This is a genomic window from Alysiella sp. (assembly GCF_030525755.1).
Classification (GTDB): Bacteria; Pseudomonadota; Gammaproteobacteria; order Burkholderiales; family Neisseriaceae; genus Simonsiella.
On record NZ_JAUNEC010000006.1, the window covers coordinates 1 to 56753 of the forward strand.

Sequence of the window (56753 nt, forward strand, 5' to 3'; positions counted from 1 at the left end):
TGCCAACCATTGTGGTTCGCCAAAAAGCTGAATGCCGCACCGTAGTTGTAAACCAATGTTAAATCAAAGAAATCTGGAATAATGTTCAGACGTTCGGCAAATTCAAATCGCACCAAAATCGCCCATTTTGTGATTTGGTCTAGGATAATCGCTACCAATGCAGTCAAGCCGTAGGATAAATGTTTCATGTTTTCACGCTGATTTTGAAAATGCTGCATTTTACTACAAAGGCTGCCTGAAAAGATTTCCCAACTAATAAAATAAAAGACTGAATACCCCATATTGGTATTCAGTCTTCGTGTTCTAAGCAGCTTCATCAAAGCCATAATTAATATAAAACTGTATTATTTTTCGCTTGTTGCAGCTGTATTATCAGTTGGTAGTGCCTTATTATCTGGGTGTGAAATACCCCAAACATAAGCAGTTAAAAGATGAATCTTGTCTTCATTCAAGAAACCTTCCCATGCAGGCATCTGATTATGACGACCACCTGTAATGGTTTCCATAATGGCTTTTTCACTACCACCCCATAACCATGTATCATCAGTTAAATTGGGGGCCATACCCATTGTGCCTTTGCCTTCTGCACCATGGCATGCTGCACAGTTGGCTGCAAATACTGCTTTACCGCGTAATGCACGGTCTTCATTGTGTTCTTTACCCGATAAAGACATAACAAAGTGTGTGGCATCGCGTACACTATCTTCACCCAATACAGGCCCCCAAGGAACCATAATGCCTACACGACCTTTGGCAATGGTTTCATGGATTTTTTCAGGTGTGCCACCATACAACCAATCAGTATCGGTTAAGTTGGGAAAACCGCGCGAACCTTTGGCATCTGAACCATGACATTGAATACAATAAGTATCAAACAGATTTTTGCCTATGGTCATGGCTTGTGTGTCTTTTGCCACATCTTCAACTTTCATGCCTGTGAATTTGGCATAAAGTTGAGCGGTTTCTTCATTGGCTTTTTTGACATCAGTTTCGTATTGATTGGCACTGGTCCAACCAAATGTGCCTTTGTAATCACCCAAACCTGGGTAAGCAACCAAATAACCAATACTGAATAAAATGGTGGCAACAAACATCCAAAACCACCAACGAGGTAAAGGATTACTGTATTCTTGAATGCCGTCCCATTCATGTCCTGTGGTATGGACTTCTTGATTTTTTTGGGGTGCTTCTTTTTTGGCTTTAATGTCTTGCGAAAAAAGTAGCCAAATGATGAAGATGAAGCTGGCAACCACAATCGCAATGATGTAGTAGTGCCAAAACGGGGAAGTGAATTGTGATTCCATTATTTTACTCCGTTATCAAGGTTGGACTTGGGCGGCGTTTGTGGTGTATCGGGGTCATCTACTATGCTTTTTGCCGCATCATCATAATTGGCTTTATTGCGTCTACTGGTAACAATGAGCAGTACAAGCATAAAGCTGATGAATACACAGATTGTGAAAGCGACGCGCGCCCATGTCATGTCCATGATTTTACCTTGTGTTTTTCAATGCCAGACCCAAACCTTGCAAATATGCGACTACCGCATCCAATTCAGATTTATCTTTCAATTCTTCAGCTGCTTTGGCGTAATCTTCTTCAGTATATGGGGTACCCACTTTTGCCAATGCTTTCATATTGCGAACAACTTCGTCAGGATTGACTTTGTTGCGTGCTAACCATGGGAAAGCAGGCATATTGGATTCTGGAACCACTTCACGTGGATTCAGTAAGTGAATGCGATGCCATTCATCAGAATAACGCCCACCAACACGCGCCAAATCAGGACCCGTCCGTTTAGAACCCCATTGGAATGGGTGGTCGTAAACTGATTCTCCCGCTACAGAATAATGACCGTAACGCTCTGTTTCAGCACGAAAAGGACGAATCATTTGGGAATGACAGTTGTAACAACCTTCACGAATGTAAATATCACGTCCTGCTACTTGAAGTGCATTGTAAGGTTTCACACCTTCTGTTGGTGTAATCACGTCTTTACTGAAAAACAGCGGCACAATTTGTATGAATAAGCCTACACTGATGGTTATTAAAGTAAACACAATCAGAAATGCGACTTTTTCTTCAACCAGTTGTTGTAATTTCATTTTGGTAGCCTGCTTTCTGCATTAGTGGTGTTGTGCTTGAGTCAGAGCTGGAATCTCTGCTTCAACAGGTTTGCCATTGGTAATGGTACGATAAACGTTGTAAGCCATGATGAACATGCCACTTAAATACAGCGCACCACCAACAAAACGAATGGCGTAGTAAGGCATAGAACGGCTCACGGAGGCCACAAAGGAGTGTGTTAAAGTACCATCAGGATTGAGCTGACTCCACATCAAACCTTGCATTACACCTGAAATCCACATAGAAGTGATGTAAAACACCACCCCCAAAGTTGCAATCCAAAAATGTGCATCAATCAATTTGATGCTGTACATTTCTTTTTGACCGTATAAACGTGGCACAAGATAGTAAATAGAACCAATGGTTACAAAACCTACCCAGCCCAATGCACCTGAATGAACATGTCCCACAGTCCAGTCGGTATAATGGCTCAATGCGTTTACCGTTTTAATAGACATCATTGGACCTTCAAATGTGGACATACCGTAAAACGATAAAGACACCACCAAGAATTTCAAAATTGGGTCGGTACGCAACTTATGCCATGCACCAGACAAAGTCATGATACCGTTAATCATGCCGCCCCAAGAAGGTGCAAACAAAATCAAAGACAAGATCATACCTAAAGATTGCGTCCAATCAGGCAAAGCTGTGTAGTGCAAGTGGTGTGGACCCGCCCACATATAAGTGAAAATCAAAGCCCAAAAGTGAACCACCGATAAACGATAAGAATACACAGGACGACCCGCTTGTTTGGGTACAAAGTAGTACATCATACCCAAGAAGGCTGCAGTTAAGAAAAAACCCACCGCGTTATGACCGTACCACCATTGCACCATTGCATCAATCGCACCATAGTAAACTGAATACGATTTCATCGGACCTGCTGGAATTTCAATGCTATTCACAATGTGCAACAAAGCCACAGCCAAGATGAATGCACCATAGAACCAGTTAGCAACATAAATGTGCTTGATTTTACGCGTGGCAATCGTACCAAAGAATACAATCGCATACACCACCCAAACAAGGGTAATCAAAATATCAATTGGCCATTCCAATTCAGCGTATTCTTTGCCCGATGTATAACCCAAAGGCAAAGTAATTACCGCCAACACAATGACCAACTGCCAGCCCCAAAAGGTAATTGCTGGCAAAATGTTGCCACCAAACAAGCGTACATTACAGGTACGTTGCACGATGTAATAAGAAGTGGCAAACAGACCACAGCCACCAAATGCAAAAATTACTGCATTGGTGTGTAATGGACGAATGCGACCGAAGTGGAACCAAGGTGCAATTTCCGACAAGTTCAGCGCAGGCCAACGCAGTTGTGCGGCGGCGATGACACCAACCAACATACCCACAATGCCCCAAATCACTGTCATGACGGCAAACTGACGCACCACTTTGTAGTTATAAGTTTGCGTTTCCATGAGTTAAAGTCTCCATATACATGGCTATAATCAAAATTATTCTGTCGCATTTTTCAGGCAGCCTGAATGAAGCGACTTTATGTTTTGTCCGCAAGGTGTAAAATACCCACCCATTGTGGCAACTTAATTTAGCATTTTAAAACAAAACTGCACTTCCTACCAAGCTAAAAAACGGTAAAAAAAGCTGAATAATACTGGCTTTCATTTAGAAAATGCTTTTAACCATAAGGTTATCTAAAAAACTCATACCTTAACTTGATAAAAGTCAAACAAACAAAATTTAACATTTTTAACACTCGGTTTTATCCATGATGCATTACACCATTACCCCACACCCCCAAAGTCACCAATGGCACATCAGCCTAACCTTTCAAACCCATGCAAGTAACCGCAACATCCTTAAACTTGCCAACTGGGTAGCAGGCAGCTACATGATACGCGACTTCTCACGCCACATCATGAGTATTCAGGCAGCCTGCAATGGCAAAACCATCTCACTCACACAACAGGACAAAAACACATGGACATTGCCCGAACACACACAAGGTGAATGCCAAATTGACTACATCGTCTATGCCAACGACCTGTCTGTGCGTGCCAGCCTACTTGACACCGAACGCGGCTTCATAGACGGCGCATGCCTGTTTCTCTACCAACCCGACCGCCGTGAAGAAGCCTGTACTGTCCAATTCAAACAGCTGCCTGAAAACTGGCAAGTCCACACCACGCTACCCCAAACAAACAGCGAAAACTGTTTTCAGGCAGCCTCTTATGCAGAACTGACCGACCACCCATTTGAACTCGGTGCCAATTTAGAAACCCTGCATTTTGTTGTACGCAACATTCCTCATCGTATTGTATTAAGCGGACACTACCGTGATTTTGACCGCCAACGCCTGATTGCCGACTGCCAAAAAATCTGCGAATACGAATTGCAACTTTTCCCCCAAACAGCCCCCTTTTCAGAATATCTGTTTCTGTTGCATCTTGGCGACAAAATCTACGGCGGACTGGAACACATCAGCAGCACCGCACTCCACGCCGACCGCAATGCCCTACCACCGAAAAACATGGGAGAAGCCAATCCCGCCTATACCGAACTCTTGGGCTTAATCGCCCACGAATACTTCCACGCATGGAACATCAAATCCATCAAACCACAAAATTTCCAACCATATGATTTTGATAGAGAAATATACACCGAACAACTCTGGGCATTTGAAGGCATCACATCTTATTATGATGACCTAACCCTTGTACGCAGCCGCGTCATCACACCAAAAAACTACCTCAATCTGCTTGCCCAAAACATGACCCGCGTCCACCGAAACGCAGGACGCAAACACCAAACCCTTGCCCAATCGAGCTTTGCCGCTTGGCACAAATACTACAAACAAGACGAAAACAGCCCCAACGCCATCACCAGTTACTACCAACAAGGTGCACTCGCTGCACTCTGTCTGGATTTAATCGTCCGCACCCAAAGTCAAAATCAAATTAGCCTAGACAGCATCATGCGCCAACTTTACCAAGATTGGCTTGACACCCAACAAGGGCTGCCTGAAAAAGCATGGCAACAACGTGCTCAAGAAATCACTCAACTGGACTTAAACGACTTCTTTCAGGCAGCCTTATACAGCACCGAAGACCTACCACTTCAAAGCTGTCTGAAAAGTGCAGGCATCGCCCTACAATGGCTGCCTGAAAACCGCAACAACAACGGACATTTGGTCAATCAATTTCCTGAAAATCCCACACCCCAACCCGAAATCGGCTGCCGCAGCACGCAACAAGCCAATGGTTCACTCATCAGCCACGTTTTCAACAACAGCGCAGCCGAACAAGCAGGTTTAAAAGCAGGCGATACCGTCATCGCCATCAACCATTTCGCCTGCACCGACCTTGCTGCACAAACCCAAACCGCAGTTGGTGATACTCATGTTTTGCACTTTTTCCGACACGGCGTATTGCACCAAACCACGCTGACCGCACAAGCCGCACCAGCCAATTGTGCTTATTTAAAAATTGAAGATGAAACTTTGTTACTACAATGGTTGTTTGGCTGAATAAAGGCTTTCAGGCAGCCTGAAATCAGTCGCAAAGTAAGGGCTGATACGCACCGTTTACCGCAGCGATTATGGACTTTTAGGCTGCCTGAAAATATTGAATACTAGCCTCACTCTAACTTAAGCCATTTATTTTCATGGCATTGACAATTTTCCAACCTCAAACCATTGAAAAGCACTATGGTGTTGCCAACACCCTTATGTACAAGCGTACACGGCTGACATTGTCGCCTTGTATTGCTTTTTCACTATCTACAACTACATAGATTAAATGCCAAATAATGTTTGACCCTAACACGCAATCGGTTTACCCTTTGCGCGTTTTGCCTTTTATGGTCGTTCACCAAGAAAATCCCATGACTTTACGCCCCACTCGCCGCGCAGTTTATGCAGGCAGCTTTGACCCACCCACCAACGGACATTTGTGGATGATTGCCCAAGCACAACAGCTTTTTGATGAGTTGATTGTGGCGATTGGAGTCAATCCCGAAAAAAAAAGCAGTTACAGTTTAAGCGAACGCAAACAGATGCTGGAAGACATGGTGCAACCATTTGGCAATGTGCGCGTATCCTCTTTTGAAAACCAATTTCTGGTCAATTATGCTCACAGCATTGAGGCAGCATTTGTGGTGCGTGGCATTCGTTCGGCAAGCGATTATGAGTATGAACGTGCCATTCGCCACATCAATGCCGATTTACAACCCGAAATCCAAACCGTGTTTCTGATGCCACCGCGTGAAATTGCGGAAATTTCATCTACTATGGTCAAGGGCTTGGTTGGTCCAATTGGTTGGCGTGATATGGTATCACGCTATGTCCCGCCTGCTGTCTTACACAAAATTTTGGCAGACAATCCATAAATGAGCTGCCTGAAAAGGCAAACAGACATAATCTTTGTCATCGGTTATAATCCACACAATTTGATTTTTTGATTTCAGGCTGCCTGAAACCTTTCAGGCAGCCCAATGTGATTGAAATGACTGCATCATGTCCAAAAGAAAACCACAAATTCAAATGCTTCCATCTGAATGGCGTGCCAGCACCTCTCTGGCAGGCGTATATGCCCTTCGTATGCTGGGTATGTTTCTTGTACTGCCTGTTTTGGCTTTACACGCACACAGCTTGGGAGGAGAAAACAGCGCAAGCATGAAAATGGTGGGCTTGGCAATGGCGGTTTATGGTTTAACCCAAGCCTTGTTACAACTGCCTTTGGGCATTTTATCCGACAAAATCGGACGCAAAAAAGTGATTTTTTTGGGTATGACAGTGTTTGCTTTGGGCAGTTTTTTGGCAGCGTTTGCCCCCAATGTTGAAACTTTGGTGGTGGCACGCGCCATTCAAGGTGCTGGTGCAGTCAGCGCAGCCGTTACGGCTTTATTGGCGGATTTAACACGCGAAGAAGTGCGAACTCGCGCCATGTCCATGATTGGATTAAGCATTGGTCTGACTTTCTCGGTCAGCTTGGTTTTATCACCAATTTTGACACGATACATTGGTGTCAATGGCTTATTTATATTAATGGGCATTTTGAGCTTGGTAAGTTTGACTTTGGTGGGGTTTTATACCCCCAATCCGCAACAACAGCGTTTACACGAAGACACACAAGCCCAACCCTCTCGGATTGTAGAAGTTTTAAAAAATCCACAACTTCTGCGTTTAAATTATGGTATTTTTGCTTTACAAGCAGGTTTAATGGCAATTTTTACTGCCCTGCCCTTTGCTTTGCGTGATTTGGGTTGGGAAAAATTTGAACATTGGAAAGTGTATTTGCCCGCAACCGTGATTGGTCTGGTGTTAATGATACCTGCCATTATCGTGGGCGAAACGCGCAATAAACTCAAACAGGTTTTTGTCATCGGCATTACTTTGGTGCTGTTTGCCCAAGCTGCGCTATTATTCAGCTTGAATTCGGTTTGGCTGATTGCCTTATGTCTAGTGATTTATTTTATTGGTTTCAACATCTTGGAAGCCAGTTTACCTTCTTTGGTTTCCAAAATCGCACCATCAGATTTAAAAGGCACAGCAATGGGCGTGTACAACACTTTACAATCTTTGGGTGTGTTTGCTGGTGGCATGATTGCCAGTAAAATGTATGCACTGGCAGGTTACGATGGCGTATTCGGTTTTTGTTGTGTGATGGTCTTAATTTGGTTGTTCATTGCAGCACTTGCTCCCGCCCCCAAGCCTGTTAAAAATGTAGCTTTCCCAGTTCCTGCACACAAACAACGAGATTCAGGTAGCCTGAAAGCCGCGATTACCGCTGTGGCTGGTGTAGAAAGTGTGGTATTCAGCCAAGATGAACAAACCGTGTTTCTCAAAGTCTTACAACACGGCTTTGATGAGCAAGAAGTCAAAAAATTATTGGATTAACAAAGGAATATCAAAATGTCTTTGAATAAAGTGATTTTAATTGGACGCTTGGGGCGCGACCCCGAAGTGCGCTATATGCCCAATGGCGAAGCTGTGTGTAATTTTTCGGTTGCCACCAGCGAAACATGGAACGACCGTAACAGCGGACAACGCCAAGAACGCACCGAATGGCACAACATCACCTTATACCGCCGTCAAGCCGAAGTGGCAGGACAATATTTGCGTAAAGGCAGCCAAGTGTATTTAGAAGGTCGCATTCAAAGTCGCAAATACACCGACAAAATGGGCGCAGAACGCATCGCTTACGACATCATTTGCAACGAAATGAAAATGTTAGACAGCAAAAACAGCAATACCAGTAGCGGTAGCAACCATGATGAGTACAATCAAAGTCATGGTGGTGCTTATGGCAACGATTACGATGCGCCAGCCACAAGTACGCCATATAGCGCACCCACAGAACCACCTGCTGCGCCACAACAACGTCGCGCTGTGCAAGCACCTGCTGCACCCGTTGAAGACATTGATGACGATATTCCATTTTAATGAAACCCACGCCTGTTGTCCCACATCAGGCTGCCTGAAAATCTTTCAGGCAGCCTCAAATCCTTTTCAGGCAGCTTGCTATGAAAATCACCAGCACCACACTCATTACCCCACAACACATTACCTTTGATGCCCCGTTTACCTTACAAAACGGCTGCACTCTGCCACGCTTTGATTTAATGGTTGAAACCTACGGCGAACTCAATGCCGACAAAAACAATGCCGTTTTAATCTGCCACGCCCTATCTGGCACACACCATGTTGCAGGTAGACATCATGCAGACGATAAACACGCAGGTTGGTGGGACAATATGGTCGGCTCAGGCAAACCCATTGATACCGATAAATTTTTTGTTATTGGGGTCAATAATTTAGGTGGCTGCGCAGGCAGTACAGGTCCCTTATCACTCAATCCCGAAACAGGTAAAAGCTATGGTGCAGATTTTCCATTGGTAACAGTTAAAGACTGGGTGCGTACCCAAGCCCTGCTCGCCGACCACTTTGGCATTCAAACATGGGCTGCGGTTGTCGGTGGTAGTTTAGGTGGCATGCAAGCCCTACAATGGAGCATAGACTTCCCCGAACGTGTGCGTCATGCTTTAGTCATCGCCTCATCGCCACAACTGTCAACACAAAACATCGCCTTCAACGATGTGGCACGCCAAGCCATCATCACAGACCCCGATTTTCATCACGGTCATTATGCACACGAAAACAGCAAACCCCGCCGAGGCTTACGCATTGCACGCATGATGGGACACATCACTTATTTAGCCGAACACGGTTTAGGCAGCAAATTCGGACGCAACTTGCGTGATGGGCATTACAAATACAATTATGATGTTGATTTTGAAGTGGAAAACTACCTACGTTATCAAGGCGACAAATTTGCCGAACACTTTGATGCCAACACCTATCTGCTGATGACCAAAGCATTAGATTATTTTGACCCTGCCGCCGAATACGGTGGCAAACTGCAAGCCGCATTGGCACACACCAGCACATCGTATTTTGTTGCCAGTTTCAGCACCGATTGGCGTTTCTCCCCTCAACGTTCGCGTGAACTGGTTCAAGCCTTGATTGCCGCACGCAAAAACGTACAATACATTGAAGTGGAATCCACACACGGACACGATGCCTTTTTAATGGAAGACCCTGCCTATATGGACGCAGTACGCGCCTATATGCACAACATTCGCGTGGGAAATCAAACATGAAAAACACTTTTTTTGGTATCGGATTTTTGATTGTTGCCGCGACTGCCTACACTCAAATGCCGATTGAATGGCGGCGACACAAAGACATAGAACGCGGCAACACCCTAATCCAAAATGTGGAAAACTACCGGCAGCAACACCAAAGGCTGCCTGAAAACCACGACGAAGCCACGCTTCAACAGCTCGGTTTCCGCAAAAACAAACAAGGCTGGCAGCCCAATTATCAAAAAATCAGCGACACCGATTTTATGATTATCTACAAAGACGGTTTTATGCCGCCGTATTTGCAATACTCAACAGGCGCAGACAAAGCAGAATGGCTGCTGGCGCAATAGTTTTGCGGCCAAAAGGCATATCGGACGCAAAAGTCAGGCAGCCTGAAATCCAGTTTGGTCAAATTTAAAATCCAAATGCAGCGAAAGAAAACATCATGCTTCCGCAATTCCAAGCCCAATACCCCGCCACACAAGCTCAAACCGTACCGACAGGTATTATCGGACAATACCAAAATCGGCTGCCGATGGAAATTTTGTATTTGTGGCAAACACACGGTTGGGGCAAGTACGCCGACGGCTTAATCGAACTCGTCAATCCGGCCGACTATGCCGACAATCTTTGGGAATGGCTGGGCGGTACGAAAAACAACTATACCCCGTTTGCCATTACTGCCTTTGGCGAACTGTTTTATCACCGCAAACTCAGCGACGAAGGCGATGAAGACATCTGCCTGCTGGATATTCAATATCAAAACTGCGAAGTATTGGATTGGAATACCCGCGAATTTTTTGAAAATACGCTTTGCGATGAAACATTTAAAGAAGATTTTCTTCGTCAAAGCCTGTTTGTTCAAGCCACACGGCAATACGGCAATTTAAAAAATGGTGAAATATTCCTCTTTCAACCCATTCTCGCACTGGGTGGTTTCAGTGCCGATAACACCGAATTGCTGAAACGTCTCGGCAAAGGCAACGCTGCCGTCTATCAGACCCTGGTATTCCAACTCATCAACTCATAAATTTACCCGAAACAGAAATAAGCAACATGACTCTACGAGACGACCTACAACTCATCTACGATTGGATACCCGCACACACACACGTTTTAGACTTAGGTTGTGGCGATGGTGCACTCATGGCAGCCCTAATGCAACATAAAAACTGCACAGGCTACGGTGTAGAAATCAATACCCACAGTGTTCAGGCAGCCATAGAACGCGGCATCAATGTTATTCAAGCCGATTTAGAACACGGTTTAGACCATTTTGGCGACAACAGCTTTGATGTCATCGTATTAAGCCAAACCATACAAGCCATGCAAAACACCGAAACCATTTTGCGTGATTTAACCCGAATTGCCAAACAAGCCATCGTGTCTTTTCCCAATTTTGGCTACTGGCGCAACCGCTTACAAATCGCCATTGGTGGACACATGCCCGTATCCGAACGCATGCCTTATCAATGGTACAACACCCCCAATATCCATTGGTGTACACTTACCGACTTTGACCGACTCTGCACCCAAAACCAAATTCAAGTTTTGGAACGCGCCGTCATGACAGCAGGCAAACGCATTACCCTTTTCCCCAACCTGCTCGGCAGTTTGGCATTTTACCGTGTCGGTTAAACCATTTCAGGCAGCCTTAATTGCGTATCATGCTGCCTGAAAACACAAGGAACAACATGACAACCGTACATTTACAATTTGAAGACTACGACCCACTCGCCCTGCAAAGACTGTGTGGCGCATTGGACGACAATTTGCAAACCCTATCGCGGATTTTGGACACGCAAATCAGCCGAAGATTTGACCATTTCACCTTTTCAGGCAGCCACGCCCACGCCACGCGCAATGCCCTTGTCGCACTCATGGAAATTGCCGAGCAGCGCGAATTGTCAGACGAAGACATCAACCTTGCCGCCGTAGAAGCCAAAACCGCCGACAATCAACACATTGAAAAAACAGATAAAAACCACGCATACTATTTCCACACCAAACGCGGCAGCATAGGCGGACGCACACCGCGTCAAAACGGCTACATACGCGCCTTGCTCAATCACGATATTGTGTTTGGACTCGGGCCCGCAGGCACGGGCAAAACCTATCTGGCAGTGGCGGCAGCAGTGGACGCAATGGACAAACACCAAATAGAACGCATTGTTTTGGTGCGTCCTGCTGTGGAAGCGGGCGAAAAACTCGGCTTTTTACCGGGGGATTTGGCGCAAAAAGTGGACCCCTATTTGCGCCCACTTTATGACGCGCTTTATGATTTAATGGGATTTGACCGCGTAACCAAATTGATGGAAAAGGGCTTGATTGAAATCGCCCCACTTGCCTATATGCGCGGACGCACACTCAATGGCGCGTATGTGATTTTGGACGAAGCGCAAAACACCACGCCCGAGCAAATGAAAATGTTTTTAACGCGAATTGGCTTTGGCACAAAAGCCGTGATTACAGGCGATTTGAGCCAAATTGACTTACCGCGCAACATCAAATCGGGTTTGCGCGATGCCAACGAAAAATTGCGTGATGTGGAAGGCTTGTATTTCCACACCTTTACCAGCGAAGACGTGGTGCGCCACCCGCTTGTACAAAAAATCGTAGAAGCTTATGAAGAAGCCGATAAAGAAAAACCTGAATTGAGTTTGGCAAAATGATGCCTAATATCAAAACATAAAATAAATATTGAAATCAAAAACTTATACCACAACCTGCAATTCAGAAAATGGCATTACAAAATATTTAAACCCCAAAATGAGCAAAACTGTGCAAAAAATGGCACATTCCAGATTAGATCGTACTTTCAGGCAGCCACATTCCCATTCGTCACCCCCCCAAATATCATGCAAACACAAGCCCTATTATTTGATTTAGACGGCACACTTGCCGATACCGCTCTGGATTTAGGTGGCGCACTCAATGATTTATTGCACCAAAAAGGGTTACCTGAAAAATCTTTAACAGACATTCGCCCTTACGCCGCACACGGTTCTGCTGCGCTGTTGCAATTTGGTGCCAACATCACCCCCCAAATGCCCGAATTTGATGCATGGCAACAACACTATTTGGCTTTATACGGCGCACGCAGCACGCGTGATACCGTCTTGTTTCCCGATGTGAACACGGTTTTGTTGGCATTGCAAAAACACAATATACGTTGGGGCATTGTTACCAATAAACACGCGCGTTTTACCGATGTACTTGTACCTAAATTGGGGTTTGTTGTACCGCCTGATGTCGTGGTCAGTGGCGACACCTGCCCCCAAGCCAAGCCCAGTCCAGAACCCTTGCTTTATGCTTGCGAACAACTGAATGTGCTACCTGAACATTGTTGGTATGTAGGCGATGCACAACGCGATATTCAGGCAGGCAAAAATGCAGGCATGAAAACCATATTGGCGGCTTGGGGTTACATTACCCAACATGAACAGCCCGAAACGTGGCAAAGTGATTATCTTGCCCACAATATGAATGATTTGCTGAGTTTATTGTCCTTAATATAGTTACAGAATTGAAAAAGCACTACGGCATTGCCAACACCCTAATGTACTACTGTGCACAACTCTCGTTTCGCCTTGTATTGCATTTTCACTTATACGACCTATTCAAGGCTGCCTGAAAACCCAACAACCAATATTGGATTGCATCATGGGCATACACGAATTAGACAAATTAGACCGTCAGATTCTCAATATCTTACAAGAAGATGCCACCACACCCCTTGTTGAAATTGCCGAAAAAGTGCATTCATCGCCTGCCACTTGTCAACGCCGAATCCGCCAAATGCACGACAACGGTGTGATTTTAAAACAAGTGGCTTTGGTTAATCCCATTGCAGTTGGACGCAGTTTAAGTGTGTTTGTGGCGGTTTCGGTGGAGAGCCAAAATCCCGCTTTATTGGACAAATTTGTCCGCAGTTTAAACAATGAAAACGACGTAGTCAGCTGTTATGAAATCTCGGGCGAACACGATTACTTGCTGCTGATTCACGCACAAGACATGGCACATTATCATCAATTAACACGGCGCATTTTCACATCCGACAACAATGTGCGTGCATTCAAAAGCCAATTTGTGATGGATTTCAACAAGGTGGAAACCAAAATTGTCTTGTAAGAACCCGTATTCGTAAGATTGATAGATGATTTTTATTGCAAAACCATGCGCCTACACAAGAATAATGGTAGTATGGTTTTGCAAAGATTGAAGGCTACCTGAATGTTCAGGCAGCCTTCATGTTTTCAGCCACAATACAAACACCCATTTCCTGATTCAATGGCACAACATTTAATACTTGCAACGCTGCCCGAAAGTCGTGCAAATCCATTAACTGCGAACCAAAACGCGCCATGTGTTCGGTATCTTGTTGGCAATCAATCAAACGGATACCGCATTGCGCCAAGTAAGGCACTGCACAAGCAAAAGCAATTTTAGACGCATTGGAACGCAAAGCAAACATGGATTCGCCATAGAATACTGCCCCCATTTGCACACCATAAAAACCACCTGCCAAAATCCACTCACCATTTTCAGGCAGCCAACACTCAAAAGAATGTGCGTATCCCAAATCATACAACTGGGTATAAGCTGCCTGAAAATCAGGGCTAATCCATGTCCCACTCTGCCCTACGCGAGGCACAGTCGCACAATGTGCGATGACTTGTGCAAATACACGATTAAGGCTAACGCGATAATCTGTATGTCGCAATGTTTTTGCCAACGAACGACTGATTCTCATATTTTCAGGCAACAAAACCGCGCGTGGGTGCTGGGTAAACCAATACACATACTGTTCATCTTGATACCAAGGAAACACACCCACACGATAAGCTGCCTGCAACAAATCTGCATTCAAACCTGCGCTGACTGCCACACAACCTGTTTCATCCAAATGCTCCCAATCAGGCGGATAAAAATCTGCCGCTTTTTCAACCCAATAAACCATGATTCAAGCTGCCTGAAAACGCATTTTCAATTATCATTTCAACACTTTTCGTAGGGTACAACCTATTGCACCAATCTCTTGTGTATTGAAGAAAATGGTGCAACAAATCGTATGATTTTTAAGTAAATACAACAATTAATCACCCAAAATCATCGTACCAATGCCGCTATCGGTAAAGATTTCCAGCAACAGCACATTGGGTACGCGACCGTCAATGATGTGAACCGCTTTCACGCCATTTTGTGCCGCTTCCAAAGCCGATGAAATTTTGGGCAACATGCCGCCACTCAAAGTGCCATCTTCCACCAAAGCATTGATTTTACTTGGACTTAAATTGGTCAGCAAATTGCCTTGCTTGTCCATCACGCCTGTGATGTTGGTCATGAGCACCAATTTTTCTGCATTCAATTCTTGCGCCAAACGCCCTGCTACCAAATCGGCATTGATGTTGAATGCCTCGCCATTTTCGCCCACGCCAATGGGCGCAATCACGGGAATGTAGCCATTTTGCGTGAGCTGATTGATGAGCGTGCAATCCATGCTGTCAATTTCGCCCACTTGTCCGATGTCCACGCCTTTTTGCTCGGGGGTGTCCACGGTCAATTTTTTGGCGCGGATAAAATGACTGTCGCGCCCCGTCATGCCAATCGCTTTGCCGCCATGCTGATTCAGCAGCGACACAATTTCCTTGTTCACATGACCGCCCAACACCATTTCCACGATGTTCATGGTTTCGGCATCGGTAACGCGCATGCCTTGCACAAATTCGCCCACTTTGCCGATTTTTTCCAGCATTTCATTGATTTGAGGTCCACCGCCATGCACAATCACGGGGTTAATCCCCACCAATTTCAACAAAACAATGTCTTTGGCAAAGCCTTCTTTCAAATGCGGTTCGGTCATCGCGTTGCCGCCATATTTGATGACCAGCGTACAACCCGCAAAGCGGCGAATATAGGGCAAGGCTTCTGCCAAAATGCTGGCTTTTTCGTGAGGGGGAATGGAGGTACTCATGTTTGCCTTTCTGATTCTTTGATTTCAAAAGTTTGGCTCTTAATGTCAATCTGCTTTCAGGCAGCCCATAACAAAGGCTGCCTGAAAGGCACAATTATAACCAGTTTTGACTGTTCCAATACGGAAACCCCATCTAAATCTGCTATCATAATCACCCCTATCCAACTTTTCAGGCAGCATGAACCATGCACAGTACAAAACCACCCAAACGCGCCCTAAACGGCGTTTTATTATTGGATAAACCCATTGGCATCAGCAGCAACACCGCTTTACAACAAGCACGTCGATTGTTTCATGCTGAAAAAGCAGGACACACAGGCGTACTTGACCCACTTGCCAGCGGCTTATTACCCATCTGTTTTGGCGAAGCCACCAAATTTGCCCAATATCTTTTAGATGCCGACAAGGCCTATATCGCCACACTCAAACTGGGCGAAGCCAGCACCACAGGTGATGTTGAAGGCGAAATCATAGAACGCGGCCGCAACGACATTACCCTAACCGAATTTCAGGCAGCCTGTGCCTCACTCACAGGCAAAATCCGTCAAGTGCCACCCATGTTTTCCGCACTCAAACACGAAGGCAAGCCACTATATGAATACGCACGAAAAGGCATCACAATTGAGCGCAAAGCGCGTGAAATTGAAATCCATTCCATTACTATTCAATCATTTAGCCCACCCCAAGCCATCATTGACGTACATTGCAGCAAAGGCACATACATTCGCACATTAAGCGAAGATATCGCCACCCAAATGCACACATTCGCCCACTTAACCGCACTGCGTCGCACTGCCACAGCAGGGTTCACCATTGAACAAAGCCACACATTAGAACAACTGACTAAACTACCTGAAAAGCAACGCGATGCCCTGATTTTGCCTTGTGATGTTTTAATACAACATTTACCGCGCATCAACTTGAATGCCGAGCAAACACAAAAACTGCGTTTTGGGCAACTTACCCCCGTATCCCACGATTTCAGGCAGCCTGAACACACGCCTTTGCGCGCTTACGATGAAATGGGCAACTTTATAGGGCTGCTTGAATTCATTGAAAAATACCGTTATTTAAAAGCACTTCGCCTGATGAACACCACCAATAAAATCAGCACAAACCCACTTTAAGCCAGAAAAAATCCTCTTAAAACCATTGTCTTTTTGTGATTTTACATATAATAAAATCACACGCTTTTTTCACACGCCAACGGGCATTAAGTGATGAATAAAATCACTCCATCATTGCTTTGGAGCATCGTGCTCTGCTTTACCCCCTGCATTTGCGGAAATTCCTGAATTAGGCGAAATCATCTATATGGACGCAAATACAGTAGGGAGAGGTATCTGTTCTCTCTCCCACTGGCACAGAGCTGCCAAGTTCTGAACTTTGTAGGGACAGACTTCATAGTCAATTCATTTGAAAACAGTACAAGATTAGGGTGCGCCGTGTGCACCAAATCCCCCCATCTTTCAATTATTCAAACTGTTTGATAAACAATGACTGTGTAGTACTATATGGTTCAACCTATCTCACAGCCAGTGGGGAAAATTAAATGTGTGTAGCCAATTTCCGTCCAATGGGACAATCTGACTGATGCGCCCCCATCAAATAACCCAAACTCATCAAAAATTCTCCCACAATTTCGCCACCCACAAATTTAAATTGCTGTTTGAATAATTTAACCCATTCGCTTTTCTCACGTGGATGATGTAAGTCCAACCAATTTTTCAGACTACCGTATTCTTTTTGCAAAACAAGAATTTGTTGTGCATTGTAAATGGCAGCCTGAATTTTCAATCGGTTACGCACAATACTCGCATCATTCAACAAACGAATCACATCATCTTCATCAAATGCTGCTACTTTTGCCACATCAAATTGCGCGTAAGCAGCCTGAAAAGCAACACGTTTTTTCAAAATCAAAGTCCAATTCAAACCCGCTTGATTGATTTCCAAAATCAGCCTTTCAAACAACACATTGTCATCAGCTTGCATAAAACCGTATTCAGTATCGTGATAAGCCTTGTTTGGGTCAAATGTATTCGCAGGCAACGCATTACAAAAATCACAATAAGTCATGCCATTCTCCTTATTCATTCCCATTTCAGGCAGCCTTGCCTTAGGAGCCATTAACAGCGAAGAGCGGTGTTCGATGCGAAGTTGTTTTTCAAGCGAAATCGCCAAATTCAAGGGAAAGCGGACTTGTGCAGCTAAAAAATACAAGCTAATGCCGTCCATTAATGCGTATTTTGACACAGAAGTTGGTGATTTTTGACACAAATACAACCACGAAACGAATTATCATTAGCCCCTAATTTTCTGCTGCACTTTATTGAAAAATCCGCGCAAAATATCAATGTCCTCGGTGGTCGTGTCCGCCCGATTAAACAGCGAATGCAAACGGCGCACCATGCGTTCTTGGTTGCGTTTGTAGAAAAAATCCAAATTTTCCATTGTTTGTTCAAGATGTTGCACCATGCCTGCCACTTGGTCGGCGGTGGCAAGGTTGCGCTCGGGAATCAGGTGCGACATATCCGCATTCACTTGGCTGAACAATTCGTAGCACACCACTTGCACCGCCTGCGCCAAATTCAGCGAAAAATAATTGGGGTTGCCCGAAATCGTCATCAGGCGATTGCAATGCTGCACTTCGTCTATGCTCAAACCAAAGGTTTCGTTACCAAACACCAGCGCAACTTGTTGCCCATTTTGCGCGGCGGCAAGCAAGCTGGGCGTGAGTTCGCGTGGCGTTTGCAAAGGCGTGGTAAGTTCACGGCGGCGGCTGGTTAGGGCGCAACTCAACACCGTTCCCATCAAGGCTTCGGGCAAGGTGGCAAGGATTTTGGCGTTTTCCAACACGTCCACCGCGCCCGAGGCGAGTATGAAACTTTCTTCGGGCAGCTTAAAATCGGCAGCATTTTCGGCTGAAAATTCAAGTGGTTCAGGTGTCATGGGCGTTTGCATGAGATTGGGGGCAACCAAAACCAGTTGGCTCAAACCCATGGTTTTCATGGCGCGTGCTGCTGCGCCGATGTTGGCGGGGTGGCTGGTGCGGCTCAATACAATGCGAATGTTTTGTAAATATTCGGGGACGGACGACATAAAAAGGCAGCCTGAAAACAAAAATGGGATTATACAGTTTCAATCGCAACTGTGTTGTAGGGTAAGGTACTTGCACCTACCATTTGATGTACTAACACGATTGATTTTGAGGCTGCCCAAAAAGGGGGAGGACTTGCACTACCCTACACAAATCATTTATTTTCATGGTATTTCCCACTTTCTTATCCCAAGCCCTCATCACAAAAGACAAACCAACACCGCAAAACATTTTCAATTCTGCGACCATAATTTTTTCAGGCAGCCTCAACATCAAAACTGGTCAAACAAGAATTTTTCTCTATAATACGGTTTTTCCTCACACCTTAATGAAAGGCGTTTCCATGAGCAAAATCATTATCCACACCGATAAAGCGCCAGCTGCCATCGGTGCATACAGCCAAGCCGTTCGTGCAGGCAACACGGTCTATTTGAGCGGTCAAATTCCGCTTGTTCCTGAAACCATGCAGTTGGTTTCAGATGATTTTGAAGCCCAAACACATCAAGTTTTCAAAAACTTGCGTACTGTGTGTGAAGCTGCAGGTGGCAACCTGAACGACATTGTGAAAATCAATGCCTATTTAACCGACTTGGGCAATTTTGCCATTTTCAATCAGGTAATGGAACAGTATTTTGCCCAGCCTTTCCCTGCTCGCGCTGCCATTGGTGTAGCATCTTTGCCACGCGGCGCACAAGTGGAAGCCGAAGGCGTGTTGGTTTTGGCTTAATTTACCGATATAGTCGTAAAAATGAAAAAACAATACAAAGCGACAATGTCAGCCGTACACAGGAGTATATAAGGGCGTTAGCAACGCCGTAGTGTTTTTTCAGTTCTGCGACTATAACACCACGCATCAGGCTGCCTGAACGCACCAAAACATTTTCAGGCAGCTTCAATCCCATTGGAAACCACAGCAGAAAGCCCCAATATGTCTCTCTCCCAAGTTCAACAACTCGCCGCGCAACTGGCATATGCCGTAGAAAACGGTCGCAATCTGTCTGATGAAATCGCAAGCATTGTGGCGGCACACCCTGAATTGAGCGCACAAGACAAAGGCATGCTGCAAGACATTGCCTATGGCAGTCAACGTTTTTCAGGCAGCCTGAACTTCATGTTGGGCAAATTACTCAATAAACCACTGGACAACCCACAACTCAAACACTTGCTTTTAACCGCTTTATATCAGCTTAACCACACCCGCAATGCACCACACGCAGTCGTCAATGAAGCAGTAAACAACATCGCACGCATCGGTCGTGGACAATACCGCTCCTTTGCCAATGCCATTTTGCGCCGTTTTTTGCGTGAAAAAAACAAACTCAATGCCCAATGTAAATATGACAACATCGCGCATTACAATATGCCCACTTGGTTACTCAAAACCCTACAAACCCAATATCCCAAACATTGGCACAACATCGCCACCGCTTTTCAAAACCACCCACCTTTAACCTTACGCATCAATCGCCGCCACAGCAACGCCGAACGCTATTTAAACATACTGGAACAAGCAGGATTAAGCGGCAAAATTCTGGACGAATACGCCATTCGTTTAAACGAAGCCCTGCCTGTTTCCCAATTGCCCCAATTTGAACAAGGCGTGGTTTCCGTGCAAGACTGGGGCGCACAACAAGCCGCCTACTTGCTTGCTCCACAAAACGGCGAACGCATTTTAGATGCCTGCGCTGCCCCTGGCGGTAAAAGCGGACACATTTTGGAACTGGCAGACTGTCATTTAACCGCATTAGACATCAACCGCACTCGTCTCAATCGCGTACAAAGCAATTTAGACCGACTGGGTTTTCAGGCAGCCTTACATTGCGCACCTGCCGAAAACCTAAATGAATGGTGGAACGGCGAACCATTTGATGCCATTCTTGCCGATGTTCCCTGCACCGCATCGGGTACCATCAAACGCAATCCCGACATCAAATGGTTGCGCCGCCCATCAGATGCCCACAAAACCGCACGCCAACAACACACCCTTTTAGATACATTGTGGACAACCTTAAAACCACAAGGACGCATGTTACTGGCAACCTGTTCGCTGTTTGAAGAAGAAAACAGCGCACAAAGTCGCCAATTTTTACAACGCCACGCCGATGCCGTATTGCGTGAAGAAAAAACCCTTTTGCCCAATGAAAAACAAGATGGATTTTATTACGCACTGTTTCAAAAGCATTAAATGCCACATCAGCACCCCATATAAGCTGCCTGAAAAAAAACTGCTGGCATTTTCAGGCAGCCTGTTCATGCTGATTTTACTGCTGCCTTTGTCTACCCAAGCCGAAGGCATCACACACCATCGCCGTGAAGCACACATCATGGAAAACGGACAGCTTGCCATCAGTACCCGTTTTCAAACCGAGCTGCCTGAACAATTGGCCGATGCACTCAAACAAGGCGTACCATTGGATTTTACGTTGGCATATCAACTGGAACGCCCCACATTTACCGCCTACAAATTCAAACTCAACCGCTTGGTCAGCAACAACAATACCGTCAATTATCGCCTGACTTTCCACCCTTTAACCAACCGCTATCGCGTGAGTGTAGGCACATTTTCATCAGAATACAACAGTTTAAATACCGCACTCAAAGCTGTTGGCGCAATTGCAAACTGGTCAGTATTAAGCGAAGGTTCATTAAGCAACCACGAAGCACACGATGTCCAAGCCCAAATCCGTTTGAGCTTAACCACGTCCAAGCTGCCCAAGCCTTTCCAAATCAACGCCATCAATTCCCAAAACTGGAATTTGGATTCAGGTTGGCAAGATTTAACAATCAAAAAATGAGTTTCAGGCAGCCTGAAACGCCCACAACCCAAACAAACCCACACACCTTTTCATGCGCCCATTTTTAACCATTTGTACCCTACTCGCTTTCGCCGTACTCTATTTACTCACACAATCCACCAACAGCGACAGCACACTTGCCCCCTATTTTTGGTTTTTAGCAAGTTCAGCCGCCATTTTGGCAACCGTCTTACTCATCATTACCACACGCTACATTTGGCTAATTTTACGCGACCGAAAAAATCAGGTTTTCGGCTCACAAATCGCACGCCGCTTATCCCTCATGTTCACGCTGGTTGCCGTCTTGCCTGCGCTCTTTTTATTGGGTGTATCGGCACAATTCATTTCACACAGCATTCAATCATGGTTTGGCGATGACACCAAACAAGCCCTAGAACGCAGCCTGAATTTAAGTAAAAACGCACTCAATGCCAGCGTAGCCAACAGCAAACAACACGCCCAAATCATCAGCAACCACATCATCGCCACCACACAATCCAAGCACAACATTCAGGCAGCCCTATCCACCAACGAAGCCCACACTTTCACACAACTGACTGTGTGGCAACTCAATGGTACGCGTGCGCCCACATTGCTTGCCGAACACAATCCCAACAAACTGCCCCCACCCGAATGGGACAACAGCATATCGCTTAACATTCAGCAAAACCATGATTTCACAGGCGTAGAAATGGTGCAACGCCACTTATACGCATCAGGTTGGCTCATGCTGCCTGAAAAAAACGGACAACAATACGCCCTGTTTTTCAGGCAGCCAGTACCCGAACAAATTGCCACCGATGCCCAACTGATTGAATCCGCATGGTCAAAATACGCCGAACTTGTGTTTGCCCAAAAAGGTTTACAAACTTTTTTCTTGGTAACACTATTGGTTGCCGCAGTATTGGCGATTTTGCTGGCATTAGCAGCTGCCCTGTACTTCGCCCGCCGTTTTGTTGAACCCATTTTATTACTGGCATCAGGCGCGCGAGCAGTGGCAGATGGTGATTTCGGACAACGCATTGAAGTAGAACAAAAAGATGAGCTGGGCAAACTGGTAGGCTTATTCAATGACATGAGCGGCAGTCTCGCCCGTGCCAAAATGGCAGACGAACAACACCGCATTGAACAAGAAGCCGCACGCCATTTTTTAGAACGCGTGTTAGACAGTTTAAGCGCAGGCGTGGTAACGCTGGATAACACAGGCTGCCTGAAAACCTTTAACCGCAGCGCAGAAAAAATTCTGGATTTACCCCTAGCCGAACTTTCAGGCAGCCTACCCGAAACATGGGCAGAAAAATCGCCACAACATCACGAATTAACCCAATTATTTAACACATTTTTAGCAACCGAAAACCAAACCGAAGCCACAGAAAACCCATACAGCGCACAAGACGAAATGCGAATTTTACTGGGCAAAGCCATCAGGCTGCCTGAAGAAAACGACAGCGCATTGGTTGTGGTGTTTGACGACATCACCGCTCTGGTACAAGCCCAAAAAGAAGCTGCATGGGGAGAAGTAGCAAAACGTTTAGCACACGAAATCCGCAATCCGCTTACCCCCATTCAACTTTCCGCTGAACGCTTGGCATGGAAACTGCAAGATAAATTAGACACACAAAGTGTGCAAATTTTAAATAAATCCACCAATACCATCATCAAACAAGTGGCCGCCTTAAAAGAAATGGTAGAAGCTTTCCGCAATTATGCCCGCGCACCCACTTTAAAATTGGAAAAAATCAATCTCAATGAAGTTGCAGAAGAAGTTTTGCTCTTGTATGAAAGCCATGCTTGCCAATTCATTGTTAAAATGAGTAAAATACCCCTACTCATTCAAGCTGATAGCACAGCCATGCGCCAAGTATTACACAATCTGCTCAAAAATGCGGTTGAAGCAGCAGAAGATGTGGAAACACCACAAGTTGAAGTATCCAGCTCAATCACTTCTGATGGTAACGTGGCAATTCATATCCAAAATAACGGCAAAAGTTTCAGCAAACAGATGTTGCACAACGCATTTGAGCCATATATGACCGACAAACCTAATGGCACAGGTCTTGGTTTACCTGTTGTCAAGAAAATCATTGACGAACATGGCGGTCGTATCGCGTTAAGCAACTTACCTGATGGTGGTGCATGCATTCGCATTGAACTGCCTCAGGCTGCCTGAAAACAGAATGGGTCTACAATAATTATTAAAAAATCAATCATTGAGAAAAATCAATCATTGAATACAGAAAGAAATTTTGCCCCATGAGAAGCACCGACATTTTAATTGTGGACGATGAAATCGGCATCCGAGAAGTGTTAAAAGAAACATTAGAAGATGAAGGTCATACTGTAGCTTTGGCAGAAAATGCCGAAGAAGCACGTCGTTTACGTAATCAAACTCGTCCAGCCATGGTCTTGCTCGACATTTGGATGCCAGACAGTGATGGTATTACTTTGCTCAAAGAGTGGGCAACAAACGGACAACTCAATATGCCTGTGGTCATGATGAGCGGACACGGCAGCATTGATACCGCCGTAGAAGCCACCAAAATCGGAGCTTTGGATTTTTTGGAAAAACCCATTCCATTACAAAAATTGTTGGCAACCGTAGAACGCGCCCTAAAATACAGCGAATCCCAAAACAGCACTGAATTCACTTTGGAGGGTTTAGGCAACTGTGAAGCCGTCAAAAACCTACGAAAACAAATTGAATACGCACGCCGTCAAACCAGCCCCGTTTTATTATTGGGCGAATCAGGTTCACCATTTGAAACAGTGGCACGCGCTTTCCAACGCGGAACCGCAGCTTGGGTCATGCCAGGTCGCCCCGAACACATTGCCGATATGCCAACCGAATTGCTCAACAAAGCCAGCAACGGCATACTCTATCTTGGCGATATTGCCCAATACAATAAAAACGTCCTACAAAGCATTGGTTTTCTCATAGGCAAAGCCGAACGACACAACACCCGCATCATTTGCACCAGTAGCCTTGCACTTAACGAACTCCTGTCTCAATCCGAACAAGACACACGCGTTTTAGACGTATTATCCAGCTTGGTCATTACCATTCCCCCATTACGCGAACAAGCCGAAGACATCGATTTTCTCATTAACCACATTTTAGACGAACATCACCCACAAGGCTTATCTGGCGTACGCTTTACCCCTGCTGCCTTGGTCAAACTGCGCCAATATGAATGGCCTGGCAATTTGGCACAATTCAAAAATGTCATCAGCAGTTTGGCACTCAACGCCATCAATGGCGAAGTGGGCGATGCTGCCGTCATCCAAATTTTGCATCAATTTGACCAACCCATACACTTGACACATGACACACAAACAGGCGGTTTCAATTTCAGCCTGCCCCTGCGTGAACTTCGCGAACAAGTAGAGCGTCGCTATTTTGAACACCATATTCGTCAAGAAAACGGCAACATGAGTCGCGTTGCTCAAAAAGTTGGTTTAGAACGAACCCATTTATACCGTAAACTCAAACAACTGGGTATCTCATTTAGCCGAACCAATAGCAAAATGTAAGAAGCTGCATCCCAATTTCAGGCAGCCTAAACCCTTTAACCAAACCATAACCACACGCATAGGGACAGATTTCATATCTGTCCCATTTTCAGTTTTAGATAGTCTCATTTTTATCAATAAATTGGGAAAGGGCGGATATGAAATCCTCCCCTACGTTCCAATTCATTTAAAGCAACAACGGAAGCCGTGCCAGTACATAAAGGCATTGACAACGCTATACGATTTGTATTTGAAACAACTGTATTTTATGGATTAACATAATCCAACCACACTAAATTTATTCTAGTTTATTTCTCACGATTGCTGCCTGCCACCATGTCCAACACAAACAAACGACAATCCAAATTGCCGTTAAACAGGGGAATTTTGCGTTTGGGTTTCAAGCGCATGAGTTTGGGCATTTCCATGTCGCCCGACAACCAAGCGGCAGTCCAGCCTGCATAATGCTGTTTCAGCCAGCTACCCAACTGCGGATACAGCGCGTGCAATGCCTGTACTTCCGCCAAACGCACCCCATAGGGCGGATTGGACACCACAATCCCCTTTTCGCCATTGGGTCGCGTGTCTTGCGCGTCCACAGTATTGAAATCAATAAACATATCCACTTCGGCTGCGCGTGCGTTTTCTTGGGCGATTCGGGTCATGGCACGGTCGTTGTCGCTGGCAGCGATTTTGTTTTTGGGTTTATCGTGAATTTGGGCGCGGGCTTCGGCTTTCAATTTCACCCACAAGGCTTTGTCAAAATTCAAAAATTGTTCAAATGCAAAACGGCGGTTTAAGCCAGCCGCACGGTTGAGCGCAATCCAAGCTGCTTCAATTGCAATCGTGCCGCTACCGCAAAACGGGTCTTGGAAAGGCTGCGAGCCGTCATAGCCTGCCAACAGCAACAAACCTGCCGCCAAATTTTCGCGCAATGGGGCTTCGCCTGTGTCTTGGCGGTAGCCGCGTTTGAACAGGGTTTCACCACTTGTATCGATGAAAATGGCGACATTTTGCTCGTCCAAAAAGGCGTGAATGCGGACATCGGGGCGATTTTTGTCTATGCTGGGGCGTTCGCCGCAATGGTCGCGGAAACGGTCGCATACGCCATCTTTGATTTTTAGGGCAATAAAATCAAGGCTTTTGACTTTGGCGCGTTTGCCTTCCACTTTCACGCGAAAGGTTTGATTGACTTTAAACCATTCTTGCCATTTGAGATTTTTGGCGGCTTTGTAAATGTCGTCTTCGCTGCGATAGCTGGCGCGTGTGAGTTGCAGCAACACGCGGCTGGCGGTGCGGCTGTGCAAATTGGCGCGGTAAACTTCGTTCAGGCTGCCTTTGCAGGCTACACCGCCGTCTGTGGGGGCGATGTGGGTGCAACCTTGTTGCGCCAATTCTTGCGCCAAAATGGTTTCTAAACCGCGTGGGCAGGTGGCAAATAGGGTGTATTGGGTGTTGTTCATAAATATTCGTTTCTTGTTTTATTTCAATTTCAGGCTGCCTGAAAAACTTACTGGCTTAAATCAATTGCTTTTAATTGCCAATAAAATTCAGATAAATTTCCTTGAATGGTTGCCCAAACCATTTCCCAATCAACGGCAAAATAGCCGTGTGCAATGGCATTTCGCATTTGATAGGCGGCTTTGAAAGGCAATTCGGGATTTTGTTCAACAAAATCAGGGCAACTTTTCAAAATATTGTTGCTGGTTTCACCAATGATTTCCAAATTTCGCACAACCGCGTCTTGCAATAATTCATTATTGAGAAAAGACAATTCTGTCTCATCTTCACAATAACGCTCAATGCGCTCAATGGCTTGCAAAATATGCTGGATATAATCTTGTAAACGCAGGGATTTTTTCATAATGGCACCGCCTCCAACAAAACCATTTCCCGAAAATGCGGTGGCAAACTGTTGGGTGTATGAATATCCACATCAAGCCCTGTTAATTCAATCACTTCACTGCGAATCGCGCCCAAATCAAACAAAGTCATGCCTTTTTGCGGTTCAATCAAAATATCCAAATCGCTGTGTTCGCTGTCTGTACCGTGCGCCACCGAGCCAAATACGCGCGGATTATGGGCGCGATGTGCCTTGATGATTTGGGTAATCATTTGACGGTGTTGTTGCAAAATTTGACTGGGTTTCATATTGGGTTTTCCTGTAGATTTTCGGGTTTTCAGGCTGCCTTACAGCACACGACAATTTTTTGAAATAACCACAAACCTGTCCCCTCTCCCGCTTGCGGGGGAGGGGACAGGTTACAGGCAGCCTGAAAGATTTTTGTCGTGTACTGTAAGGCTGCCTGAAAACCATCATTCAACATTATCATGGTTTTCATTGTCTTTTTTGCGTGAAAACAATTTTTTAATTGCCACCCAAATCGGAATCAATGCCAACACCAGCAGTTTGCCGAATTTCGCAAACAACACGCCCAGCATGGCAAACAAACCCAATTTTTTCGCAGCCAAACCGCCCACCAAAGCCGCCAAACCGTATTCTGCCACTTTATCGGTGGTGGGGTTGAAATCGGTGTAGCGCAAACCTTCTTTAAACTCAATTTTGCTCAATAAATCTTGTGCCAGCAATTTGTCTTGCGCGATGGTTTTGTCGCCTGTAATCAAGGTTAAATTGATGTAACCCTTTCTGCCCAAAGCATAAGTGTTGTAATTGACTGTGGCTTCGCCATTGGGGTCGCTTTTTTCGCGCACGTCCACCGACCAAATCAGGCGATGGGTTTGCGCGTCATAATGTGGTTTTTCAATCCAATCTTTAACCATAATCGCTGAAATGCCTTTTTCGGCACGCACTTTATTTTGTGCTTCTGTGCCATCTTTCAGATTTTGCAACATTTCATCGGCTTTCCAATCTTTTGCGTCATCGTCTTTGATGTAGCCTGATTCTTCGTAGCTCAAATCAAACCACCAATCGGGGGATTTATCGCCTTGTTCTTTGGGGAAAATCATGCCATAGCGTTTGGGATTGACCGAGTTGCCAAACATTTCTGCCAACTGATTGGCTTCATTTTTTTGCAAAAAAACCATGTTTTCAGGCAGGCTCAATGTGGCTTCATTGCCCAATTCAATGGTGGTTTTGCCCTGCACCGCTTTTTTGAACAAAGCGTCCAAAACCTGTTCTTGCGATGAAGTGGACGACACCACCGTTTCAGACGCTGCCTGTTGTGGTGCTGCCTGAACGTTGGACATTGCCAGCAGCAAGCTGGCACACAAAATACCCATGTGTTTTTTGATGAACATGATGGATTCTCCTTGGTAAAATCACAATAATCACGATAAAAACTGTTTGGCTGCCTGCAATCTGTTCCCTCCCCTGTCTGGTGGGGGAGGGAGTAGGTTCGTGGCAACATCAAAAATTGTCGCATGCTGTAAATATAACATGAATTCGGGATAAAAATCATTGACAAATACGCCCTCTCTCCAACTCTCTCCCATAGGGAGAGAGAGCGAGATTGTTGGTCAATTTACAGTTACTTATCCCAAATTCACGTTCAGTGTAAGGCTGCCTGACACTCACTCGTGCTTCTGCCCACACGCATAGCAATAGCGGTTAAACGCGCTGCTGCGTGTTTGGCAGTTGCCGCATTTTTTGAATAATTGTACGCTGCAATGTGGACAAAAATCCATGTTTTCATTGGTAAAATCCAAAGGGCGTTCGCAACTGGGGCAAATTTGTTTCGCCAAACGGTTTTGTGCCAAATCGTAGTTTAAGGTTTCGCGTTCGGTAATCGGCTGGGCTTCTTCGGCTTGTTTGCGCTCCAAATAGCGGTACATGGCGGCGATGGCGTATTTGCCTACCAACACGGTTACGGCAATGCCCACCAAATGGCGCACATAGCCACCATAGCTGGGCAAATACGGCACCAGTTCCACAAAAAACGCAAACAGCGCAAAGAAAATAAACCCCCACACAAAGGGAAACCAACGCGATTGCCGTTTGTTTTTAAACAACCAGCCTGCCGCCAATAAAAGCGGTAAAGTCAAAGCCAAACGGTACAAAAACACTTTCAACTCGGTGGCGCGGTCGGCAGCAGCTTTGAGCGGCTCGGCAGCACGTTCCAAATCGTTCAGGCTGCCTGAAATTTGCTCAATGGCTTGTTCGGTGTCCAATTTTTGTTGGCGAACTTGCTCCACTTGTTTTTCCAAATCGCGTTCTTTGGCGAGCAGTTGTTCGTATTCGGCGGTGCGTTCAAAGACTTTTTCGTTTTGCTCACGGTCTTCGCTGATTTTGCGCGTGGCAAGCGAGGCGATGTATTTTTCGCGCTGCGATTGGGTTTCGTTGCGCTGTTTTTCAAGGGCAAGCTGGGCTTGTTCCAAAGCATTTTCGTGTTCGCCCAAGCGTTTTTCCAGTTGCGATTTTTGCGCGTTGAGTTGTTCATATTGCGCTTTGTCGGCAATGTAATGCGACAATTCGTGGGACTGTTCCACTTTGGGCAAATCGTCCACGATTTTGCCGCCCAAACCAATCAAAAAGCTGGCAAACACCACCGCCAACAACCACAATCCGCGCCTGAACCATTTTTCGGTACGGCGATTGGTTTCTGCCAATGTGGGGGTAGATTTTTGGATTTTCATGATGATTTTCCGTTGTTTTGGTTTAGAAAATATGTTTTCAGGCAGCCTGAAAATTAATGTGTACAAACACGCTGCCCAATACGCTTATCAAAATAACAATCACGGTGCAGATTGTCGTGGTAGATGATGGTTGGCGGTGGCGTTTCGTTTAGAATCACGGTTGTACCAGCAGGTGCGTTCACGGTTACGGTTTTGTGAACGGTGCTTTGGCTGTGAACAGGCAAATCAATCGTCGCGAACCGCCCATGTGGTGTATCGGCATACAGGCAGCCGCCCAATGTACTCACGGATAAAATCACGATAAGGTGTTTCATGACAGCGTTCCCTCAATCACGACAAAAGAAATATTCTAACACTTTCAGGCAGCCTGAAAATCAGTTTTGCGTTACAATAACACACTTTACAACCCCATTTAGGATAGAAAATGTCATTGCAACAAATCATTGAAACCGCGTTTGAAGACCGCGCCAACATCACCCCCGCAACCGTAACGCCCGAAGTGAAAGAAGCCGTGTTGGAAACCCTGCGCCAACTGGATTCAGGCAGCCTGCGCGTTGCCGAGCGCGAAAGCGTGGGCAAATGGAAAGTGAACGAGTGGGCAAAAAAAGCCGTGTTGCTCTCATTCCGCATTCAAGACAACGTGATTTTGGGCGATGGCGTAAACCAATTCTTTGACAAAGTGCCAACCAAATTCGCGCAATGGACGCAAGCCGATTTTCAGGCAGCAGGTTTCCGTGCCGTTCCTGGGGCAGTGGCACGTCGTGGCAGTTTCGTGGGCAAAAACGTGGTGCTGATGCCATCGTATGTGAACATCGGCGCGTATGTGGACGAAGGCGCAATGGTGGACACTTGGGCAACAGTTGGCTCTTGCGCCCAAATCGGCAAAAACGTGCATTTAAGCGGTGGCGTGGGCATTGGTGGCGTGTTGGAACCCTTGCAAGCCAGCCCCACCATCATTGAAGACAACTGCTTCATTGGCGCACGCAGCGAAATCGTGGAAGGCGTGATTGTGGAAGAAGGCTCGGTTATTTCTATGGGCGTGTACATCGGTCAATCCACCAAAATCTACGACCGCGAAACAGGCGAAATCCATTATGGTCGCGTGCCAGCAGGTTCGGTGGTGGTTTCAGGCAGCCTGCCCAGCCAAGACGGTAGCCACAGCCTGTATTGCGCCGTGATTGTGAAAAAAGTGGACGCGCAAACCCGTGCCAAAACCAGCGTAAACGAATTATTGCGTGGCGTGTAATCTTTAAATATTCAAAACACAAATATGCTGCCTGAAAGACATGACTGCACTTTCAGGCAGCATATTTGTGTTTTCGCGTATAATTTGTGCCGTTTTTAACCTTTTTATGTTTCAGGCAGCCTTGAATACAGTTGTTTCAGATTAACACGGACAACGCAACAATGCGAGATGTACATACACCCTGTACATAAAGCAACATTGGCAACACTGTACGATTTGTATTTGAAACCACTGTATTTTCAGGCAGCCTGAACGTGAATGTAAACCATGAAACCCAGTATTCTCAATAAATTACAGATTTTATCCGAACGATTAGAAGAAGTTACCGCGCTTTTGGGTTCGCCCGAAGCCGTGTCTGATATGGAAAATTACCGCAAACTCAACCAAGAACATTCGGAACTCACGCCCATTGTGGAGACCTATCAGGCATACCGTTTGGCACAAAGCGATTTGGCGGACGCGCAAGAGATGTTGTCCGACCCCGATATGAAAGATTTTGCCGCCGAAGAAATTCAAGCAGCCAAAGACAAAATTGAAACCCTTGATTTTGAATTACAAAAATTGCTGCTCCCCAAAGACGCAGACGATGACAAAAACATTTTCATTGAAATTCGCGCAGGCACAGGCGGCGATGAAGCGGCTTTGTTTGCAGGCGATTTATTGCGTATGTATGTGCGCTATGCCGAACGCCATCGTTGGCAAACCGAAATCGTCTCCGCCAGCGAAAGCGATTTGGGCGGCTACAAAGAAGTCATCGTGCGCTTGGCAGGCGTGGGCGCGTATGGCAAATTGAAATTTGAAAGCGGCGGACACCGCGTTCAACGCGTACCCGCAACGGAAAGCCAAGGGCGCATTCACACATCGGCTTGCACCGTTGCCGTGATGCCCGAAGCAGACGAATTGGAAGAAATCCAATTAAACGCCAATGATTTACGCATAGACACTTTCCGCGCCAGTGGTGCAGGCGGTCAGCACATCAACAAAACGGATTCAGCCGTCCGCATTACCCACTTGCCCACAGGCATGGTGGTGGAATGCCAAGACGGACGCAGCCAACACGCCAACAAAGCCCAAGCCATGAAAGTGTTAGCCGCCCGTTTGAACGACATGCAAAAACGCGAAGCCCAAGCCAAAGAAGCGGCAGAACGCAAATCCCTGATTGGCAGTGGCGACCGCAGCGAGCGCATTCGCACCTACAATTACCCACAAGGGCGCGTTACCGACCACCGCATCAATTTGACTTTGCACAAGCTGGATTTTGTGATGGACGGTGATATGGAAGAAATCACGTCCGCGCTGATTGCCGAACATCAGGCGGAATTGTTGGCGGCAATGGGGGAGTGATTGTTTTGCCCACCGCTAGGTGTTTCAGGCAGCCTGAAAGTCCTAGCGGACGGTAAAATGTGGGGTACAATTTGTTGTACCATATCAGTAACGCATTGTTTAAAATGGATAAATCATGGATAAAAATTTTGCCATTGAAATGAAAACCCACGCTTTAAAATCCATAGAACATTTGTCTTCAATATTGCTTTTACCCAAATTTAATGCGTTGCCACCCGAATTACGCGCCCAATTACACCGAAACATTGGCGTTTTGATTGGCGAAACGCAAATGACGATTTTGGAAGAAATTTACCGTTTTCATCCCGAATTGGACGATTTACAGGAAAAATGATGTTTCAGGCAGCCTGAAAGGAAAAATACATGATTTTAATAAAGAAAATATTGTTTGAAATCATTAAATTGATTTTATTTATCCTGATTTGGTGGGGTATGGCGACAATAAGCGAATGGCAAATGCCACTCAAAAGTCGCCCCGTTACCCAAACTGAATTTTTCCGATTCTGTGTGTTGGTTGATGGCAAAATCCAATCGCAAAGTTTGCAAGATTACAAAAAAGGTAAAGATGTGTTGTGCCACACACCTGTACCTGATGATGGAAATGGTTGGTTTAATTACAAATATTATTTTGACATCACACCCTCACAAACTTATCGCTTAATCAGTTATGCCGATAGCCCTGCTGACCCTTATATTTACCACTATCGCATTGAAAATCAAGAAATTGTACCGATTGATGTGCAATACGGTGGTTTGATGAATCAAATGGCTGCTTGGTTTTATGGTTTGATTTTAACGATGATATTGTGGGCGGTGGGATACAGATTGTATTTAAGGTATTTCAGGCAGCCTGAAAAGACAATTCCCAAAATCAAATGAAAAAAATCATCTTATTATTTGCATTTGTGAATGTGATTTTCGGCTGGATTTTGCAACAATATCCAGCCGCTTTGCCATTTGACCGTGCCACAGACGGCAGGTTGCTCTACCCCATTTCATCGGGCAGTGAAGACGCACATTTGCTGGCATGGACATTGCAAGGATTTGTTTTTACACTGTTTATGTCGCTGTTTACACGAACGTGGCAAATGGCGGCGTATGTTTTGAATTTGCTGCTGTTGTGGCTGGTTTACGGCTTGATTGCTTTGGACAGCAGTTTGTGGGCAGCCGCACAAGTGGGTTTTATCCTGCCTTTACTGGCAACTGTTTGGGCGAATTTGCCGTTATTGTTGATTGTGAAAAAAATGTTTCAGGCTGCCTGAAAACAGGAGAAAACCCAAAATGGAAATCAAAGACCGTTTGCTCATTGCCCTTGTGATTGCGATTTGGGGCGTGAATTTTTTGTTTATGCGTTTGTCTTTAAACGAAATGCCACCCATGATTTTGGGTGCTTTGCGTTTTGTGTGCGTGGTTTTCCCCGCCATTTTCTTTTTGAAAAAGCCCGATGTGGCGTGGAAATGGCTGATTTTATACGGCTTAACGATTAGTTTTGGGCAATTTGCGCTGATGTTTACCGCACTACATTGGGGCTTTCCGACAGGTTTGGCGGCATTGGTACTACAAATACAGGTGTTTTTCACCGTGATTTTGGCAGCAATTTTGTGGCGCGAACCTGTGTTGCTGCACCAATTTATCGGCATGATAACCACCTTTATCGGCTTGATTTTAATCGGATTAGGGCAATATCAAGGCAATTTGCCGCTACACGCCCTATTGCCTGTGGTGGGCGCAGCCGCATCATGGGCTTGCGGCAACATCATTGTGAAAAAAATCGGTAAAGTCAATCCCTTATCTTTGGTGGTGTGGGGCAGCGTGTCGGCATTGGTGGCGTTTTCGCTGGTATCCTTGGCAATGTATCCAATTGATGAGATTGGCAATTTCATCACGCAAAGCAGTTGGAAAGCTTGGGCTGGCGTGTTATTTTTGGCTTATGTGTCCAATTTGGTGGGTTATACGGGTTGGGGCGCGTTGCTGTCGCGTTATCCTGCGGGTAAGGTTACACCATTTGCGTTTCTGGTGCCTGTGATTGCTTTGTTGGTGGGTTATGTGATTTTGAGCGAACGCTTGGGCATGTGGCACATTTTAGGCATTTTAGGCGTGATGAGTGGTTTATTGTTGCACATTTTTGGTCAAACTTTATTTTCACACAAACGCTAAATGCTGTTTTTCAGGCAGCATACAATGCGGTAAAATAACGTGTTTTAAATTTTGAAAGACATCGACATGGCAGTCCCCATTACCACCCCCGAAGAACAAGAAAAAATGCGTGAACTTGGTCGCTTGGTTGCCGATGCACTTGATTACATTGGAGATTTCATCAAACCAGGTATCACCACCAATGAAATTGACAAGCTGGTTTACGATTACCATGTGAATGTGCAAGGTGGCTATCCTGCGCCCTTGAATTATGGCAATCCGCCCTATCCCAAATCGTGTTGCACATCGGTCAATCATGTGATTTGCCACGGCATTCCAGACGATAAACCTTTGAAAGAAGGTGATATTCTCAATATTGATTTGACGATTAAAAAAGACGGTTTTCACGGCGATTCCAGCCGCATGTTTACCGTGGGCAAAGTTTCGCCACAAGCGCAACGCTTGATTGACGTAACCCATGACGCGATGATGGCTGGCATAGGCGCGGTTAGAGCAGGGGCAACTTTGGGCGACATTGGCTTCGCATGTCAGCAAGTGGCTGAAAATGCAGGTTATTCGGTGGTACAAGAATTTTGTGGACACGGCATTGGGCGCGATTTTCATTGCGAACCGCAAATTTTGCATTATGGCAAACGCGGTCAAGGCATGGTGTTGCAAGCAGGCATGATTTTCACGATTGAGCCGATGATTAACCAAGGCAAACGCCATTTACGCATTTTGAACGATGGTTGGACGGTTGTTACCAAAGACCGCAGCCTGTCGGCACAATGGGAACATGAAGTGCTGGTTACAGAAACAGGCTGCGAAATTTTGACGATTTCGCCACGCACAGGAAAACCTTGATTTCTACCAAATCCAACATTAGGGTGTGCAACTTGTACTGTTTTTGTTTTAAATGGATTGACGACACAAAACAGGCTGCCTGAAATCCCATTTTACCCACACACGCCATTTGAGTAGCTTGAAACCGTTTTAGGCAACTTGATTATCTCAAATGAAAGGAAACCACAATATGCCCCAATCCCAATTTTCAGCCGCGGTGTTGTACGCTCTTGACACACCTCACGAACGCCAAAAACTTGCCATCAAACTGTTTAACGAAGCGATGGAAAATGAAGACAACGCCACCGCAATTGATGTAGCCAATTTCGTGATTGGCGATGAAAATTGTGCTTACACCTTTTCAGCGGGTTTTCAAATGCACTGTGCCAGTTGGTTGGCACGGCATTATCGCCAATGCTATGCCGACACCACCGACAACAGTCCTGAAGAAGACGAATATTTAGAAAAATTGATTGATATTTTGTGGAAATTCAAATGGCTCATCGCTCGCCTACCCTATGACATCAACATAAGTCAAGACGAAATCACACAAGCCAATGAATTGGTTACACATTTCTATGAACATTTTGAATATGGTCAAGCTGCACTTGCCAAAGCTTTGATGCACCAAAACATCAAAATGGGCAATGTTCAAGCCGTGCAACAACATTTTGAGACATGGCAAAACACCGAAGCCGATTGGGGCAATGATTGCGATGCGTGCGAACGCAATAGTTTGGTGGAATACCATCATTTTATTGGCGATTATATGCGTGTGATTGAATTGGCAAAGCCCATTTTATCGGGCGAAATGAGCTGTGGCGAAGTGCCACACATCACTTATGAATTTGTCATTGACAGTCTGATTCGTACCCAACAAACCGAAGCTGCCCAAGATTTACTTAACGAAGCCATTGATTTAATTACCAATAATATTGAAGAAAACCTACATTTATTGCCGTCCCTGATTTACCTGACACACAAAGTAGGCGACCACGACAAAGCTAAAGATTTGCTGAACGATTTCAACGATGCGATTTTGACACTTGCTCCCAATAACCGATTGTATTATTTGGATTACCTGATTTGTGTTGCCCCATTTAACGATGAAGCCATCCATGAAGCACAAAAAGTCGCCGCCGAATTTGACGAACGCAATGACAACAGTTTTTATCAAGACAAATTGACACTCATGTTTGGTCAAATACAAGTACATTGATTTTTCAGGCAGCCTCAATCATTTAGGCTGCCTGAAAATAAAGAATTTTTTAAAATTAAAATCAATCTCTTAAACTGATTTTATCCGATAATCCCACTTCATGTGGATTGATACGCGCTTCATCTTCTTGTCCCAAATGTACCAATTTTCGCAATTTAGTGATGTAATTGTTCACGTCCAAACCGCGTCCAAAACGCTGTGCCTCCCACAAAGTTTCCGCCAAAGCCTCCATCATTTCGTGTTCTGCTTGAACCCAATCACCATATTGGGCACACAATTTCTCATGAATTTCACGAATACCAAATGGCTGGTCAATCGCCACTTGTTCCTGAATGGATAGATGCATAGAAAGATGCAAAAAAGGATTGGTTTGCCCTTTCTCAGGTGTCCATTCATAGTCCAAATAATTCTCAATATTATCCAAAATCGGTGCATATTCCTGATGTGCTTGCAAAATCCGCAACGCTTTTTGTTGTAAAGCGTCCAATTGCACAGGCGCAAAACGCAGCCGCCAAACATGAGCAAAAAAACGGCGCACATCATGGGTATTCACATCATACATAGTTGATTATTCCAAAAAAGTAGGACGAACGGCATTATAAAGCCTTTTCAGATAACCTGAAACTGTGTACAATCGCCTTTCTCATTTGGGGGCGACCTTGGTTTCGACGGGGGTTGCAAAGCAAATGTGGGCATACCGCGTTTTCAGTTACGCGTAAAACACTGTACGAAAATAGTCGCAAACGACGAAACTTACGCTTTGGCAGCTTAATGCCAGCCGTTGCAGCAGTTGGTCAATGGGCTGTGTGGGGCAACCCACTGCAACGTCATTTACATTGACTGGTTTTCTGTCGGGTTACTTGGCAGGAAATGAGATTGTAGGTAACTGGTTTCCAAACAGCCTGTCTGTCGGCGGAATGGGAATGAGACAATAAGTAGATAAGACTAAGTATGTAGAACACTTTGTAGAGGACTTTCGGACGGGGGTTCAATTCCCCCCGCCTCCACCAAATTCTCAAAACAAATCCCTGAAATCATCTGATTTTCAGGGATTTTGTGATTTTCAGACAGCATTGTAGCAAAAAGAAAGCACAGAAATGAAAAATCGCAACAAAAATTATGTGGTTGTTTGTAGGTCAGCCAATCGTGTATGGATTGGGATTTAGGAAGAATATGGTTTTATCATTAAAATGTGTTTTCAGGCAGCCCGAAAATCCACTCAGGCTGCCTGAAAACATCAAATCACAGCAAAATCACAAATTCGCGGCTTTGCGCAAAATTTCCGCTTTGTCGGTTTTTTCCCAAGTGAACTCGGGTTCTTCGCGACCGAAATGTCCGTAGGCGGCAGATTTGCGGTAAATGGGGCGCAATAAATCCAACATTTGAATGATGCCTTTGGGGCGCAAATCAAAATGTTCACGCACCAAAGCAATCAATTCTTGTTCGTTCAATTTGCCTGTGCCAAAGGTGTCAATGGCGATGGAAGTGGGTTCGGCAATGCCAATCGCGTAGGAAATTTGGATTTGGCATTGGCTCGCCAAACCTGCTGCAACAATGTTTTTCGCCACATAGCGACCTGCGTAGGCGGCAGAACGGTCTACTTTGCTGGGGTCTTTGCCTGAAAATGCGCCGCCACCGTGTGGGGCTGCGCCACCGTAGGTATCCACAATGATTTTGCGACCAGTTAAGCCGCAATCGCCATGAGGGCCACCGATGACAAATGTGCCTGTTGGGTTGATGAAATATTTGGTTTCGGGCGTGATTAAATCGGCTGGCAACACGGGGAAGATGATGTGTTCTTTAACCGCCGCCACCAAATCATCGTAGGCAATGCTCTCATCGTGTTGGGTGGACAATACAACCGTGTCAATGCGTTTGACGCGACCTGTTTCGCTGTCGTAGGCAACGGTCAGTTGGGCTTTGGCATCGGGGCGCAACCATGGCAACAAGCCGCTTTTGCGGACTTCGCTTTGGCGTTGCATCAGGCGGTGGCTGTAATAAATGGCAAAGGGCATGAGTGTGGGCGTTTCATCGCAAGCGTAGCCAAACATCAAGCCTTGGTCGCCTGCACCTTGGTTCAAATCCAAGCCTTCGCCTTCGTTCACGCCTTGGGCGATGTCGGGCGATTGTTGTCCGTAGTTCAGCACCAATTTGAAGGTGTCGGCGGCAAAGCCCAAGCTGGGGTCGTTGTAGCCGATTTGACGCACGGTTTCGCGCGCGATTTTTTCGTAATCCACTTTTGCGCTGGTGGTGATTTCGCCTGCCAACACACACAAATCAGTGGCAACCAAGGTTTCGGCAGCCACACGCGCTTTGGGGTCTTGGGCGAAAATCGCGTCCAAAATGGCATCGGAAATTTGGTCGGCAACTTTGTCGGGGTGTCCTTCGGATACGGATTCCGATGTGAATAAATATTCGCTCATATCATTGCTTTCATTCAAATCAATTCAATCATAAACTGGCTTTCAGGCTGCCTGAAAGCGAAATTTAGGCAAAAAAAAGCCCGCATTCAAAGCGGGTTTGGATTGTTTGGTCTCATCAAAGAACCGAACCACATCGGCTTACGCCGTCCACCTTACTTGTTTTGCAACCAAGCAGGTTGGCATGGAATACCCAACTCTTAATGCGGTGTGCATCATAACAATTTTGACGCATAAGGGCAAGCAATGATTTTTCAGACAACCAATTGAACTGCATTTTCACAAAAATGGTGCTTTTTCCTTAATTTTTGCATCAAAATTGGGCTTGCTGCCTGAAAACATTGTGCCTAAAATGAACATTTTTAGTTTCAGTCTTAAAGCTTCCTGAAATAGCCTTAATCACTTGAAATTTTTTCAGGCAGCCTTAATTTTCTTAACCGCAACAATATAAGGAAAAACCAAATGATTAAATTACATACCAATTTCGGTGTTATCGGCATTGAATTGAACCATGAAAAAGCCCCCATTACGGCTGCCAATTTTGAACAATATGTGAAAGACGGTTTTTATGATGGAGTAATTTTTCATCGTGTTATCAAAGGCTTCATGATTCAAGGCGGGGGCATGGACAGCGACATGAATGAGAAAGCCACTCGCGAGAGCATTGAAAACGAAGCACACAATGGCTTGAAAAACGACAAGTACACCATTGCCATGGCGCGTACTTCACAACCTCATTCTGCCAGCGCACAATTTTTCATCAATACACAAAACAATGATTTTTTGAACTACCGAGCCAAAGAATTACACGGTCGTGAAGTGGTACAAGAATGGGGCTATGCCGTATTCGGTAAAGTGGTAGAAGGTCAAGAAGTCGTTGATGAAATTGAAAAAGTCGCTACCAAACGTCATGGTTATCATGATGACGTGCCTATTGAACCCGTTGTCATCAATAAAGCGGAATTGGTTTAATACAAACATTCAAATAAGGCTGCCTGAAAGCCCAAATGGTTTTCAGACAGCCTTGTTTTCATTGATGCTGATACCTATTTTTGATAGCCAATTGCGATTATCTAATCACACTATACGACCCAATCTTATCAAAAATACAAACAATTTCAGTATGTTTCAGGCAATATACAAACACACATAAAAACGATAACCTATTGCATTAAATCAAATTTTATTTATTTATCTTTCAAATTGCCCACAAATTTCGGTATAATTTGCCCATTCACACAAAAACAATAAACCACTACCATGAAACTTACCGTAATCGGTCTCAATCACCAAACTGCGCCATTGAGCATTCGTGAAAAATTGGCATTTACTGCTGAAAATTTAGCGCAAGCTGTACGCGATTTAAGTTCTCATGCTGCAAGCGAAGCTGTGATACTTTCAACATGCAACCGAACTGAACTGTATTGCGTAGGCGATGCCGAACACATCATCGCTTGGTTGGCAAACCATCAAAACATCAGTGAAGCCGAAATTCGTCCTTATTTGTACATACTGGGTTGTAGCGAAACCATACGCCACGCCTTTCGAGTTGCTTGTGGTTTAGACAGCATGGTTTTGGGCGAAACCCAAATTCTGGGACAAATGAAAGCCGCCGTAGAAGTAGCACGTCAAGAAAATGCCATTGGAACATGGCTCAATGCCTTGTTTCAACGTACTTTTTCTGCCGCAAAAGAAATCCGCAGTAACACAGGTGTAGGCGATAATGTGGTTTCTATGGCATCGGCAGCGGTACGCATGGCGGAAGACACTTTTGGCTGCCTGAAAAATTTAAATGTGCTGTTTGTAGGTGCAGGTGAAATGAACGAAGGCGTGGCAACTTATTTTGCTGCTAAAATGCCTGCACTCATCACAGTTGCCAACCGCACTTTAAGTCGTGCTACCCATTTATGCAGCAAACTAAATGGTAATGCCCAAGCCGCACCATTAAACAGGCTGCCTGAAATTGTGCATCGTTACGACATCATCGTATCTTGCACCGCATCAACCGATGCCGTGATTACACATCAAATGATGGCGCGTGCTACCGAAAAAAATACGATAAGCAAAACCATTTTCATGTTGGATTTGGCCGTACCACGCGATATTGAAGCCCAAGTAGCGCAAATCACAGGGGTTAAACTGTTTACGGTAGACGATATTGCCCATGTGGTCGCAGAAGGTAAAGAAGCACGCCGTCATGCCGCAGAAGCTGCTGAAACATTGGTACAACAAAAAGTAAGTGAATTTATAGAATGGCAACGCGCACGCCAACGTGTGCCTTTGATTTGTGCCTTGCGTGATGAAGGCGAACGTGCTCGTTTACACGTTCTGAACAATGCTATGCGCCAACTTGCCAAAGGCACCCCCCCCGAAGAAGTTTTGGAACGTCTTTCGGTGCAACTAACCAATAAATTGCTGCATTCTCCCACGCGTGCACTCAATAAAGCTGATGCCCACGACAATCATGTGGTACACGCGTTATCACAAGTTTACCGTTTACACAGCTCATAATTGGTACTCAATCATAAAAAGTCGAAACCTTTATAAAACCTATTGTTAAACGAACGTAAAAGCAGATTTTATATCCGTCTTTTTTCAAAGGTTTAAGGCTGCCTGAAAGACCATTGTTTTCAGGCAGCCTTTTATATCTGACCACAAATAAGATTAACGCGAACTTAGGATAAGAAAAAACAACCATTTGTTTTAAATAAAATTATATCATTAGGTCAGGGCACATACCCAACTCACACAAGTCATTTATTTTCTTGGTATGTTCAACTCACTTACGCCAAACTCACGTTAAATTAAACCGCAGCATCTGCCGTTTCCCCTGTGCGAATGCGGATAACTTCTTCAACAGGCAAAATAAAAATTTTGCCATCGCCAATTTTTCCAGAACGTGCCGTTTCAATAATGGTTTCAACCGCACGTTCAACCAAATCATCGGTCAGCACCAATTCAATTTTCACTTTGGGCAAAAAATCAACCGCATATTCTGCGCCGCGATAAATTTCAGTATGCCCTTTTTGGCGACCAAAACCCTTTACTTCACTGACCGTCATGCCCGTGATACCCATTTCGGTTAATGCCTCACGCACATCGTCCAATTTAAAGGGTTTAATGATGGCTTCAATTTTTTTCATCTTCTTTTCCTCCTTACCCAATGATTAAGACAGATACAGACCCACACCAAAAAATAAAATTACCATTAAATTTCAATATTTTGACTTCATCATATCATCATTCAAGCTACCAGAATCCCTTTCAGGCAGCCTCTCTTATTCAAAACCTGTATTCATCAAATTGACAGATGAATACAGGTTCTCAATCACATTCGTCCCAACTCACGTTGTAAAGCCTGAATATTTTGTTGTCTGTCCAAAACCGCACTTTCCAGTTGGCGAATGCGGTTTTGATGACCCGCATCAAGTTGCCCATCAACTGCCCTACCCTCTGCCAAAGCTTTTTGTGCATTTGCCAAAGCCGTGCGCTCATTGCTCAACTCTTGTTCTAAAATCGTGCGGCGACCGCTGGCACGCGTTGTATCCAAACGTGGTGCAACTGATGCCGATGCCACAGGAACAGCACGCGCAGACACAGCACCACTAACACTACTGCGTGCCACAGTTGTTGATGGACGTGCCACAGCAGCTGCTGTGTTACTATTACTTGAATGACTGGATTGAGCTGCCGTATAACTGCCAATTTTTTTGCCCAAATCGGCTTTTCCGCTGCCATGTTTAGGGTTGGAGGTATAACAACCCTGTCCACAACTGTACACTTCCGCAATGGCATACGGCGCAATCGCCCCAAACACAGCACACACCATTAAAGCACGATAATTCATTTTGTTTCCTTATAATAATATTGAGATGGTTTCAGGCAGCCTCAAATAATTGTATGACCTCATTTTCAACATTTTCCAATGCTTCTTGTGCCGCCAACCATTCTTCTTCCAATTGCGCCAATTTTACTTTAACTTCTGCCGCTTGCGCCAATTTTTCTTGCAGTTGGCTTTTGTTTTCGGGCAAATAGGCACTTTCTTGCGACAAAAATTCATCGCAGGCTGCCTGTTTTTGTTGCAAGCGTGCCATTTCTTTTTCGGCTTGGTCAATTTTTTGCTGGATTGGTTTACAGCGTTTGGCTTTTTCTTGGCGGATTTGGGCTTCCAAGCGTTTCACGTCTTTGCGGTTTTGCGATTGGGTGGATTGGGCTGGCGCGGCAAGCGCGTTTTCTTGCGCCAAACGCCATGCGCGGTAATCGTTCAAATCGCCATCAAAGGTTTTCAGGCTGCCTGAATCAATCAGCAAAAACTGGTCGGTGGTGGCTTCAATCAGGCTGCGGTCGTGCGACACCAAAATCATCGCGCCTTGAAACCCTTGCAAAGCCATGGTCAGCGCGTGGCGCATGTCCAAATCCAAATGGTTGGTGGGTTCGTCAAGCAGCAGCAAATTGGGCTTTTGCCACACCAACATCGCCAACGCCAAACGCGCTTTTTCACCACCTGAAAACGGTTCAATCGGCTGCGTTGCCATGTCGCCCACAAAATGAAATCCGCCCAAAAAGTTGCGAATGTCCTGCTCTTTTGCCTCTGGCGACAATTTTTGAATGTGCCAAATGGGGCTTTGGTCATCGCGCAGGGTGTCCAGTTGGTGCTGGGCAAAATAGCCGATATTCAGTTGATTGGATTGGATAATTTGCCCGTTTTGCGCGTTCAGGCTGCCTGCAAGGGCTTTGATGAAGGTGGATTTGCCCGAACCGTTCACGCCCAGCAAACCGTATCGCGCCCCATTTTCCAATGATAAATTGATGTTTTTCAAAATGATTTCATTGCCATAACCCAAATCCACCTGTTCCAATTTCAAAAGCGGATTGGGCAAATGCTCGGGCGTGGCAAATTCAAAATGAAATTCGCTGTCCAAATGCGCAGGTGCAATCAATTCCAATTTATTCAATGCTTTAATGCGCGATTGGGCTTGGGTGGCTTTGGTGGCTTTGGCTTTGAATCGGTCAATAAACGATTGCAAATGCTTGATGTGCGCCTGTTGTTTGGTGTAGGCGGCTTGTTGATTGGCTAATCTTTGGGCGCGTTCTTTCAAATAAAAATCGTAGTTGCCGCCATAGCTGTGCAATTTTTGTGCTGACAATTCAAGGGTATGTGTGGTGGTCGCATTGAGAAAATCGCGGTCGTGCGAGATGATGATTTGCGTACAGGGCAAATTTGCCAAATGGGTTTCCAGCCACAACACGGTTTCCAAATCCAAATGGTTGGTGGGTTCGTCCAGCAGCAACAAATCGGCACGGCACATCAACGCCTGCGCCAAATTCAAACGCATGCGCCAACCACCTGAAAAGGCTTTGACGGCTTTGGCGTGTTCTTCTTGTGAAAAACCCAGTCCGCTCAATAATTTGGCGGCACGCGCTGGTGCGGAATAGGCATCGATTTCGTCCAATTTGGCGTGGATTTCGGCAATTTGGTTGCCGTTGTTGTCGCGCTCGGCTTGTTTTAAGGCTGCCTGAAAATGCTGCAATTCGGTGTCGCCTTGCAACACATAATCCAGCGCGGAAATGTCCAAAGCAGGCGTTTCTTGGGCTACGGCAGCCAGTTTCCATGTTTTGGGCAAGCCGATTTCGCCTGAATCGGCGGCAATTTCGCCTTTAATCAGGGCAAACAAACTGGATTTGCCTGTGCCATTTTTTCCAATCAAACCAACACGTTGGCGTGGGTTAATCGTGGCGGTGGCTTGATTGAGCAAAACTTTGGTGCCGCGTTGTAGGGTTAGATTTTTGATTTCTATCATTTAAATTTTCACAAATAAAATAATATGGAAATTGAAAATGCCATGAAAATAAGCAGTACACATTCTTATTTTTTTATCTGATGCTGCCTGAAAACGATGGAGCAAGTACCCACATATAAAAAAGATTTATTTTAAAACAAGTGGTTATTTTCCTATTTCAAGTTTTCATCATTGTAAACAGCGATGCGTTTCAGATAACCATTTTAATGGAAAATGGTAAAAAAGGCTGCCTGAAAACACTTTTGCTTTTCAGGCAGCTTGGTCAATTTCACGCTATAATCCATGTTTTACGGCATAATCACACCATTAATCAATACCCTATATGGAAAATATCAGCACTTTAATCATGGTTCTCACACCCATGTTCATCGGTTTTGCCATTCATTTACCCAAAACATTTTTGCCTATTTTGGACAAATTGTTGAACATTTTGGTGTACATCATTTTGGCTTTTATCGGTATGGGCTTGGCAAAAGTAGATAATTTATTGTCGCAAATCAATGATATTGCCTTATATGTGGCGATTTTATTTGGCCTACTGATATTGTGCAATCTTGTCGCTCTGCAACTGTTTGACCGTTTTTTTCCTGCCACTTTCAATATAAAAACCAACAAAAACAGTAAGAAAATCAGCATTTCAGGCAGCCTGAAACAGTTGTCAATGGTGGCTTTGGGCTTAATTTTTGGTTTAATGCTGCCTGAAAATGCTTTACCACCTGAAAAAACGGGAACTTATGCATTGATGTTGTTGATTGGCATAGTGGGCATACAATTACGCAGCAATGGCATTCCTTTGCGCCAAGTGTTGCTGAATAAACGCGGTTTGCAAGTTAGTATTATATTTATGCTGTCTTGTGCCGCGGCAGGTTTGCTGTTTGCTTTATGTTTTGAACCCATTTCATGGCATCAAGGTTTGGCTTTGGCTTCAGGCTATGGCTGGTACTCACTTTCAGGCATTGTGATGACACAGGCTTATGGCGCAACTTGGGGCAGCGTAGCTTTACTCAATGATTTATTAAGAGAATTCTTTGCTTTGGCATTCATTCCTGCTTTGATGCGCCACTCACCCGCATCAGCCGTAGGCATAGGCGGTGCAACCAGTCTGGACTTTACTTTACCCATTATCCAAAGTTCAGGTGGTTTGGCAGTTGTACCATTAGCAATCAGTTTTGGTTTTGTGGTCAATCTTTTATCACCTATTTTAATGGTAATGTTTTCATCTTTATCCTAGGGCTGCCTGAAAGGACATATATGACACAATCCACCATTCGCGTGGCAGCAATACAAATGGTTTCAGGCTGCGATGTGCAACACAATATTCAAACCATGCGCGACTTGGTACGCCAAGCAGCTGATTTAGGTGCAAATTGGGTGTTGCTGCCTGAATATTGGGCTTTATTGGGACACAACGATACCGATAAACTGGTATGGGCTGAACCGTTTGGCAACGGTCTGTTACAAGACATCATGGCACAAACGGCAAGAGAATATGGCGTGGTTTTATTTGGAGGCAGTATTCCTTTGCAAAGTTCTGTTCCCAATAAAGTACGCAACAGCATGCTGGTTTACGCACCAAACGGTAAACTATTAAGTTGTTACGATAAGATTCACTTATTTGGCTTTTCAGGCAACCATGAACGTTACGCCGAAGCCGACACAATTTGTGCTGGTCATGCCCTTCCCAAACTGCAATGCGATAACTGGCATGTGGCACAAGGCATTTGCTACGATTTGCGTTTTCCTGAATTTTTCCGCGCACAAACACCGTTTGACGTATTGATGCTGCCCGCCGCCTTCACTTACACCACAGGACAAGCCCATTGGCACTTACTTTTGCGTACCCGCGCGGTAGAAAATCAATGTTATGTCATTGCTGCTGGTCAGGGTGGGCAACATGAGAATGGTCGCCGCACCTATGGTCATTCCATCATCATTGATCCTTGGGGCGAAATATTGGCAGAATTACCCGAAAACAAAGGCGTAATTGTGGCAGACATGCTGCCTGAAAAACTGCATGCCACGCGCACAAAATTACCCGCTTTACAGCATCGGGTATTTTAAAAATCCGTATTTACCAGATTAAAGAAAGGAAAAACCATGACCATTTATTTTCTCGGCGGTGGCAATATGGCAGAAGCCATCATCAGCGGTTTATACCGTTCAGGCAGCCAAGAAACCATTCACGTTACCGACCCCAGCGCAGAAAAACGCGCCAAACTGACCACACAATACGGTGTCCACACCAGCAACACACTGCCCGAATTAAATGAACACGATATTTTGGTGCTGGCAGTCAAACCGCAAGATATGCAAGCAGCGTGCGAAAATGTGCAACACAATAACGCGCTGATTGTTTCCATTGCAGCAGGTCTGCCCACCACAACCCTGTCGCACTATCTCAAAGACACACAACGCCTTATCCGTGCGATGCCCAACACACCCGCTAAAGTTGGCTTGGGTGTAACAGGTTTATTTGCTGCCAATGGTACCAATGAACAAGACAAACAACGCGCCCAATCTTTGTTTGATGCGTCAGGACAAACCGTATGGCTGAACAATGAAACCCAAATGCACGCCATCACTGCCATCAGCGGTAGCGGACCTGCCTATGTGTTTTACTTACTCAACGCCTTACAACAAGCCGCTCAACAACAAGGCTTCGATGCATCAACTGCTCGCACACTTGCCTTACACATCTTTCAAGGTGCAGCGGCATTAGCAGCACAATCAAGCGAAGAATTTGCTGTTTTACAACAACAAGTAACATCAAAAGGCGGCACAACCCAAGCTGCATTGACCACTTTTGAACAACACCAAATTGCCGAAAATCTGAACAAAGGTGTTCAGGCAGCAGCTGAACGTTCACAAGAATTGGCAAAATTGCCTTAAATTTGCAGCGTGTTGGTGTACATTTCACAAATTCACCACACATCTTTCAGCCAACCTAAAACTCTGACAGAACTCGGTTCGCAGGGGCAGATTTCATATCTGCCCCATTTTTGTTTGTAACGATTTCATATCTCAATAAATTCATGGTCATTTCAGATGAACACAGACAAAGCAACAACGAGAACGGTGTGCAGCCAATACACAATGGCATTGGCAACACGATACAATTTGTATCAGTATCATCACACAGAATTGAAAAAGCACTACAGCGTTGCCCATGTGCTTATATACTATTCGTATGCGGCAGGTATGGTTGCCTTGTATTTACTGCAATTTGAAACAACCTAAAAAGGCGAAGATAAAATTTGTCCTACTTTCCATCAAAAAATTGGGGGATGGTCAGTCCATTTAAAAAAAAGGACATAATGCGGGGTACAATTCGTTGCACTATTTTTCCAATAAAACATAAAGTTGGTGCAATAAGTTGTACCCCTAATTGTATTTTGTTTTCTATTTTATTTACCATACAAAAGTTTTCAGGCAGCCTGAAAGCGATAAATCTCGTCCATCAGCACCCATTTTTCGCCTGCTGGGGTAAAGGGCGTGGCTTGCTGATAATCCCACATCCATTTTTCCCAGCGTTGCACGGTTTCATTTTGGGCGGACAGTTGCGCCATGCGTTCAAAACTGAACGTGTCATCGGCGTTCATCAACATTACCAAGCGCGTTCCCAAACGGTAAATCGTCATTTGGGTGATGCCGCAATCGGCGATGTGCTGTTCCACTTCCGCCCAAACTGCGCGGTGGTGTTGTTCGTATTCGGCGATTTTGTCGGGATTGTCTTGCAAATCCAGCATTAAAACGTAAGTATTTTTCATCAAAATGTCCTTTCAGGCTGCCTGAAACACACAAAGATTTCAAAAAGCAGTAATATAGTGAAAATTTTCACAAGGGGGCGAAACATGATTATCATCAGTTCCAAAGAATTTAACCAGCGAGCCAGCGCGATTTTGAAATTGTCGCAAACCGAGCCTGTGTACATCACAAAATGGGGCAAAATCGTCAGCGTTTTAAGCAATTTGGAGACTTTTCAAGCCGCGCAAAAACAAAACGAACCGAGCTTTGAACAATTGTTTGGTCAAACCGCACCCGAAATCAGCGATGATTTTGCTGCCGAATTTGACAGCGAACTCACGCGCATTCGTCAAAACAGAATGTAGGGCGCACCCTACGAAAATAGTTTCAGGCTGCCTGAAAGATTTTGGCTTATTTAATCATCAAAATCATCGTCATGCTTTAAGCCTTTCACGAAAGTCGCAAAATCTTTGGCTAAAAACGTTTTTTCATAATCGCCTTCTTGGTCAATATGAACCACAGAAGGCTCGCCATTATTACCGCATTCACTATAATCAAAAGCAATCATATCGTGCCCACCTGTAATTGTGTCAGCAAAATAAACGCAATCGTTCGGATACTCCCATTCATCAATCCAAAGCTCTTGACCAAATTCGCCCAATAATGAATGGTCTTTTGTTTCGCCAATACCCAATATGCCTGTTATGATAATCTTAAAACCAACATATTCATTTTTAAAATGAAATTGATTGAGTTTTGGTATACCACCATTTTGATAAGACATAAATTCTACATAATCACTTGGCAATTTAAACCCAAGTTCATTTTCTACATAGGACAGCATTTCATCGGTTAATGGCTCGCTAATGTAATTCTCTTGGGCGTATTCATTGTTATCCCAAAAGTTTTCAAAATCAAAATCCGCAAATATATTCATCATTTTTCCTATTAAAAATATTCAGGCAGCCTGAAAATGAATTTTACCCCACTTTTCAGGCTGCCTGAACACCCTATCAATCCTGCGGTTTCCCAGACGCAATGCGCGAAATAATCAACGCCACCAAAATAAACGTCCCCGTAATCAGCTCAATCACCGTGCCAGACACCTGCATGGAACGCAATAATTGGTCAATGAATTTCAACAGCAAAATGCCCGTCAGCGCACCAAACACCGAACCGCGTCCGCCATTTAAGGAAATCCCCCCAATCACACACGCGGCAAATACCGTGAAAATGTAGCCTGAACCCTGTGTTTGTCCCACCGAAGCGTATTGCACCGTGTACAAAATCCCCGCAATCGCCGCCAACACGCTGGCGAAAATCAACGTTCCCATCACGATTCTGTCCACGCGAATGCCTGCTGCGCGTGCTGCGTCCGCATTGCCGCCAATCGCGTACAAACTGCGCCCCAAACGCGTGTATTTCATCACAAACATCAATACACCAGCCGTTATCACAAACACCCAAAAACTCAATGACATACCCAAAAATCCCATACCTGCAAGGGCTTGAAATTGTTTGGGTAATTGATACAAACTCGCGCCACCTGTTAAAAAAGTTTGCAAGCCACGCAATGCCGTTAGCATACCCAGCGTGACGATAAAACCGTTTAGGCGAAATTTCACAATCATCAAAGCATTGGCAATCCCAATCAATACGCCCAAACCCACGCCTGCCAACAGCGCAAATTGCCCATTCAAGAAACCGCCCGTTCCCGTCATGCTCGCACCCACCACCGCCCACACCGCCACCGCAGGCGCAAGCCCAAACGTGGATTCCAGCGACAAATCCATGCGCCCAATAATCAAAATCAAGGCTTGCGCCAAAACCAACAAACCAATTTGCGTGGACTGCTCAATCGGAATTTTCAAAATGTCCCAACTTAAAAAATTGCCCGTTGCCATATGCCCAATAATCAAAATCAAAATAATGGGTGGAATCAAAACCCAATCCCGAAAATTTGCCCATTGAATTTTGGGGCGATGATTTGGCGCAACAACATTTTGAATTTCTTGCGTATTCGTGGTCATGATGTTTGTCCCTCTTGATTGATGAATGAGAAAATAAATTATGTGAACTCGGATAAGTAACCGTAAATGTGCCAATCAACCCACCCTCTCTCCCTGTGGGAAAGCGTTGGAGAAAGGGTTGGTTGAGCAGCATACCCTCTCCCCAGCCCTCTCCCACAGGGAGAGGGAGTCAAGTTATTTAAATTTATCAATGATTTTTATCCTGAACTCGCGTTAAATTGAATGGCTATTTTCAGGCAGCCTGAAATGGATTTTGCGGTTCGCTCAAACCTTCCATTGCCGCAATTAACTCTTGGTCTTGCCAACCAATTGGAAATTCATGGGTTAATTTGCCGTGATACATCACCAGCACACGGTCGCAAGCACGCAAATCGTCCAATTCGTCCGACACAATCAGCACAGATGTGCCTTTTTCGCTGCTTTTGGCGACATAATCCAGCAAAGTTTCCTTACTTTTGATGTCCACGCCTGCGGTGGGCGACATCATGACCAACAAATCAGGGTTATTCGCCATTGCGCGTGCTTGCACCACTTTTTGCTGATTGCCACCCGATAAGCCGCTTACAGGCTGCTCAATGCCATAGGCTTTGATGTCCAATTCTTTAAACCATTGTTGTGCCAACGCATTTTGTTTGTTTCGGTTGATTAAACCCCATTTGCCCAATTTTTCCATAATGCTTAAAGTCGCATTTTCGGCAATGCTTAAATCGGGGATAAATCCTTCGTGATGACGGTCTTGTGGCACAAAACCAATGCCCGCATTCAAAGCCGCTTTCACATTACCAGATGGATAAGTCTTGTTTTTTAACAAAATTTCGCCACTTTCACATTTACGCAAACCCACCAAAGTTTCCGCCAATTCGGTTTTGCCACAACCGCCACCACCAGCCAAACCGACCATTTCGCCTTTTTTGATGTGAAAACTGATGTTTTCGTAAGCATTGGCTTGATTTAATTGATGAATATTTAAGGTGATTTCGGGATTTAATTCGCGTGATGAATAATGTTTTTCGGTGTATTTTTCGCCTGTCATGGCTTCAATTAATTGATTTTTGGGGAGTTCTGCCACAGAAGTGGTCAAAATGTGTTTCGCGTCTCGATACACGGTAACATCTTGACAAATATCGTAAACTTCCGACAAATGATGTGAAATGAACAAAAACGTAACCCCTTGATTGTGCAGTTTTTCCATACGCGCAAACAGGCGTTTGATGGCGCGACCGTCCAACATGGCGGTGGGTTCATCCAAAATAATGAACCGTGCGCCATAACTCAAAGACCGCGCAATTTCCATCAACTGACGGTTTTCCACGTTCAGGCTGCCTGCTTCGGCGCGAACGTCCACAGGAATATCCCATTCGTCCAAAATATTTTGTGCGTTTTGGTAAACATTTTTCCAAGAAATCAGTTTTTTATCCAAATTTTGCCGATTGATGAGCAGGTTTTCCGCCACACTCAAATGCGGAATAATGGTGGATTTTTGATACACACAAGCAACGTGTTTGCGCCATTCGTGCAAATCGCCTGCGGCTGGCGCGTCCACGCCATTGAATTTGATGCTGCCTGAATCGGGTTTGTTCAAGCCCGTAATCAACGACACGAGCGTGGATTTGCCCGCGCCATTGCGCCCCACCAAAGCGTGCGTGCGCCCTGCGTGGACGGTTAAATTCACATTATTCAACGCCACATTATTGCCATAGCGTTTCATCAGGTTTTTGGCTTCTAATAAGGGGGCGGTCATGTTTGGATACTCCGAGATTGTTATTTTTTGGGGATTTTCCCTCTCCCTAGCCCTCTCCCAAAGGGAGAGGGAATGGTGTTGCTGGCTGAAGCCACCCATCCAGCCCTCTCTCCCTTTGGGAGAGAGTTGGAGAGAGGGAAAACTTTTCAGGCAGCCTGAAAGTTTTGTTTTTCAAATCAAATTATTTATTCCCCCACAAATCAGGCGAATCCGCTTTCACGGTTTGCAAATCGCCCAATTTTGCGCCATCAACCGTAACCACAGGCGCAACAATTTGGTCTTCCAACAAACCATCACGCGGTTGAACGATATTTGAACCATGCTCGGTTTTGCCCACTTGGAACGTTTTGCCTTCGGCAGCCGCTTTGGCGTAAAACAAAGCCCAATGCGCGTAACCATCAGCAGGTTGCGAAACGGTCGCGTCAATATCGCCGCGTTTAATCGCTTCCAATTCCGATTTAATGCCGTCATTGGACACAATCACAATGTGTTCCGCATCGCCAGCAGGTTTGAGCAGATTTTTTTGTTTCAAAAACGCCAAAGTCGGTTCAAGGTACACGCCACCAGCCTGCATATAAATGCCATTCACTTTGCCGCCTGCCAAAGCCGTTTGCAAGCCCGCAATGGCAGGTTCTTTTTTCCAATCTGTTGGAATTTCAATGACTTTGATATTGGGATACTTGGTTTTCATGCACTCGGCAAAGGCTTCCGAACGGTCGCGCCCATTAATGGAATTGAGCGCACCTTGAAATTCCACCACACGCCCTTCGCCTTTCAATTTTTCGCCAATCACAATACAAGCATTTGTGCCGTAAGCCTTATTGTCCGCACGCACCACCATATACACATCGCCAGCGTCAGGGCGCGTGTCCACCGTAACCACAGGAATATTTTGGGCTTTGGCGGCTGCCAACGCACTGGTGGCGGCTGCCGTGTCTTGTGGCGCAAGCACAATCGCTTTCACATCGGATTGCAACATTTGTTGTACATTGGCAATCATTTTTTGCGCGTCATTATTGGACGAAGTTTGATACAAATTCGCGCCCAATTCTTGCCCTTTTGTGGGCACATAATTGGCAAAAGCCGTCCAAAAATCCGTGTCAATGCGTGGTTGGTCAATGCCGATTTTGGCACCATTGCTGCCTGTGCCATCAGGAGCAGGAGCGGAAGTGGTGGCTGGGGGCGTTTGTGCTTGTTTTTGTTGGACTTGACTCTCGTTACCACCGCCAGAACATGCTGCCAAAACGCAAGCCGTGATTGCCAACAAATTGAATTGATTGATGATGTGTTTCATGATATGTGCTCCGTGAGTTGAGAAAATGGTGTGAGAAAAATCGGTTCTTGATTGACAAAATTTTCAGGCTGCCTGAAAACCCAACTTGGGGTACAACAAAAATATTTTTAATAAAATCAAGTTAATGCACGGTCAAGATGCGTGTAACCGCCATCAACAAAAACACATTGCCCCGTTGTGTGAGACGAACGTGGCGACAACAGAAAAACCACCGTATCCGCAATTTCTTCGGCAGTGGTCATGCGTTTGCCAAGCGGAATTTTGGACGTGATTTGTGCCAATTTTTCTTCTGAATTTTCAAAACTTTGAATCCAACGCGCATACAATGGCGTCATCACTTCGGCAGGAATCACCGCGTTCACGCGCACCCCGTCCGCCAACAAAGCCGCCGCCCATTCGCGCGTCAAAGCCATGCGACCGCCATTGGCTGCGGCATACGCACTGGTCTGACCTTGCCCTGTAACAGCCGTTTTGGAGCCGATGTTCACCACCGCGCCCAAAGTTTCGCGCAAATGTGGCAAGGCTTCGCGCATCAACACAAAATAATGTACCAAATTTTTTTCCAAAGATTGACGAAATAAATCGGTGGAACTGGTCAGACCAATATTGTCATTCACGCCCGCATTATTGACCAAACCATCTAAACGCTTGAATTGTTCAACTGTTTTTTGTACAGCAGAAACACAGGCTTGCTCATCGGTCAATTCGGTTTGAATAAAAAAACTTTGCGATTGAATGGCTTGCAATTTTGCCCAAAAATCCGCATCGGGCTGCGAACGCCCCAAAATCACGGGAATCGCCCCTTCTTGCGCCAAACCCAAAGAAATTGCCGCACCAATGCCAGCCGCGCCACCGCTAATCAGAAAGACTTTGTTTTTTAAATGTAAATCCATGATGTTCAATCCGTCCATTCAATGCCGTAAATTTTTTTGGCGTTTTCGGTAAATGGGTTTTCAGGCTGCCTGAAATGGTGTGTAGTCGCACAGAACAAATCAAAAACCTTTTGATAATCATGCGTTAATGTGCAAACCGACCAATCCGAACCAAACAACACGCGCCCATCGCCAAACAAATCCAAAGCCGTTGCCACATAAGGGCGAATATCGTCCACCGAACAATGCGCTCCACATTCCGTTACCAAACCCGAAATTTTCACCGCCACATGAGGCAATTTAGCCAGTTGATTTAAATGGCTTTTCCAATCATCAAATGCGCCAGTTGTGCCAAATTCGGGTTTACCCAAATGGTCTAAAATCAACCAGTTATCGTCAATGGCTCGTGCAAAATCCACCACCGCACCCAAATCTTTTTGATGACACAGCAAATCATAAACAAAACCTTGTTTTTGAATGAATTTGACACCATCTCTAAATAATTGGTCAGACCAATAAGCCGCAGGATTGGGTTCATCTTGCACAATATGGCGAAAGCCTTTCATCAAAGGTTCGTGTTCAAATTGCGCCAAATCATCTTTCAGGCTGCCTGAACGCAAATCCAACCACCCAACAATGCCTTTAATCCATTGATTTTCTTTGGCTAAATTTAACAAAAACGCATTTTCCGCCACATCACAACGCGCTTGTACCGCCATTCCAGCCACCACGCCCAAATCTTGTGCCAAAGGCACAATGTGTTCAGGCAGCCTGTCTTGTTTCAACATCGGCATTTCATCAGAAATCCAAGCATAATCATTAGCTTGATAACGCCAAAAATGAATGTGGGTGTCAATCATGATTGAACTCCTGAGGTTTCTTTTTGGGCGGCTGATTTAAGGGTTGCCAATAAAATTAAACCCAGCACACCCACCAAAGATAAAACCAATAAGCCTGCATAATGATTTTGGAATGTGCTTTCTGCCCAGTTTTTCAAGTTTGGGGCAACAAAACCACCTAAATTACCCAACGCGCCAATCAATGCTGTACCAGCCGCAGCCGAACGACCGCGCAAATATTGGGTTGGCAAATTCCAAAATAAGGGTTGTACAATAATGAAACCGATGATTGCCAATGTGATTGCCATGATGAATGTGGCGACTGTCGTCATTTGAGTAGCTAGACCAATCCCCACGACTGCACAAGCCAACATCACCATTGCCATTTGTCGCCAGTTGTGTTGTCTGTCTGCCAATCGTGTAATAATGGGTAACAACAACAAGGTACAACACCAAGGAATCGCGCTTACCAAACCCACTTGCAAACCCACTTTCACACCCATCAAATCCGCCAATTTGGTCGGCAAATAAAACAATACGCCATACACGCTCATTTGAATGGAAAAATAGACTGCTACAAATCGCCACACCATCATGTCTTTAAATGTCAGCATTAAACTGTTGCCATCATGTGTATGAACCGCTTTGGGGGCATCTTTGGCAAATTCGTCTGCCAATGCTTGTTTTTCTTCAGGTGTCAGCCATTTGGCTTCTTCTGGACGACTAACCAAACAGAAAAATGCCACAATACCAATGATGACTGTTAAAACACCTTGTACCAAAAACATCCATTGCCAATTTTTCAAATCCATAATTGTGGTCATGTCCAACAACCAACCTGTAAATGGACTACCCAACATCAAGGCAATGGGTACACCCAAATAATACCAACCATAAGCTTGGCTACGGAAACGATTGGGAAACCAATAAGTTAAATACAAAACCACACCGGGCGAAAAACCTGCTTCCGTCAAACCCAATAAAAAGCGTAGAATGTAAAAACTGGTTGTATCCTTAATAAATATCATCGCAACAGATACCAAACCCCAGCTCACCATAATCCGACTTAACCAAATTCGTGCGCCTACTTTGTGTAAAATCAAATTACTGGGTACTTCAAACAGCGCGTAGCCAATAAAAAATATCCCTGCACCCAAAGCATAGGCGGCTGCACCAATTCCTGCATCTGTTTCTAAATATTGCTTCACAAAACCAACATTAGAACGGTCTAAAATAGAGAAAGCAAACATCAGCATAATCAAAGGTAAGAGTTTGGTTTTACTCTTCTTTAATGCAGATTCAAGATGAGAAATTGTCATGTTCATCTCCTGATGTGTAAGGATATTTGGGAAAAATATTTTAAGTTGGTTTCATTTCTTCAATTAAATCAAATAAATCTGTTATGCTATTGATTTTCAAGCTGCCTTTTGATGTTGATTGCCTATCAGCAGGCAGCCTGAAAATTTAGTTTTTTTGATATTAGCTTTTAAATTGATATTCTTTTA

General features: G+C 45.1%; 59 protein-coding genes and 1 other RNA gene. 32 read left to right on the forward strand and 28 right to left on the reverse strand.

The window, feature by feature from the left end:
* The 5 genes from Q4B82_RS02395 to ccoN form a co-directional block, all read right to left on the reverse strand.
* A partial coding sequence (locus Q4B82_RS02395) for a signal peptidase II (RefSeq protein WP_303064834.1) occupies positions 1 to 188 on the reverse strand: 188 nt, incomplete at its 3' end.
* Between the two features lie 156 nt (positions 189 to 344).
* Positions 345 to 1304, reverse strand: a complete 960-nt coding sequence (ccoP, locus tag Q4B82_RS02400) for a cytochrome-c oxidase, cbb3-type subunit III (protein ID WP_303064835.1) — start codon at positions 1302 to 1304, stop codon at positions 345 to 347.
* Positions 1304 to 1489 (reverse strand): CcoQ/FixQ family Cbb3-type cytochrome c oxidase assembly chaperone, encoded by a 186-nt coding sequence (locus Q4B82_RS02405; RefSeq protein ID WP_303064836.1) that lies wholly within the window; start codon positions 1487 to 1489, stop codon positions 1304 to 1306. Before Q4B82_RS02405 ends, ccoP begins: the two co-directional genes overlap by 1 nt.
* Before the next feature lie 4 nt (positions 1490 to 1493).
* Entirely contained in the window at positions 1494 to 2105 is a 612-nt protein-coding gene (gene ccoO, locus Q4B82_RS02410) for a cytochrome-c oxidase, cbb3-type subunit II (RefSeq protein WP_303064838.1), read from the reverse strand.
* 21 nt (positions 2106 to 2126) lie between these two features.
* Complete coding sequence (gene ccoN, locus Q4B82_RS02415; protein WP_303064839.1) at positions 2127 to 3563, reverse strand: cytochrome-c oxidase, cbb3-type subunit I; 1437 nt, start codon at positions 3561 to 3563, stop codon at positions 2127 to 2129.
* 308 nt (positions 3564 to 3871) lie between these two features.
* Here ccoN and Q4B82_RS02420 point away from each other — a divergent pair, with 308 nt between their 5' ends.
* From Q4B82_RS02420 to Q4B82_RS02470, 11 genes are all read left to right on the forward strand, one after another.
* Complete coding sequence (locus tag Q4B82_RS02420) at positions 3872 to 5629, forward strand: M61 family metallopeptidase (RefSeq protein WP_303064840.1); 1758 nt, start codon at positions 3872 to 3874, stop codon at positions 5627 to 5629.
* Positions 5630 to 5985: 356 nt separating this feature from the next.
* Positions 5986 to 6489 carry a pantetheine-phosphate adenylyltransferase gene (gene coaD, locus Q4B82_RS02425; RefSeq protein ID WP_303064895.1) on the forward strand — a complete coding sequence of 168 codons (504 nt, stop codon included), beginning with the start codon at positions 5986 to 5988 and terminating at the stop codon, positions 6487 to 6489.
* 127 nt (positions 6490 to 6616) lie between these two features.
* Positions 6617 to 7999: an MFS transporter gene (locus tag Q4B82_RS02430; RefSeq protein WP_303064841.1), complete on the forward strand. Its 1383-nt coding sequence runs from the start codon at positions 6617 to 6619 to the stop codon at positions 7997 to 7999.
* Positions 8000 to 8014: 15 nt separating this feature from the next.
* Positions 8015 to 8545 carry a single-stranded DNA-binding protein gene (gene ssb / locus Q4B82_RS02435; RefSeq protein ID WP_303064842.1) on the forward strand — a complete coding sequence of 177 codons (531 nt, stop codon included), beginning with the start codon at positions 8015 to 8017 and terminating at the stop codon, positions 8543 to 8545.
* An 80-nt stretch (positions 8546 to 8625) separates the two neighbouring features.
* The gene (locus Q4B82_RS02440; RefSeq protein WP_303064843.1) at positions 8626 to 9762 is read left to right on the forward strand and encodes a homoserine O-acetyltransferase; all 1137 of its coding nucleotides are present in this window, start codon (positions 8626 to 8628) and stop codon (positions 9760 to 9762) included.
* Entirely contained in the window at positions 9759 to 10097 is a 339-nt protein-coding gene (locus tag Q4B82_RS02445) for a hypothetical protein (RefSeq protein ID WP_303064844.1), read from the forward strand. The genes Q4B82_RS02440 and Q4B82_RS02445 overlap by 4 nt, the downstream gene beginning before the upstream one ends.
* 95 nt (positions 10098 to 10192) lie before the next feature.
* Complete coding sequence (locus Q4B82_RS02450; RefSeq protein WP_303064846.1) at positions 10193 to 10777, forward strand: GAD-like domain-containing protein; 585 nt, start codon at positions 10193 to 10195, stop codon at positions 10775 to 10777.
* 26 nt (positions 10778 to 10803) lie between these two features.
* On the forward strand, positions 10804 to 11385 hold the full coding sequence (metW, locus tag Q4B82_RS02455) for a methionine biosynthesis protein MetW (protein ID WP_303064848.1): 582 nt from the start codon (positions 10804 to 10806) through the stop codon (positions 11383 to 11385).
* Between the two features lie 56 nt (positions 11386 to 11441).
* Entirely contained in the window at positions 11442 to 12419 is a 978-nt protein-coding gene (locus Q4B82_RS02460; protein WP_303064849.1) for a PhoH family protein, read from the forward strand.
* A gap of 186 nt (positions 12420 to 12605) precedes the next feature.
* Positions 12606 to 13265: an HAD family hydrolase gene (locus tag Q4B82_RS02465; RefSeq protein WP_303064850.1), complete on the forward strand. Its 660-nt coding sequence runs from the start codon at positions 12606 to 12608 to the stop codon at positions 13263 to 13265.
* 145 nt (positions 13266 to 13410) lie between these two features.
* Positions 13411 to 13878 (forward strand): Lrp/AsnC family transcriptional regulator, encoded by a 468-nt coding sequence (locus Q4B82_RS02470; protein WP_303064851.1) that lies wholly within the window; start codon positions 13411 to 13413, stop codon positions 13876 to 13878.
* A gap of 106 nt (positions 13879 to 13984) precedes the next feature.
* Here Q4B82_RS02470 and aat read toward each other — a convergent pair whose 3' ends face one another.
* Positions 13985 to 14707: a leucyl/phenylalanyl-tRNA--protein transferase gene (gene aat, locus Q4B82_RS02475; protein ID WP_303064852.1), complete on the reverse strand. Its 723-nt coding sequence runs from the start codon at positions 14705 to 14707 to the stop codon at positions 13985 to 13987.
* 135 nt (positions 14708 to 14842) lie between these two features.
* Complete coding sequence (gene argB / locus Q4B82_RS02480; RefSeq protein ID WP_303064853.1) at positions 14843 to 15721, reverse strand: acetylglutamate kinase; 879 nt, start codon at positions 15719 to 15721, stop codon at positions 14843 to 14845.
* Positions 15722 to 15906: 185 nt separating this feature from the next.
* Here argB and truB point away from each other — a divergent pair, with 185 nt between their 5' ends.
* The gene (gene truB / locus Q4B82_RS02485) at positions 15907 to 16848 is read left to right on the forward strand and encodes a tRNA pseudouridine(55) synthase TruB (RefSeq protein WP_303064854.1); all 942 of its coding nucleotides are present in this window, start codon (positions 15907 to 15909) and stop codon (positions 16846 to 16848) included.
* A gap of 421 nt (positions 16849 to 17269) precedes the next feature.
* On the opposite strand, the gene Q4B82_RS02490 is transcribed toward truB, so the two are convergent.
* Together Q4B82_RS02490 and Q4B82_RS02495 are read right to left on the reverse strand one after the other, a co-directional pair.
* A complete protein-coding gene (locus tag Q4B82_RS02490) occupies positions 17270 to 17800 on the reverse strand; it encodes a DNA-3-methyladenine glycosylase I (RefSeq protein WP_303064896.1) in 531 nt (176 codons plus the stop codon).
* Positions 17801 to 18025: 225 nt separating this feature from the next.
* Positions 18026 to 18823 (reverse strand): RNA methyltransferase, encoded by a 798-nt coding sequence (locus Q4B82_RS02495; protein WP_303064855.1) that lies wholly within the window; start codon positions 18821 to 18823, stop codon positions 18026 to 18028.
* Positions 18824 to 19164: 341 nt separating this feature from the next.
* Here Q4B82_RS02495 and Q4B82_RS02500 point away from each other — a divergent pair, with 341 nt between their 5' ends.
* The 5 genes from Q4B82_RS02500 (at position 19165) to Q4B82_RS02520 (ending at position 25147) form a co-directional block, all read left to right on the forward strand.
* Positions 19165 to 19548: a RidA family protein gene (locus tag Q4B82_RS02500; RefSeq protein WP_303064856.1), complete on the forward strand. Its 384-nt coding sequence runs from the start codon at positions 19165 to 19167 to the stop codon at positions 19546 to 19548.
* 201 nt (positions 19549 to 19749) lie between these two features.
* On the forward strand, positions 19750 to 21006 hold the full coding sequence (gene rsmB, locus Q4B82_RS02505) for a 16S rRNA (cytosine(967)-C(5))-methyltransferase RsmB (protein ID WP_303064857.1): 1257 nt from the start codon (positions 19750 to 19752) through the stop codon (positions 21004 to 21006).
* Positions 20972 to 21616, forward strand: coding sequence for a DUF4390 domain-containing protein (locus tag Q4B82_RS02510; RefSeq protein WP_303064858.1), 645 nt, complete (start codon positions 20972 to 20974; stop codon positions 21614 to 21616). Before rsmB ends, Q4B82_RS02510 begins: the two co-directional genes overlap by 35 nt.
* A 52-nt stretch (positions 21617 to 21668) precedes the next feature.
* Positions 21669 to 23786, forward strand: coding sequence for a PAS domain-containing sensor histidine kinase (locus tag Q4B82_RS02515; protein ID WP_303064859.1), 2118 nt, complete (start codon positions 21669 to 21671; stop codon positions 23784 to 23786).
* Between the two features lie 83 nt (positions 23787 to 23869).
* Positions 23870 to 25147, forward strand: a complete 1278-nt coding sequence (locus Q4B82_RS02520; protein WP_303064860.1) for a sigma-54 dependent transcriptional regulator — start codon at positions 23870 to 23872, stop codon at positions 25145 to 25147.
* Between the two features lie 287 nt (positions 25148 to 25434).
* Here Q4B82_RS02520 and Q4B82_RS02525 read toward each other — a convergent pair whose 3' ends face one another.
* The 6 genes from Q4B82_RS02525 to Q4B82_RS02550 all read right to left on the reverse strand — a co-directional run bounded on the left by Q4B82_RS02525 (position 25435) and on the right by Q4B82_RS02550 (position 30033).
* A complete protein-coding gene (locus Q4B82_RS02525; RefSeq protein ID WP_303064861.1) occupies positions 25435 to 26589 on the reverse strand; it encodes a class I SAM-dependent RNA methyltransferase in 1155 nt (384 codons plus the stop codon).
* Positions 26590 to 26636: 47 nt separating this feature from the next.
* Entirely contained in the window at positions 26637 to 26990 is a 354-nt protein-coding gene (locus Q4B82_RS02530) for a DUF86 domain-containing protein (protein WP_303064862.1), read from the reverse strand.
* Positions 26987 to 27277: a nucleotidyltransferase family protein gene (locus tag Q4B82_RS02535; RefSeq protein ID WP_303064863.1), complete on the reverse strand. Its 291-nt coding sequence runs from the start codon at positions 27275 to 27277 to the stop codon at positions 26987 to 26989. Before Q4B82_RS02535 ends, Q4B82_RS02530 begins: the two co-directional genes overlap by 4 nt.
* Before the next feature lie 165 nt (positions 27278 to 27442).
* Positions 27443 to 28384 carry a DUF2167 domain-containing protein gene (locus Q4B82_RS02540; protein WP_303064864.1) on the reverse strand — a complete coding sequence of 314 codons (942 nt, stop codon included), beginning with the start codon at positions 28382 to 28384 and terminating at the stop codon, positions 27443 to 27445.
* A gap of 273 nt (positions 28385 to 28657) precedes the next feature.
* Positions 28658 to 29719: a zinc ribbon domain-containing protein gene (locus Q4B82_RS02545; protein WP_303064865.1), complete on the reverse strand. Its 1062-nt coding sequence runs from the start codon at positions 29717 to 29719 to the stop codon at positions 28658 to 28660.
* A gap of 53 nt (positions 29720 to 29772) precedes the next feature.
* Positions 29773 to 30033, reverse strand: a complete 261-nt coding sequence (locus tag Q4B82_RS02550) for a spore coat-associated protein camelysin (protein WP_303064866.1) — start codon at positions 30031 to 30033, stop codon at positions 29773 to 29775.
* 110 nt (positions 30034 to 30143) lie between these two features.
* Between Q4B82_RS02550 and dapD the strand changes: the two genes are divergently transcribed.
* The 8 genes from dapD to Q4B82_RS02590 all read left to right on the forward strand — a co-directional run bounded on the left by dapD (position 30144) and on the right by Q4B82_RS02590 (position 36507).
* Positions 30144 to 30965, forward strand: coding sequence for a 2,3,4,5-tetrahydropyridine-2,6-dicarboxylate N-succinyltransferase (gene dapD, locus Q4B82_RS02555; protein WP_303064867.1), 822 nt, complete (start codon positions 30144 to 30146; stop codon positions 30963 to 30965).
* A gap of 267 nt (positions 30966 to 31232) precedes the next feature.
* A complete protein-coding gene (gene prfA, locus Q4B82_RS02560; protein ID WP_303064868.1) occupies positions 31233 to 32309 on the forward strand; it encodes a peptide chain release factor 1 in 1077 nt (358 codons plus the stop codon).
* Positions 32310 to 32424: 115 nt separating this feature from the next.
* A complete protein-coding gene (locus Q4B82_RS02565; protein ID WP_303064869.1) occupies positions 32425 to 32643 on the forward strand; it encodes a hypothetical protein in 219 nt (72 codons plus the stop codon).
* Positions 32644 to 32672: 29 nt separating this feature from the next.
* Positions 32673 to 33188, forward strand: coding sequence for a hypothetical protein (locus Q4B82_RS02570; RefSeq protein WP_303064870.1), 516 nt, complete (start codon positions 32673 to 32675; stop codon positions 33186 to 33188).
* Positions 33185 to 33571 (forward strand): hypothetical protein, encoded by a 387-nt coding sequence (locus Q4B82_RS02575; RefSeq protein WP_303064871.1) that lies wholly within the window; start codon positions 33185 to 33187, stop codon positions 33569 to 33571. The genes Q4B82_RS02570 and Q4B82_RS02575 overlap by 4 nt, the downstream gene beginning before the upstream one ends.
* Before the next feature lie 19 nt (positions 33572 to 33590).
* Positions 33591 to 34466 (forward strand): EamA family transporter, encoded by an 876-nt coding sequence (locus Q4B82_RS02580; protein WP_303064872.1) that lies wholly within the window; start codon positions 33591 to 33593, stop codon positions 34464 to 34466.
* A 66-nt stretch (positions 34467 to 34532) separates the two neighbouring features.
* Positions 34533 to 35309, forward strand: a complete 777-nt coding sequence (gene map, locus Q4B82_RS02585) for a type I methionyl aminopeptidase (protein ID WP_303064873.1) — start codon at positions 34533 to 34535, stop codon at positions 35307 to 35309.
* Positions 35310 to 35478: 169 nt separating this feature from the next.
* The gene (locus Q4B82_RS02590) at positions 35479 to 36507 is read left to right on the forward strand and encodes a hypothetical protein (protein WP_303064875.1); all 1029 of its coding nucleotides are present in this window, start codon (positions 35479 to 35481) and stop codon (positions 36505 to 36507) included.
* Positions 36508 to 36568: 61 nt separating this feature from the next.
* Here the strand turns inward: Q4B82_RS02590 and Q4B82_RS02595 are convergent, their stop codons facing one another.
* On the reverse strand, positions 36569 to 37069 hold the full coding sequence (locus Q4B82_RS02595; RefSeq protein WP_303064876.1) for a DUF1841 family protein: 501 nt from the start codon (positions 37067 to 37069) through the stop codon (positions 36569 to 36571).
* An 87-nt stretch (positions 37070 to 37156) separates the two neighbouring features.
* Between Q4B82_RS02595 and ssrA the strand changes: the two genes are divergently transcribed.
* Positions 37157 to 37517: a transfer-messenger RNA gene (ssrA, locus tag Q4B82_RS02600) on the forward strand.
* A 243-nt stretch (positions 37518 to 37760) separates the two neighbouring features.
* On the opposite strand, the gene metK is transcribed toward ssrA, so the two are convergent.
* A complete protein-coding gene (gene metK / locus Q4B82_RS02605; protein ID WP_303064877.1) occupies positions 37761 to 38930 on the reverse strand; it encodes a methionine adenosyltransferase in 1170 nt (389 codons plus the stop codon).
* A 459-nt stretch (positions 38931 to 39389) separates the two neighbouring features.
* On the opposite strand from metK, the gene Q4B82_RS02610 reads away from it, so the two are divergent.
* Together Q4B82_RS02610 and hemA are read left to right on the forward strand one after the other, a co-directional pair.
* A complete protein-coding gene (locus Q4B82_RS02610; RefSeq protein ID WP_303064878.1) occupies positions 39390 to 39899 on the forward strand; it encodes a peptidylprolyl isomerase in 510 nt (169 codons plus the stop codon).
* A 288-nt stretch (positions 39900 to 40187) separates the two neighbouring features.
* Complete coding sequence (gene hemA, locus Q4B82_RS02615; protein WP_303064879.1) at positions 40188 to 41438, forward strand: glutamyl-tRNA reductase; 1251 nt, start codon at positions 40188 to 40190, stop codon at positions 41436 to 41438.
* A 293-nt stretch (positions 41439 to 41731) separates the two neighbouring features.
* Here hemA and Q4B82_RS02620 read toward each other — a convergent pair whose 3' ends face one another.
* The 3 genes from Q4B82_RS02620 to Q4B82_RS02630 form a co-directional block, all read right to left on the reverse strand.
* Positions 41732 to 42070: a P-II family nitrogen regulator gene (locus Q4B82_RS02620; RefSeq protein ID WP_303064880.1), complete on the reverse strand. Its 339-nt coding sequence runs from the start codon at positions 42068 to 42070 to the stop codon at positions 41732 to 41734.
* Between the two features lie 185 nt (positions 42071 to 42255).
* Positions 42256 to 42774: a hypothetical protein gene (locus Q4B82_RS02625; RefSeq protein WP_303064881.1), complete on the reverse strand. Its 519-nt coding sequence runs from the start codon at positions 42772 to 42774 to the stop codon at positions 42256 to 42258.
* A gap of 31 nt (positions 42775 to 42805) precedes the next feature.
* Positions 42806 to 44728, reverse strand: coding sequence for an ATP-binding cassette domain-containing protein (locus tag Q4B82_RS02630; protein ID WP_303064882.1), 1923 nt, complete (start codon positions 44726 to 44728; stop codon positions 42806 to 42808).
* 322 nt (positions 44729 to 45050) lie between these two features.
* Between Q4B82_RS02630 and Q4B82_RS02635 the strand changes: the two genes are divergently transcribed.
* The 3 genes from Q4B82_RS02635 to proC are packed head-to-tail and all read left to right on the forward strand — an operon-like array spanning position 45051 to position 47617.
* The gene (locus tag Q4B82_RS02635; RefSeq protein ID WP_303064883.1) at positions 45051 to 45959 is read left to right on the forward strand and encodes a lysine exporter LysO family protein; all 909 of its coding nucleotides are present in this window, start codon (positions 45051 to 45053) and stop codon (positions 45957 to 45959) included.
* Between the two features lie 20 nt (positions 45960 to 45979).
* On the forward strand, positions 45980 to 46789 hold the full coding sequence (locus Q4B82_RS02640) for a carbon-nitrogen hydrolase family protein (RefSeq protein WP_303064884.1): 810 nt from the start codon (positions 45980 to 45982) through the stop codon (positions 46787 to 46789).
* A gap of 36 nt (positions 46790 to 46825) precedes the next feature.
* Entirely contained in the window at positions 46826 to 47617 is a 792-nt protein-coding gene (gene proC / locus Q4B82_RS02645; RefSeq protein ID WP_303064885.1) for a pyrroline-5-carboxylate reductase, read from the forward strand.
* 536 nt (positions 47618 to 48153) lie between these two features.
* Here proC and Q4B82_RS02650 read toward each other — a convergent pair.
* Entirely contained in the window at positions 48154 to 48495 is a 342-nt protein-coding gene (locus Q4B82_RS02650) for an L-rhamnose mutarotase (RefSeq protein WP_303064886.1), read from the reverse strand.
* Positions 48496 to 48579: 84 nt separating this feature from the next.
* Between Q4B82_RS02650 and Q4B82_RS02655 the strand changes: the two genes are divergently transcribed.
* Positions 48580 to 48837, forward strand: a complete 258-nt coding sequence (locus tag Q4B82_RS02655; RefSeq protein ID WP_303064887.1) for a hypothetical protein — start codon at positions 48580 to 48582, stop codon at positions 48835 to 48837.
* 50 nt (positions 48838 to 48887) lie between these two features.
* Here Q4B82_RS02655 and Q4B82_RS02660 read toward each other — a convergent pair whose 3' ends face one another.
* The 7 genes from Q4B82_RS02660 to Q4B82_RS02690 form a co-directional block, all read right to left on the reverse strand.
* Positions 48888 to 49409 carry an SMI1/KNR4 family protein gene (locus Q4B82_RS02660; protein ID WP_303064888.1) on the reverse strand — a complete coding sequence of 174 codons (522 nt, stop codon included), beginning with the start codon at positions 49407 to 49409 and terminating at the stop codon, positions 48888 to 48890.
* Positions 49410 to 49485: 76 nt separating this feature from the next.
* Positions 49486 to 50502: an ABC transporter permease gene (locus tag Q4B82_RS02665; protein ID WP_303064889.1), complete on the reverse strand. Its 1017-nt coding sequence runs from the start codon at positions 50500 to 50502 to the stop codon at positions 49486 to 49488.
* A 232-nt stretch (positions 50503 to 50734) separates the two neighbouring features.
* Positions 50735 to 52243, reverse strand: coding sequence for a sugar ABC transporter ATP-binding protein (locus tag Q4B82_RS02670; protein ID WP_303064890.1), 1509 nt, complete (start codon positions 52241 to 52243; stop codon positions 50735 to 50737).
* 181 nt (positions 52244 to 52424) lie between these two features.
* Positions 52425 to 53537 (reverse strand): sugar ABC transporter substrate-binding protein, encoded by a 1113-nt coding sequence (locus tag Q4B82_RS02675; RefSeq protein ID WP_303064891.1) that lies wholly within the window; start codon positions 53535 to 53537, stop codon positions 52425 to 52427.
* Between the two features lie 116 nt (positions 53538 to 53653).
* Complete coding sequence (locus tag Q4B82_RS02680; protein ID WP_303064892.1) at positions 53654 to 54430, reverse strand: SDR family oxidoreductase; 777 nt, start codon at positions 54428 to 54430, stop codon at positions 53654 to 53656.
* Positions 54431 to 54435: 5 nt separating this feature from the next.
* Complete coding sequence (locus Q4B82_RS02685; protein WP_303064893.1) at positions 54436 to 55269, reverse strand: amidohydrolase; 834 nt, start codon at positions 55267 to 55269, stop codon at positions 54436 to 54438.
* A complete protein-coding gene (locus Q4B82_RS02690) occupies positions 55266 to 56567 on the reverse strand; it encodes an MFS transporter (RefSeq protein ID WP_303064894.1) in 1302 nt (433 codons plus the stop codon). Before Q4B82_RS02690 ends, Q4B82_RS02685 begins: the two co-directional genes overlap by 4 nt.
* Positions 56568 to 56753: the final 186 nt, after the last annotated feature.

Excerpts from the sequence above, each read along its gene's own strand:
- ccoP (WP_303064835.1), bottom strand. The coding sequence starts at position 1,304 with ATGGAATCACAATTCACTTCCCCGTTTTGGCACTACTACATCATTGCG.
- Q4B82_RS02405 (WP_303064836.1), bottom strand. The coding sequence starts at position 1,489 with ATGGACATGACATGGGCGCGCGTCGCTTTCACAATCTGTGTATTCATC.
- ccoO (WP_303064838.1), bottom strand. The coding sequence starts at position 2,105 with ATGAAATTACAACAACTGGTTGAAGAAAAAGTCGCATTTCTGATTGTG.
- ccoN (WP_303064839.1), bottom strand. The coding sequence starts at position 3,563 with ATGGAAACGCAAACTTATAACTACAAAGTGGTGCGTCAGTTTGCCGTC.
- Q4B82_RS02420 (WP_303064840.1), top strand. The coding sequence starts at position 3,872 with ATGATGCATTACACCATTACCCCACACCCCCAAAGTCACCAATGGCAC.
- coaD (WP_303064895.1), top strand. The coding sequence starts at position 5,986 with ATGACTTTACGCCCCACTCGCCGCGCAGTTTATGCAGGCAGCTTTGAC.
- Q4B82_RS02430 (WP_303064841.1), top strand. The coding sequence starts at position 6,617 with ATGTCCAAAAGAAAACCACAAATTCAAATGCTTCCATCTGAATGGCGT.
- ssb (WP_303064842.1), top strand. The coding sequence starts at position 8,015 with ATGTCTTTGAATAAAGTGATTTTAATTGGACGCTTGGGGCGCGACCCC.
- Q4B82_RS02440 (WP_303064843.1), top strand. The coding sequence starts at position 8,626 with ATGAAAATCACCAGCACCACACTCATTACCCCACAACACATTACCTTT.
- Q4B82_RS02445 (WP_303064844.1), top strand. The coding sequence starts at position 9,759 with ATGAAAAACACTTTTTTTGGTATCGGATTTTTGATTGTTGCCGCGACT.
- Q4B82_RS02450 (WP_303064846.1), top strand. The coding sequence starts at position 10,193 with ATGCTTCCGCAATTCCAAGCCCAATACCCCGCCACACAAGCTCAAACC.
- metW (WP_303064848.1), top strand. The coding sequence starts at position 10,804 with ATGACTCTACGAGACGACCTACAACTCATCTACGATTGGATACCCGCA.
- Q4B82_RS02460 (WP_303064849.1), top strand. The coding sequence starts at position 11,442 with ATGACAACCGTACATTTACAATTTGAAGACTACGACCCACTCGCCCTG.
- Q4B82_RS02465 (WP_303064850.1), top strand. The coding sequence starts at position 12,606 with ATGCAAACACAAGCCCTATTATTTGATTTAGACGGCACACTTGCCGAT.
- Q4B82_RS02470 (WP_303064851.1), top strand. The coding sequence starts at position 13,411 with ATGGGCATACACGAATTAGACAAATTAGACCGTCAGATTCTCAATATC.
- aat (WP_303064852.1), bottom strand. The coding sequence starts at position 14,707 with ATGGTTTATTGGGTTGAAAAAGCGGCAGATTTTTATCCGCCTGATTGG.
- argB (WP_303064853.1), bottom strand. The coding sequence starts at position 15,721 with ATGAGTACCTCCATTCCCCCTCACGAAAAAGCCAGCATTTTGGCAGAA.
- truB (WP_303064854.1), top strand. The coding sequence starts at position 15,907 with ATGCACAGTACAAAACCACCCAAACGCGCCCTAAACGGCGTTTTATTA.
- Q4B82_RS02490 (WP_303064896.1), bottom strand. The coding sequence starts at position 17,800 with ATGACTTATTGTGATTTTTGTAATGCGTTGCCTGCGAATACATTTGAC.
- Q4B82_RS02495 (WP_303064855.1), bottom strand. The coding sequence starts at position 18,823 with ATGTCGTCCGTCCCCGAATATTTACAAAACATTCGCATTGTATTGAGC.
- Q4B82_RS02500 (WP_303064856.1), top strand. The coding sequence starts at position 19,165 with ATGAGCAAAATCATTATCCACACCGATAAAGCGCCAGCTGCCATCGGT.
- rsmB (WP_303064857.1), top strand. The coding sequence starts at position 19,750 with ATGTCTCTCTCCCAAGTTCAACAACTCGCCGCGCAACTGGCATATGCC.
- Q4B82_RS02510 (WP_303064858.1), top strand. The coding sequence starts at position 20,972 with ATGGATTTTATTACGCACTGTTTCAAAAGCATTAAATGCCACATCAGC.
- Q4B82_RS02515 (WP_303064859.1), top strand. The coding sequence starts at position 21,669 with ATGCGCCCATTTTTAACCATTTGTACCCTACTCGCTTTCGCCGTACTC.
- Q4B82_RS02520 (WP_303064860.1), top strand. The coding sequence starts at position 23,870 with ATGAGAAGCACCGACATTTTAATTGTGGACGATGAAATCGGCATCCGA.
- Q4B82_RS02525 (WP_303064861.1), bottom strand. The coding sequence starts at position 26,589 with ATGAACAACACCCAATACACCCTATTTGCCACCTGCCCACGCGGTTTA.
- Q4B82_RS02530 (WP_303064862.1), bottom strand. The coding sequence starts at position 26,990 with ATGAAAAAATCCCTGCGTTTACAAGATTATATCCAGCATATTTTGCAA.
- Q4B82_RS02535 (WP_303064863.1), bottom strand. The coding sequence starts at position 27,277 with ATGAAACCCAGTCAAATTTTGCAACAACACCGTCAAATGATTACCCAA.
- Q4B82_RS02540 (WP_303064864.1), bottom strand. The coding sequence starts at position 28,384 with ATGTTCATCAAAAAACACATGGGTATTTTGTGTGCCAGCTTGCTGCTG.
- Q4B82_RS02545 (WP_303064865.1), bottom strand. The coding sequence starts at position 29,719 with ATGAAAATCCAAAAATCTACCCCCACATTGGCAGAAACCAATCGCCGT.
- Q4B82_RS02550 (WP_303064866.1), bottom strand. The coding sequence starts at position 30,033 with ATGAAACACCTTATCGTGATTTTATCCGTGAGTACATTGGGCGGCTGC.
- dapD (WP_303064867.1), top strand. The coding sequence starts at position 30,144 with ATGTCATTGCAACAAATCATTGAAACCGCGTTTGAAGACCGCGCCAAC.
- prfA (WP_303064868.1), top strand. The coding sequence starts at position 31,233 with ATGAAACCCAGTATTCTCAATAAATTACAGATTTTATCCGAACGATTA.
- Q4B82_RS02565 (WP_303064869.1), top strand. The coding sequence starts at position 32,425 with ATGGATAAAAATTTTGCCATTGAAATGAAAACCCACGCTTTAAAATCC.
- Q4B82_RS02570 (WP_303064870.1), top strand. The coding sequence starts at position 32,673 with ATGATTTTAATAAAGAAAATATTGTTTGAAATCATTAAATTGATTTTA.
- Q4B82_RS02575 (WP_303064871.1), top strand. The coding sequence starts at position 33,185 with ATGAAAAAAATCATCTTATTATTTGCATTTGTGAATGTGATTTTCGGC.
- Q4B82_RS02580 (WP_303064872.1), top strand. The coding sequence starts at position 33,591 with ATGGAAATCAAAGACCGTTTGCTCATTGCCCTTGTGATTGCGATTTGG.
- map (WP_303064873.1), top strand. The coding sequence starts at position 34,533 with ATGGCAGTCCCCATTACCACCCCCGAAGAACAAGAAAAAATGCGTGAA.
- Q4B82_RS02590 (WP_303064875.1), top strand. The coding sequence starts at position 35,479 with ATGCCCCAATCCCAATTTTCAGCCGCGGTGTTGTACGCTCTTGACACA.
- Q4B82_RS02595 (WP_303064876.1), bottom strand. The coding sequence starts at position 37,069 with ATGTATGATGTGAATACCCATGATGTGCGCCGTTTTTTTGCTCATGTT.
- metK (WP_303064877.1), bottom strand. The coding sequence starts at position 38,930 with ATGAGCGAATATTTATTCACATCGGAATCCGTATCCGAAGGACACCCC.
- Q4B82_RS02610 (WP_303064878.1), top strand. The coding sequence starts at position 39,390 with ATGATTAAATTACATACCAATTTCGGTGTTATCGGCATTGAATTGAAC.
- hemA (WP_303064879.1), top strand. The coding sequence starts at position 40,188 with ATGAAACTTACCGTAATCGGTCTCAATCACCAAACTGCGCCATTGAGC.
- Q4B82_RS02620 (WP_303064880.1), bottom strand. The coding sequence starts at position 42,070 with ATGAAAAAAATTGAAGCCATCATTAAACCCTTTAAATTGGACGATGTG.
- Q4B82_RS02625 (WP_303064881.1), bottom strand. The coding sequence starts at position 42,774 with ATGAATTATCGTGCTTTAATGGTGTGTGCTGTGTTTGGGGCGATTGCG.
- Q4B82_RS02630 (WP_303064882.1), bottom strand. The coding sequence starts at position 44,728 with ATGATAGAAATCAAAAATCTAACCCTACAACGCGGCACCAAAGTTTTG.
- Q4B82_RS02635 (WP_303064883.1), top strand. The coding sequence starts at position 45,051 with ATGGAAAATATCAGCACTTTAATCATGGTTCTCACACCCATGTTCATC.
- Q4B82_RS02640 (WP_303064884.1), top strand. The coding sequence starts at position 45,980 with ATGACACAATCCACCATTCGCGTGGCAGCAATACAAATGGTTTCAGGC.
- proC (WP_303064885.1), top strand. The coding sequence starts at position 46,826 with ATGACCATTTATTTTCTCGGCGGTGGCAATATGGCAGAAGCCATCATC.
- Q4B82_RS02650 (WP_303064886.1), bottom strand. The coding sequence starts at position 48,495 with ATGAAAAATACTTACGTTTTAATGCTGGATTTGCAAGACAATCCCGAC.
- Q4B82_RS02655 (WP_303064887.1), top strand. The coding sequence starts at position 48,580 with ATGATTATCATCAGTTCCAAAGAATTTAACCAGCGAGCCAGCGCGATT.
- Q4B82_RS02660 (WP_303064888.1), bottom strand. The coding sequence starts at position 49,409 with ATGAATATATTTGCGGATTTTGATTTTGAAAACTTTTGGGATAACAAT.
- Q4B82_RS02665 (WP_303064889.1), bottom strand. The coding sequence starts at position 50,502 with ATGACCACGAATACGCAAGAAATTCAAAATGTTGTTGCGCCAAATCAT.
- Q4B82_RS02670 (WP_303064890.1), bottom strand. The coding sequence starts at position 52,243 with ATGACCGCCCCCTTATTAGAAGCCAAAAACCTGATGAAACGCTATGGC.
- Q4B82_RS02675 (WP_303064891.1), bottom strand. The coding sequence starts at position 53,537 with ATGAAACACATCATCAATCAATTCAATTTGTTGGCAATCACGGCTTGC.
- Q4B82_RS02680 (WP_303064892.1), bottom strand. The coding sequence starts at position 54,430 with ATGGATTTACATTTAAAAAACAAAGTCTTTCTGATTAGCGGTGGCGCG.
- Q4B82_RS02685 (WP_303064893.1), bottom strand. The coding sequence starts at position 55,269 with ATGATTGACACCCACATTCATTTTTGGCGTTATCAAGCTAATGATTAT.
- Q4B82_RS02690 (WP_303064894.1), bottom strand. The coding sequence starts at position 56,567 with ATGACAATTTCTCATCTTGAATCTGCATTAAAGAAGAGTAAAACCAAA.